Annotated in this window: 47 protein-coding genes (2 of these 47 running past the window's edge); 28 read left to right on the top strand and 19 right to left on the bottom strand. The window is 34.3% G+C overall.

The genetic code is table 11. The annotated features are described in order from the left end of the window. The 3 genes from H7F21_RS00665 to H7F21_RS00655 form a co-directional block, all read left to right on the top strand. Nucleotides 1-197: the end of a chloride channel protein gene (locus H7F21_RS00665; protein ID WP_185787315.1), read on the top strand. Its footprint begins 1,585 nt before the window's first position; the window shows 197 of its 1,782 coding nt (coding positions 1,586-1,782); the start codon falls outside the window, past its left edge; it ends in the stop codon at nucleotides 195-197. Nucleotides 198-232: 35 nt separating this feature from the next. Further along, nucleotides 233-478 (top strand): hypothetical protein, encoded by a 246-nt coding sequence (locus H7F21_RS00660; RefSeq protein WP_185787314.1) that lies wholly within the window; start codon nucleotides 233-235, stop codon nucleotides 476-478. Between the two features lie 179 nt (nucleotides 479-657). Continuing rightward, nucleotides 658-849: a cold-shock protein gene (locus H7F21_RS00655; RefSeq protein WP_008269621.1), complete on the top strand. Its 192-nt coding sequence runs from the start codon at nucleotides 658-660 to the stop codon at nucleotides 847-849. Nucleotides 850-905: 56 nt separating this feature from the next. On the opposite strand, the gene H7F21_RS00650 is transcribed toward H7F21_RS00655, so the two are convergent. The 4 genes from H7F21_RS00650 to H7F21_RS00635 form a co-directional block, all read right to left on the bottom strand. Then, complete coding sequence (locus tag H7F21_RS00650) at nucleotides 906-1,361, bottom strand: protease complex subunit PrcB family protein (RefSeq protein WP_221892414.1); 456 nt, start codon at nucleotides 1,359-1,361, stop codon at nucleotides 906-908. Beyond that, complete coding sequence (locus H7F21_RS00645; protein WP_185787313.1) at nucleotides 1,351-1,941, bottom strand: hypothetical protein; 591 nt, start codon at nucleotides 1,939-1,941, stop codon at nucleotides 1,351-1,353. Before H7F21_RS00645 ends, H7F21_RS00650 begins: the two co-directional genes overlap by 11 nt. Before the next feature lie 110 nt (nucleotides 1,942-2,051). After that, complete coding sequence (locus H7F21_RS00640) at nucleotides 2,052-2,501, bottom strand: nucleoside deaminase (RefSeq protein WP_185787312.1); 450 nt, start codon at nucleotides 2,499-2,501, stop codon at nucleotides 2,052-2,054. Nucleotides 2,502-2,526: 25 nt separating this feature from the next. Further along, nucleotides 2,527-5,154: a T9SS-dependent M36 family metallopeptidase gene (locus tag H7F21_RS00635; RefSeq protein ID WP_185787311.1), complete on the bottom strand. Its 2,628-nt coding sequence runs from the start codon at nucleotides 5,152-5,154 to the stop codon at nucleotides 2,527-2,529. 177 nt (nucleotides 5,155-5,331) lie between these two features. Between H7F21_RS00635 and H7F21_RS00630 the strand changes: the two genes are divergently transcribed. Further along, the gene (locus tag H7F21_RS00630) at nucleotides 5,332-7,107 is read left to right on the top strand and encodes a 1-deoxy-D-xylulose-5-phosphate synthase (protein WP_185787310.1); all 1,776 of its coding nucleotides are present in this window, start codon (nucleotides 5,332-5,334) and stop codon (nucleotides 7,105-7,107) included. On the opposite strand, the gene H7F21_RS00625 is transcribed toward H7F21_RS00630, so the two are convergent. Both H7F21_RS00625 and H7F21_RS00620 read right to left on the bottom strand, forming a co-directional pair. After that, nucleotides 7,078-7,257, bottom strand: a complete 180-nt coding sequence (locus tag H7F21_RS00625; protein WP_185787309.1) for a hypothetical protein — start codon at nucleotides 7,255-7,257, stop codon at nucleotides 7,078-7,080. The two genes, H7F21_RS00630 and H7F21_RS00625, sit on opposite strands and share 30 nt — an antisense overlap. An 83-nt stretch (nucleotides 7,258-7,340) precedes the next feature. Next, nucleotides 7,341-8,681 (bottom strand): deoxyguanosinetriphosphate triphosphohydrolase, encoded by a 1,341-nt coding sequence (locus H7F21_RS00620; protein ID WP_185787308.1) that lies wholly within the window; start codon nucleotides 8,679-8,681, stop codon nucleotides 7,341-7,343. Between the two features lie 227 nt (nucleotides 8,682-8,908). Between H7F21_RS00620 and H7F21_RS00615 the strand changes: the two genes are divergently transcribed. After that, a complete protein-coding gene (locus H7F21_RS00615) occupies nucleotides 8,909-11,728 on the top strand; it encodes a TonB-dependent receptor (protein ID WP_185787307.1) in 2,820 nt (939 codons plus the stop codon). Nucleotides 11,729-11,768: 40 nt separating this feature from the next. Further along, nucleotides 11,769-12,932: a multidrug transporter gene (locus H7F21_RS00610; RefSeq protein WP_185787306.1), complete on the top strand. Its 1,164-nt coding sequence runs from the start codon at nucleotides 11,769-11,771 to the stop codon at nucleotides 12,930-12,932. Nucleotides 12,933-13,043: 111 nt separating this feature from the next. Here H7F21_RS00610 and H7F21_RS00605 read toward each other — a convergent pair whose 3' ends face one another. After that, nucleotides 13,044-13,388 (bottom strand): toxin-antitoxin system YwqK family antitoxin, encoded by a 345-nt coding sequence (locus H7F21_RS00605; protein ID WP_343067381.1) that lies wholly within the window; start codon nucleotides 13,386-13,388, stop codon nucleotides 13,044-13,046. A 293-nt stretch (nucleotides 13,389-13,681) separates the two neighbouring features. Between H7F21_RS00605 and H7F21_RS00600 the strand changes: the two genes are divergently transcribed. From H7F21_RS00600 to H7F21_RS00560, 9 genes are all read left to right on the top strand, one after another. After that, on the top strand, nucleotides 13,682-14,269 hold the full coding sequence (locus tag H7F21_RS00600) for a hypothetical protein (protein ID WP_185787304.1): 588 nt from the start codon (nucleotides 13,682-13,684) through the stop codon (nucleotides 14,267-14,269). Next, a complete protein-coding gene (locus tag H7F21_RS00595) occupies nucleotides 14,250-14,936 on the top strand; it encodes a DUF2490 domain-containing protein (protein WP_185787303.1) in 687 nt (228 codons plus the stop codon). Before H7F21_RS00600 ends, H7F21_RS00595 begins: the two co-directional genes overlap by 20 nt. Before the next feature lie 71 nt (nucleotides 14,937-15,007). Beyond that, complete coding sequence (locus H7F21_RS00590) at nucleotides 15,008-17,284, top strand: inorganic phosphate transporter (protein WP_185787302.1); 2,277 nt, start codon at nucleotides 15,008-15,010, stop codon at nucleotides 17,282-17,284. 155 nt (nucleotides 17,285-17,439) lie between these two features. After that, complete coding sequence (locus H7F21_RS00585; RefSeq protein ID WP_185787301.1) at nucleotides 17,440-18,291, top strand: OmpA/MotB family protein; 852 nt, start codon at nucleotides 17,440-17,442, stop codon at nucleotides 18,289-18,291. Nucleotides 18,292-18,396: 105 nt separating this feature from the next. Beyond that, nucleotides 18,397-19,116, top strand: a complete 720-nt coding sequence (locus H7F21_RS00580; protein WP_185787300.1) for a DUF6503 family protein — start codon at nucleotides 18,397-18,399, stop codon at nucleotides 19,114-19,116. Between the two features lie 57 nt (nucleotides 19,117-19,173). Continuing rightward, entirely contained in the window at nucleotides 19,174-22,446 is a 3,273-nt protein-coding gene (locus H7F21_RS00575) for a VCBS repeat-containing protein (RefSeq protein ID WP_185787299.1), read from the top strand. A gap of 88 nt (nucleotides 22,447-22,534) precedes the next feature. Continuing rightward, the gene (locus H7F21_RS00570; RefSeq protein ID WP_185787298.1) at nucleotides 22,535-23,503 is read left to right on the top strand and encodes a helix-turn-helix domain-containing protein; all 969 of its coding nucleotides are present in this window, start codon (nucleotides 22,535-22,537) and stop codon (nucleotides 23,501-23,503) included. A 104-nt stretch (nucleotides 23,504-23,607) separates the two neighbouring features. Beyond that, a complete protein-coding gene (locus H7F21_RS00565; protein WP_246431391.1) occupies nucleotides 23,608-25,248 on the top strand; it encodes a nuclear transport factor 2 family protein in 1,641 nt (546 codons plus the stop codon). A gap of 17 nt (nucleotides 25,249-25,265) precedes the next feature. Further along, nucleotides 25,266-27,434, top strand: coding sequence for a DUF5916 domain-containing protein (locus tag H7F21_RS00560; RefSeq protein WP_185787297.1), 2,169 nt, complete (start codon nucleotides 25,266-25,268; stop codon nucleotides 27,432-27,434). Nucleotides 27,435-27,491: 57 nt separating this feature from the next. Here H7F21_RS00560 and H7F21_RS00555 read toward each other — a convergent pair whose 3' ends face one another. The 4 genes from H7F21_RS00555 to H7F21_RS00540 form a co-directional block, all read right to left on the bottom strand. Continuing rightward, nucleotides 27,492-27,770: a F0F1 ATP synthase subunit delta/epsilon gene (locus tag H7F21_RS00555; RefSeq protein WP_185787296.1), complete on the bottom strand. Its 279-nt coding sequence runs from the start codon at nucleotides 27,768-27,770 to the stop codon at nucleotides 27,492-27,494. Nucleotides 27,771-27,787: 17 nt separating this feature from the next. Then, nucleotides 27,788-29,296 carry a F0F1 ATP synthase subunit beta gene (gene atpD / locus H7F21_RS00550; RefSeq protein WP_185787295.1) on the bottom strand — a complete coding sequence of 503 codons (1,509 nt, stop codon included), beginning with the start codon at nucleotides 29,294-29,296 and terminating at the stop codon, nucleotides 27,788-27,790. A gap of 156 nt (nucleotides 29,297-29,452) precedes the next feature. Continuing rightward, nucleotides 29,453-31,081: an SGNH/GDSL hydrolase family protein gene (locus H7F21_RS00545; RefSeq protein ID WP_185787294.1), complete on the bottom strand. Its 1,629-nt coding sequence runs from the start codon at nucleotides 31,079-31,081 to the stop codon at nucleotides 29,453-29,455. 24 nt (nucleotides 31,082-31,105) lie between these two features. Then, nucleotides 31,106-33,931 (bottom strand): TonB-dependent receptor, encoded by a 2,826-nt coding sequence (locus tag H7F21_RS00540; RefSeq protein ID WP_185787293.1) that lies wholly within the window; start codon nucleotides 33,929-33,931, stop codon nucleotides 31,106-31,108. Nucleotides 33,932-34,276: 345 nt separating this feature from the next. Between H7F21_RS00540 and H7F21_RS00535 the strand changes: the two genes are divergently transcribed. Beyond that, complete coding sequence (locus H7F21_RS00535; RefSeq protein ID WP_185787292.1) at nucleotides 34,277-35,581, top strand: arylsulfotransferase family protein; 1,305 nt, start codon at nucleotides 34,277-34,279, stop codon at nucleotides 35,579-35,581. 154 nt (nucleotides 35,582-35,735) lie between these two features. Further along, the gene (locus tag H7F21_RS00530; RefSeq protein ID WP_246431390.1) at nucleotides 35,736-37,127 is read left to right on the top strand and encodes a sulfotransferase family protein; all 1,392 of its coding nucleotides are present in this window, start codon (nucleotides 35,736-35,738) and stop codon (nucleotides 37,125-37,127) included. A 22-nt stretch (nucleotides 37,128-37,149) separates the two neighbouring features. Here the strand turns inward: H7F21_RS00530 and glmS are convergent, their stop codons facing one another. The 3 genes from glmS to H7F21_RS00515 are packed head-to-tail and all read right to left on the bottom strand — an operon-like array spanning nucleotide 37,150 to nucleotide 41,584. Continuing rightward, a complete protein-coding gene (gene glmS, locus H7F21_RS00525) occupies nucleotides 37,150-38,997 on the bottom strand; it encodes a glutamine--fructose-6-phosphate transaminase (isomerizing) (protein ID WP_185787291.1) in 1,848 nt (615 codons plus the stop codon). Nucleotides 38,998-39,024: 27 nt separating this feature from the next. After that, a complete protein-coding gene (bamH, locus tag H7F21_RS00520; protein WP_185787290.1) occupies nucleotides 39,025-40,764 on the bottom strand; it encodes a BamH family beta-barrel-assembly machinery protein in 1,740 nt (579 codons plus the stop codon). A 7-nt stretch (nucleotides 40,765-40,771) separates the two neighbouring features. Next, nucleotides 40,772-41,584, bottom strand: coding sequence for a glycogen/starch synthase (locus H7F21_RS00515; protein ID WP_185787289.1), 813 nt, complete (start codon nucleotides 41,582-41,584; stop codon nucleotides 40,772-40,774). Nucleotides 41,585-41,694: 110 nt separating this feature from the next. Here H7F21_RS00515 and panC point away from each other — a divergent pair, with 110 nt between their 5' ends. From panC to H7F21_RS00465, 10 genes are all read left to right on the top strand, one after another. Next, nucleotides 41,695-42,546 (top strand): pantoate--beta-alanine ligase, encoded by an 852-nt coding sequence (gene panC / locus H7F21_RS00510; protein ID WP_185787288.1) that lies wholly within the window; start codon nucleotides 41,695-41,697, stop codon nucleotides 42,544-42,546. 13 nt (nucleotides 42,547-42,559) lie between these two features. Further along, on the top strand, nucleotides 42,560-42,910 hold the full coding sequence (gene panD, locus H7F21_RS00505) for an aspartate 1-decarboxylase (protein WP_185787287.1): 351 nt from the start codon (nucleotides 42,560-42,562) through the stop codon (nucleotides 42,908-42,910). Nucleotides 42,911-42,914: 4 nt separating this feature from the next. After that, nucleotides 42,915-43,874 (top strand): lysylphosphatidylglycerol synthase transmembrane domain-containing protein, encoded by a 960-nt coding sequence (locus H7F21_RS00500; RefSeq protein WP_185787286.1) that lies wholly within the window; start codon nucleotides 42,915-42,917, stop codon nucleotides 43,872-43,874. Nucleotides 43,875-43,917: 43 nt separating this feature from the next. Continuing rightward, nucleotides 43,918-45,066, top strand: a complete 1,149-nt coding sequence (locus H7F21_RS00495) for an alpha/beta hydrolase (protein WP_185787285.1) — start codon at nucleotides 43,918-43,920, stop codon at nucleotides 45,064-45,066. A gap of 76 nt (nucleotides 45,067-45,142) precedes the next feature. Then, nucleotides 45,143-46,360 carry an alpha/beta hydrolase gene (locus H7F21_RS00490; protein WP_185787284.1) on the top strand — a complete coding sequence of 406 codons (1,218 nt, stop codon included), beginning with the start codon at nucleotides 45,143-45,145 and terminating at the stop codon, nucleotides 46,358-46,360. A 205-nt stretch (nucleotides 46,361-46,565) separates the two neighbouring features. Further along, a complete protein-coding gene (gene radA, locus H7F21_RS00485) occupies nucleotides 46,566-47,924 on the top strand; it encodes a DNA repair protein RadA (RefSeq protein WP_185787283.1) in 1,359 nt (452 codons plus the stop codon). 49 nt (nucleotides 47,925-47,973) lie between these two features. After that, nucleotides 47,974-48,354 (top strand): hypothetical protein, encoded by a 381-nt coding sequence (locus H7F21_RS00480; protein WP_185787282.1) that lies wholly within the window; start codon nucleotides 47,974-47,976, stop codon nucleotides 48,352-48,354. Nucleotides 48,355-48,442: 88 nt separating this feature from the next. Next, a complete protein-coding gene (ileS, locus tag H7F21_RS00475; protein WP_185787281.1) occupies nucleotides 48,443-51,847 on the top strand; it encodes an isoleucine--tRNA ligase in 3,405 nt (1,134 codons plus the stop codon). A 4-nt stretch (nucleotides 51,848-51,851) separates the two neighbouring features. Then, nucleotides 51,852-52,235 carry a TraR/DksA family transcriptional regulator gene (locus tag H7F21_RS00470; RefSeq protein ID WP_185787280.1) on the top strand — a complete coding sequence of 128 codons (384 nt, stop codon included), beginning with the start codon at nucleotides 51,852-51,854 and terminating at the stop codon, nucleotides 52,233-52,235. Nucleotides 52,236-52,342: 107 nt separating this feature from the next. Next, nucleotides 52,343-52,963, top strand: a complete 621-nt coding sequence (locus tag H7F21_RS00465) for a lipoprotein signal peptidase (RefSeq protein ID WP_185787279.1) — start codon at nucleotides 52,343-52,345, stop codon at nucleotides 52,961-52,963. Here H7F21_RS00465 and H7F21_RS00460 read toward each other — a convergent pair. The 5 genes from H7F21_RS00460 to rimK all read right to left on the bottom strand — a co-directional run bounded on the left by H7F21_RS00460 (nucleotide 52,960) and on the right by rimK (nucleotide 57,360). Continuing rightward, nucleotides 52,960-53,370, bottom strand: a complete 411-nt coding sequence (locus tag H7F21_RS00460; RefSeq protein ID WP_185787278.1) for a response regulator — start codon at nucleotides 53,368-53,370, stop codon at nucleotides 52,960-52,962. The genes H7F21_RS00465 and H7F21_RS00460 overlap by 4 nt on opposite strands. A 10-nt stretch (nucleotides 53,371-53,380) precedes the next feature. Beyond that, entirely contained in the window at nucleotides 53,381-54,838 is a 1,458-nt protein-coding gene (locus H7F21_RS00455; protein ID WP_185787277.1) for a PAS domain-containing sensor histidine kinase, read from the bottom strand. A gap of 117 nt (nucleotides 54,839-54,955) precedes the next feature. After that, complete coding sequence (locus H7F21_RS00445) at nucleotides 54,956-55,519, bottom strand: 5-formyltetrahydrofolate cyclo-ligase (protein ID WP_185787276.1); 564 nt, start codon at nucleotides 55,517-55,519, stop codon at nucleotides 54,956-54,958. Beyond that, nucleotides 55,516-56,484 (bottom strand): succinylglutamate desuccinylase/aspartoacylase family protein, encoded by a 969-nt coding sequence (locus H7F21_RS00440; protein WP_185787275.1) that lies wholly within the window; start codon nucleotides 56,482-56,484, stop codon nucleotides 55,516-55,518. Before H7F21_RS00440 ends, H7F21_RS00445 begins: the two co-directional genes overlap by 4 nt. Next, the gene (rimK, locus tag H7F21_RS00435; protein ID WP_185787274.1) at nucleotides 56,485-57,360 is read right to left on the bottom strand and encodes a 30S ribosomal protein S6--L-glutamate ligase; all 876 of its coding nucleotides are present in this window, start codon (nucleotides 57,358-57,360) and stop codon (nucleotides 56,485-56,487) included. A gap of 141 nt (nucleotides 57,361-57,501) precedes the next feature. Between rimK and uvrC the strand changes: the two genes are divergently transcribed. After that, nucleotides 57,502-57,671, top strand: the 5' end (the start) of a protein-coding gene (gene uvrC / locus H7F21_RS00430) for an excinuclease ABC subunit UvrC (protein ID WP_185787273.1). It continues 1,624 nt past the right edge of the window; only the first 170 of its 1,794 coding nucleotides appear in the window; its start codon is at nucleotides 57,502-57,504; its stop codon lies beyond the right edge, outside the window.

Raw genomic sequence — 57,671 nt, 5'->3', positions numbered from 1 at the left:
CCGTTGAGACCTTTATGCAAAAACCTCCTGAAATTATTTACTATGAGCATGATTCTATGGAGAAAGTAATGAAGAAATTTCAAACCTCACGCGCCTGGAACTTACCAGTAATCAAGGACAATAAATATTATGGTTTCGTTTCAAAATCTAAACTCTTAACAGCATATCGGCGTGAATTGATTAATTTTACATCGTAAGCTCATAAGGGGCATTTGGAAATAAATAACCAACTATGAAACCAATACACATCATCACGCTTATTGCTTTTATTGTCTCAATGTCGAGTATTGTATGCGGATTGCTATTGGAGGTTGATTATGCTCAAAAGCTCGTCGGATTTGGTGTTTCAGGATTATTTTTAGTCGTATTCCCACTGTTTTCATATTACAGATGGAAAGGAAAAGATGTCAAAGACTATATGCTTACCAAGGAAAATCTCGATAAAATGCGAGAGAATCAGAAAAATAACAAAATCTAAATCCACCTTATTCTTTTTACTTTAAAATTCTTCAATATCATTATTGGCAAGGCTTTACAGTCATTTTTTTAATTTCTATTCAACTCATTAATTTTCAATAATTTAAAATAAAACAATTATTTTACATAGGACATTGGTTAATCTATTACCTTTGCACTTTAATTTTTATTTATTTTATAATGACTGGAACAGTTAAATTTTTCAATGATTCAAAAGGATTTGGATTCATTACAAACGAAGAAACAGGAAAAGACATCTTCGTACACGTATCAAACCTTAATGGCGTAGAATTGCGCGAAGGTGACAATGTAGAGTACACAGAAGAAGAAGGAAGAAAAGGAATGGTAGCTGCAAACGTACAGGTACTATAAGTATATATCTTACAAGTTTCAACGCTCAACCTATGGTTGGGCGTTTTTTTTGTGCTTTATTGAAATTCTATTGGCAAATTGGTTTTAGAAACCTTAGCAATATAGTACGGTTGCGTCATAACAGCTGTTGCCATACCATCAGGAGAATTTTGTGTAACTTTAATTACCGTTTTGTCTGAATGAGACGCAATATCCAATTCAACACTATAACCTCCCGATGTTTTTACCTCATCAAAAACAGCAATAACAGTATATTTTGAAAAATCTATTGCAGTCTCTGTAAAACCATTAGAGACATTATTTACGGAATTCAATTTTGTTATTAGGTTATTCCAATCTTGTCTTTCCGTTATTACAAGATGCTGCTTTTTTATACCTTCTGCTCCGGCGCCATAAAGATTACCCTTGGCAATTAAAACAACAGCCTCATTAGCCATTTTAGCTTGATTTTCCGTGGATTTACAATTGAGTGCTAAAAAGATAATTAGCACTGAAAAAATCTTATTTATCATAAATTGTGTTCGTTTTATTATCATTTGATGATACGTCTTTCCTAAAATCTTCAAAATCAAAATATCTTGATTTAAAATAAATGGTCATTCCAACTTGATTTTCTTGCAAATTATCTGGTTCTATATCACCATTAACTGATGAGGCACTGTAATAAATATCACTCTTAAATTTTACCATTCCATAAATTACCTCATTTTCTATTGCATCAGGGATTTTTGAGAGAATAATTTCTGTTTCAGTGCAAGGAACTTCTATTCGAAAATGTAATTTACCATCCTTAGTTCTAGAGTATATTGGAAAATCATCACCTGAAAGCATGTGGTATAGAATAGGTTCTTCATTAACAATTTTTAAGGAAAAACCAAATCCTCCAAATAAACCGTAAGCTCCATCTATAGAAATAGTATCATTTTTTTTTAGGAAGAAAGATTTAAAAGGCATGCGCCTTTCTTGGTTTTTAGTGGAAAATGTAATTGAATCGCTTTCATAATTATCTAACAATAAGACATTGTCATAGACAAAGAAAAGTGTATCAAATGTACTACCAAGTTCTGATTTAGAAATTTTAGAATTAACCACTTCTTCAATTTCACTATCAATCTTAAAATTTGAATCTTTGAAAGTTCTTTTACAGCTAAAAAATGTAGCAATCAGACAGAATATATATAAATATTTTTTCAAATTAATTCTTAATTCAAATTGCGTTTCTCTATAAAGAATCGTTTTAATAATGCTGAAGCTTCTTCAGCGAGAATACCACTTATTACTTTTGTTTTTGGATGTAGTTGAGTGCCTAAAGTTTTAAAACCACGTTGCTCATCCGAGGCTGCATACACTATTTTGGCTATTTGACTCCAATACAAAGCGCCAGCACACATCTGACATGGTTCTAAAGTGACATATAGTGTGCAATCAGTGAGGTATTTTCCACCTAAGAAATTAGCCGCAGATGTAATGGCTTGCATTTCTGCATGCGCTGTAACGTCATTTAGTAATTCCGTAAGGTTGTGCGTTCTCGCAATAATTCTGTCTTGCACAACAATAACTGCACCAACAGGAATCTCACCTTTTTCAAAAGCGACCTCAGCTTCCTGAAGCGCTTTTCGCATAAAATAAGTATCGTCAAAAGGGTTTATCATAAATACATTGAAGTGTCAAAACTAATTAGTCCTTAATGACCTTTGTGTTGTGGCTAAAGTTACTATTTTTTATATTTAAGATATACAATCCTGTTTGCAATTGACTAGTGTCTAAGGTAATTGTATTGAATAGTTCCTTTTGCAATAGAAAAACTACTCTACCATTAGTATCTAATAAGGTAATGGTTACGTTACCTAAATTCTTAGATGTTGAAATTGATAATTGGGTTTGTGTTGGGTTTGGAAAAATCTTTACATCATCTTCTGAGAACTTATCAGTACTTAAACTAGAACAATTTGCCAATGTAGGAGTATTGCTTGGAGGTACTGTAAAATCTTCAATTTGATCAGTTCTAGAATCCGTATTTCCCTGTTGAGCATTAAACCCTAATCCACGAGCAGCAAAAACTTCCCAAATCATGCATTGATTTTCTCCTCCTGTGGTAGCCATATCAGCCGCCAATAGCGCATCTCTGCCATCTATAAAACCTGGACTACAAGGTTGTAATTTTAGACCATCAATAACCAACTTCATGACACGGTTATTGCCACCATTTCCGTTATATAAATCAGAATCAAAACCGTATTTGTCTATATATGCCCAAGTTAAATCCCAGAGGACCGTAGCCCAAACAAAACCAATACCATGTGGTCTACTAAGATCTGTATTGTTTGTGTCACTGTAAGTAAAGCTGTTAATATTAAAATCCGTGGTGTAGGTAGCGGGACGAATACCGTTGCCATTTGTAGGTTGACTTATGGCGAAGGTGCCTATGCCGCGAGTGTCTTCTGGAAGATCTGTAGATTTCATGGTTATCATTAATCCAAACCAATCAGACCAACCCTCTCCCATTTGTTCGGCGTTTTGTAAACAACCAGCAGCAGCTGGTCCACCTGTCAATCTGTTTGAGATCCCATGCCCATATTCGTGAGCTATGATAACATTATCAAAGTCTCCATCAATAAAATCTGTAATATCTGGCCCCTGCAAACGGGTAGTAATAGTCTCCCCATTAATAAGGGCAGTTATTAGTGCTTCTCCTTCTCCTTGTGTAAGCATCAAAGCAGGTATGGATACCAAATCGCCAACAGCTCCAGGAGCCATAGCAAAGGCATCACCAGGTTCATTATTAACCACAATTACAGCAATGGCACCAGCATTTTCTGCGGCAAGTACTTTAGCACCGAATTCGCAATTTCCTCTTCTTATAATTGCAATATTTCCATTGAGTGAAGCTACATTGGTAATACTTTCACAAGCATCATACATATCTATTCCAGCATCAGTTACTAAGATTACTTCAGACATAATTGGGACAGAAGACAAACGTTCACCAAATGATGCACCAACACCTTCATAAGTACCTGTTAAACTCCCATTTTCTACAGTAACCTGATTGTTAGTGCTGACTCCTGGAGGTGACCATAAAAACATTTGCATTCTTGGGTTAAAACCATCTGGAGGTGTGCCAAAATTAGCATTATTGAAACGGCTTCCATCTTGGGCATCAGCAAAAACAAAATCGTCTCCAAAGCCTTGATTACTATAATTTGTAGTTTGAAAATTTCCAGAGACTTCATCGAATCCGTGATGAAACCATATGTCATGCATCATATTATTTAAGTAAAACAAATTTGTAATTGCAGCTTCTTGATAATCTAATGGAGATAGATTAAATTCCAAAGGATAATCAAAGCTCAACGATAATGTGCCATCAGGTGCAAAACTAGAAATCGAATTATTTCCCTTATTATCTTCCTTTGCCCAAACATTATTACCTCTAGTAATCGTGTAATCTGCTCCTGAAATACCATCATCATCATGCCAGCCAAAAGGAGAAGCGTCAGTACTTGCGGGATTCGTTACTATCTGTCTTGATCCATGATTAGGGCTCTCTATTGGAAGCGGAAAAACATTATAACTAGAACCATCAACTATGACAGATTCAGGCGATGTAATAAGAGTATTAAAATTTAATTGGTTTGAATGTGCTTCAGAGCTATGTTCTTTTTCGAAAACACATGATAATATTAGATCATTATATTCTATGATTTCGTTTGTGGTAGCATCGATTCTTACGCTCCACCAATGCTTGTCTGTATATATGATTGTATCCCAGGCTAATAGCAGACTGTCATTCTTCTCTATAAAAACTAATTCAACTATTATATCTTGTGTTGAAATACCAGCATTAGAAAATCTATAGCTACTGCTATTGTTAGCTAATTGCTCCATGTTTTCGAGATCACCCAATTCTAGTTGCATCGCAATTTTTTTAATTGCTAAATCTGGAGAGAAAGAAGGTGATGTTGTATTTATTTTATTGGCAATACTGCTTAAAAATCTGTTAGAGTAATAAAATACTTTATCATTTTTAATAGCGATACTCGAAATAGCGTTGAAAATTCTAATGTTGTCAAAAGTCTGATTAATATAAACTTGGGTGATATCAGTATTTTTAGAATAATAGGTATTAGCTACAACTAAATCCTTTAAATCTTCTTCTAAGAAATCGAATTTTGATTTTTGATTTTCTAAATAGCTGATAATCAATTCACCATATGTTGTAGATTGTAGACTATTTTGACTGAATATAGGTAAAGTTGCTAAGGCTAATTGCATTAGCATTAGGCTCAAGGTTTTCTTTTTCATAGTATTGGTAATAGTAGTTGATTCTAGTCGAAATAATCCACCTAGTCTTACAACTAATTTTTACTTATTCGTAAAGCTGAATAGTCTATATGCGGCGTAAAATCAATCATGTAAAGTTAAGAAATGAAATAGACTTATTGCTCTAGAAATATTTGTTAATTGTTGTAGCTTTGCTTTGTGTCTCAGACCACTTTAAAACATATCAATTTCCCTAAGGATGTTCGTGAACTCCAGGTAGAAAATTTGCCTCATTTAGCGAAAGAGCTACGAGAATTCATAATTAATATCGTAGCGACTAAAGAAGGTCATTTAGGTGCCAGCTTGGGTGTTGTAGAATTGACCATTGCTTTGCACTATGTATTCAACACACCTGAGGATTTATTGATTTGGGATGTTGGCCATCAAGCTTACGGACACAAAATCTTAACTGGTAGAAAAGATAGTTTTGAAACCAACCGACAACTTAACGGTATTAGTGGCTTTCCAAAACGAAGCGAAAGTAATTATGATGCTTTTGGTGTAGGACATTCCTCGACCTCAATCTCTGCAGCATTGGGCATGGCAATTGCTTCGAAACTCAAGGGAGAAGACAAAAATCATATAGCAGTAATTGGTGATGCATCTATCGCTAGCGGTATGGCTTTTGAGGGGCTCAATCACGCAGGAGTTACTGATGCTAATCTATTGGTGATTTTAAACGATAATGCCATTGGAATTGATCCAAGTGTAGGAGCTTTAAAACAATATTTGACCAATGTAAAAAAGGGTACTGAAAGGCAAGATAATATTTTTGAGGCCTTAAATTTTGATTACTCTGGACCCATTGATGGCCACGACTTACCCTTATTAATTTCAGAATTAGAGCGTTTGAAATCGGTAAAAGGACCTAAGTTGTTGCATGTTATTACCACTAAGGGCAAAGGTTTAAAACAAGCAGAACAGGATCAAGTTAAATATCATGCACCTGGAAAATTCGATGCTAAGACAGGTGAACTTCCTGCTAAATCTGCTATGAGGCAACCTCCAAAGTATCAGGATGTATTTGGTGAGACTATAGTAGAACTTGCGTTTAAGAACGAAAGAATTGTTGGTATCACACCGGCTATGCCAACAGGAAGTTCTCTAAAATATATGATGGATAAAATTCCGGAACGTGCTTTTGATGTTGGTATCGCAGAACAGCATGCTGTGACCTTAGCGGCAGGAATGGCAACTCAAGGTTTAATTCCATTTTGTAATATTTATTCAACATTTTTACAGCGCGCGTACGATCAGGTGATACATGACGTAGCATTACAAAATTTGCCTGTGATTTTTTGTTTGGATAGAGCAGGACTAGTTGGTGAAGATGGCGCAACACATCACGGTGTTTTTGATTTAGCGTATTTGAATTGCATTCCTAATTTAGTCATTTTTGTGCCTAGAGACGCGATTGCACTTAGAAATATCATGTACACGGTTCAATTAGGTATTGATTTTCCGATTGCAATTCGTTATCCACGTGGGAGAGGACATATTTTAGATTGGAAACTGCCTTTTGAGACGATTGAAATTGGCAAAGGTAATTGTATGAAACAAGGAGAAGATATTGCAATACTCTCCGTAGGTATTATGGCCAAAGTAGTGGAAGAGGTGACAACTGATTTAAATGTATCGCATTACGACATGCAATTTGTTAAACCTCTAGATGAAACTTTATTGCATTCAATTTTTAAAACGTATAAGGCTGTAGTGACCATTGAAGATGGCACCATAATAGGCGGTTTTGGTAGTTCGATTTTAGCTTTTACTAGTAAGAATAACTATAAAAAACCAGTGACAACTTTAGGTATTAAAGACGAATTTATAGAGCATGGCACTGTTGACCAATTGCATAAGCTACAGCAATTGGATTCGGACTCATTAAAACGTAAGATTGAAGAATTACTCCTCGTCCTCGTCAAGGACAGCTAAGTCGGTTTGTTGTTCCTCTTGTTGATCTAAAGTTTCAACATTTTGATACTGAATTTGTTCTTCTTTAGTGTTCGAAATATCATCGATCATTAAAAGGCATGTTACTACAACAAAAAAAATGACTAAGCCTCCAAGTATATTATTTCTCATAAGTAGGTTGTTAAGTGGTTAACTATGAAGTAAATAAATACATTATATCGTTAAAAAACAAATTTATTCGATGAAATGCATTTTTAAATAATATTCCCTTTCAATTTTTGATGTAGCAACATGGCGTTGGTATCAGATAATTTTGAAATATATAAACAAATGTTGAGTAGGTTTTTATATAGAGATTCATTGGTTAGTTTCACTTGTTCTGGAAGAAAATTCAAAAGTAGTTTATCATAACTTGATAAATTGTCTTCATAGTAGTTATTAGCTAATCTTCCGTAGGCATTCAATAATTGATTTAGGATTTCATAACCAGCAATTTCTTTATTGATGACATCTTTTGAGCGATACACATTCTTGATACTCAAATTAATGATATCCTTAATTTGTGCCTTGTATTGGCTTAGATCTAAAAGTGCAGTTTCAAAATTACCTGCTAGTATCTGTTCTTCATATTTCATGAAAATTGAGACAGCTTCATCAATCAATGTACTAATTGCTAAAGCACGTAAATAACTGACACGGTCTTCAGTAGTCTCTAGTGCATTATAGTTCTTAGTAATAATCTTCTCTTTTACGAGTTTGATTAAATATTCCAACGCATAGTCTTCTTCAATAAGTCCAAGGTTAATACCATCTTCAAAATCTATTATGGTATAGCAAATATCGTCAGCTGCTTCTACCAAATACGCCAAAGGATGTCTATTGAAGCTTAAATGATCATTGCTTCTTCTTATTAAGCCTAATTCAGAAGCTACCTCTTCAAACATGTGTTTTTCGCTTTGAAAAAAACCATATTTCTTATCTATAATATGCTTAGTAGGTTTTTTAGGCAAGGATTCTTTCGGGTATTTCATAAATGCGCCTAGCGTGGCATAACTCAATCGTAATCCTCCTGACCTACCTATTCTACTTTCGGTTAAGATTTTAAAGCCATTGGCATTACCTTCAAAATCACAAAGATCTTGATATTCTTTACCGGTCAAGTGCGATTTAAATGCTTCGCCTTTGCCATCTTTAAAATAAGCGCCTATAGCCTTTTCACCAGAATGTCCAAAAGGAGGATTGCCAATATCATGAGCTAAAGCTGCAGCAGCTACTATGGCGCCAAAATCATTCATCTTATAGCCATGAACACTGTCGAGATGTGGATGTTTTTTCAAAAGTAATTGGCCTACTTTTCGTCCCAAGGATCTTCCAACAACACTTACTTCTAAACTATGCGTTAATCGTGTATGTACAAAATCGGTCTTGGATAAAGGGACGACTTGAGTTTTGTCTTGAAGACCTCTAAATTCTGATGAAAAGATAATACGGTCATAATCCACCTCAAAGCCCAAACGAGTTTCATCCTGCTCTTTCCTCAGTCTTTTATTGGTGTCGCCAAAGCGTTTTAAGGATAGTAATTGCTCCCAATTCATAATCTCAAAATTAAACCTGCAAGATAGAGAAATTGCTATAGAATTGGTTGCAAATCCCTTAGTTAGATTTTGTTAAAACCAATGTTACCAAATTGTATCCTAAATACTGTTTTTCCTTAATGTTAAGCTAACAGTAAGCTAACCTTTTGATTACAAATCTTTAATTTTTGATTAACCTCTAAACCATCCTATCGCAGTTTCTTTGCAGCATCAATTTTAAAAGACTAATGAGACAATTACAATTTATACTCATATTATTAATAACAGCATATTCTTTTGCTCAAAATACGGGTGCAATAGCTGGTAAATTAATTGACAAGGAGTACAATAATGAACCTTTGCCATTTGCTAATGTTTTAATTAAGGGTACTACTACGGGTACGACGTCAGATATTGATGGACTTTATACATTTGAAGACTTAGAAGTAGGTACTTATACGTTGGTATTTAGTTTTGTAGGTTATGAAACCCAAGAAATAAATGCTGTGGTTGTAGCTGGAGAAGTTACAACTGTTAATGTAACGATGATGGCTAGTGCAGCGGCTTTAGATGAGGTGGTTTTAGAACCCGTCACTGCAAGAAAAGAAAGTGAAAATGCACTTCTATTAGATCAAAAAAAGGCAGTTACTATAAAGCAGAGTATTGGTGCAGTAGAATTATCAAGAAAAGGTGTAAGCGATGCCGCAGGTGCTGTCACTAAAATATCTGGTATTTCTAAACAAGAAGGAGGGGGTAATGTCTATGTTCGTGGTCTTGGAGATCGCTATTTAAATACTACTTATAACGGCCTTACACTTCCTGCCAATGATATTGAGAAAAAGAATATGGATCTTAATCTTTTCTCATCTGATGTTATTCAAAATGTAGGAGTAAGTAAAACGTATGCAGCCAATTTTTATGGTGACTTTGCAGCCGGTAATGTAGATGTTGTTGCGAAAGAGTATACAGGCGATTTTTTCTTAGATGTTAATTTAGGCTCAAACTTTAACTCAAATGCCATTGGTGAAAACTTTGTTAAAAGTGAAGGAACTGGCTATTTTGGATTTTATAACCGCTATCGTAATAATCCGTATGCCGTTATTTTGTCTCACGGTGTAGATCCACAAAATATCGATGGAGCTTCTGGTATAGAAGGAAGTATCTCTGGTGGTAAGTCCTGGCAACTTGGGGAAGAATCACGTTTAAGTGTTTTTGCTACAGCTGCTTTTGGAAGTAGCTTTGAATACAGAAGGGGACAATTTGCTAATGTAACTGCCGCTGCAAATCAAATATTTCAAGATTCAGAAGAGTTTGAGTTCTCACGAAATACAACAGCAATGGCAAATGTTGTATACAGAATTAACAATGATCATAAAATAAAATTTAATTCATTGTTTATTAATGATGCTACAGACGAGGTTGGACGTTTCGGGATTGATGGTCGAGGTTATAACCGTAACACTATAGCTGACAATGATGACTTTGGTTTCTTTACGCAGAACGTGCAGTTTGAACAAGATATGATTTTCGTTAATCAAATTTTAGGTACTAGTACTATTAACGAAAAACTAAAACTAGATTATGGTTTAGGATACAATAATGTACTTGCTAGACAACCCGATCGTAAGCGTATAGCTCTTGAACGATTTGAAAACACACTTGATAACGACCCATCTACAAATGCTATTTTCTACAGGAATGTAGACTTTGATAATCAACGGTATTTTCAGAATATTGAAGATAGTGAATTCAACGCTCGTGTCAATCTAAGTTACGAGCAATCAGAAAACTTAAAATTTAACTTCGGTTATAACGGACGTATAAAAGAACGTACTTTCGATAACCAACGTTATGGTTATGAAATTATTAATCCATTCACAGAAATTGAAGATGTCAATAATTTGGATGCCTTTTTCTCTATAGAGAATCAAGGTGTGTTATACAATACAAGTGTATTCCGTCCATTGCCTGGTTTAGAAAGAGAGAACTTACCTGGTCAAGTGGAAAACGCATATAAGGGTAATCTTAATGTACATGCATTATATGCGGATGCTACTTATCAAATAGGCGAAAAATGGAGTCTTGTTCCTGGGTTACGTGTGGAACAATTTAATCAAGAAATTAGTTACGACGTAATTAACCTTTCTTTTAATAATCCAGGTAGTAATGACGCCACTGAAACGTTTTTTCTTCCTAGTTTAAATGTTAAATATGCATTAACTGAAGATCAAAACCTGCGCTTTTCAGCTAGTAGAACAGTTTCTAATCCTGAATTTAAAGAGGTCGCTCCGTTTGTATACGAGAATGTAACTGATCGTATAGGTGGTAATCCAGATCTTTTAAATGACCCTGCATTTTCAACAATTGTAAATTTAGATTTAAAGTATGAGTGGTTTATTAATAGAGGTGAAATATTCTCTATAGGTCTTTTTAATAAGACTATTAATGATCCTGTAAACTTAGTGTCTGCAAATGATGCTACTGGGACTCAGCGTTTCTTTAGAACTGGTGACCGTGCTGATGTTTTTGGAATAGAACTCGAACTTAGAAAAAGATTGATTAAAGATGAAGACGATAATAGTATTTTATCGGCGGGTATGAATATTACATACACTTCTACAAAACAAGATTTAAAAACCGTATCGGGAACATTTAACACCAACTTTAATAAAGATTCTGACGAGCTTCAAGGTGCATCTCCTATACTTATTAATGCTGATGTAAGTTATAGCCCTACGTTTGGAGAATATAAGCCTGTTGCCAATCTTGTATTTTCTTATTTCTCAGATAGAATTGATGCATTAGGTTCTGGACAGTTAGGAAATATTGTAGAAAAAGGGGTGCCTACATTAGACTTCGTATGGAAAAACACCATCAATAAGAATTTTGAGATTAACGCTAGTGTAAAAAACATATTAAACCCTACAATAGAGCGTGTACGTGAAAATGTGTCTTTTGATGCCACATTAGCAAATGACTTAGGACTAAATTCAAATCTTTCTGAGTTTGCATTATCAAGCTACAAAAGAGGTGTTAATGCGAGCATTCAATTGAAGTATAAATTTTAAAAACAATCAAAAAAAGAACATTAAATTAATTCAAAGCAAAATGAAAACAAACAAATTTCTTTTAGGATTATTCGCAGCTGCAACGCTTTTTGTTGTTGGTTGTGCAGCAGATGACACTGCAGATGTAACAATTAATCAAGGTGGTGACGGACCATCAGATCCTTCCGGCACTGAAATAGGTGGAACATTAAACGCTGATTTAACGCTTACAACTGGAACTGATTATGACTTAACAAGTGGTCTTATCGTACCAGAAGGCATAACATTAACCATAGAACCAGGTGTGGTCGTTAGAGCAACTACAGGTTCAGATGTTTATGTAGCTATTCAACAAGGTGGTGTTATTAATGCAGAAGGAACATCTTCTAACCCTATTGTATTTACATCAAATTCTTCAACACCAAATCCAGGAGATTGGGGTGGTCTAATAGTCTTAGGTCGTGCACCAATAAATTCAGTAGTTGGTGGTGATGCAACATCTACTTCAGAAATTGGAGGATTACCTTATGGAGGTAGTATTATAAATGACAATTCTGGAATTATAAGATATGTACGTGTAGAATATTCTGGTGGTGCTGCTGATGCTGCATCAGAAAATAACGGTTTCTCATTTTATGGCGTTGGAAACGGAACAACTATAGATTATATACAAGCATTTGAAGGTGCTGATGACGGTGTAGAATTTTTTGGAGGAACGGTTAATGCTTCCCACATCTCTGTAGTAGGTGCTCAAGATGATTCTGTAGACTGGACTGAAGGGTTTACAGGTACACTTACAGATGTTTATATAGAACATAGACAATCCCATGATAAAGGTATAGAAGGCGATGGTTTTAATACTGATATCGGAAATAATTCAGATCCTGTATTTTGGAGTGCCCCAACAATCAATAATATCACTATTGATGGTTTAGGGTCAAGTAACGGCAATGAAGCTATCCGATTAAGAGCAGGAACTAGAGCTACATTTAACAACGTTTTAATTCAAGGTTTTGAAGAAGGATATGATCTTGATGATGAAGAAACAGGAATAGGCGTACTTGCTAATGAAACAAGTGTCTCAGATATTACCTTTGATGATGTTATGCTGACTTTAAAGAATGATACCAATGGTGCCTTTGATGAAAACTCATTCTTTAGTGGTGTTGGTAATGGAACTGGTGCGGATTATAATTCTTGGAATTCTGGATGGACGAGAAACTAATCTCCATATGAGAATTATGCATTTTGCAAACAATACGCTCTAAGCCTATTAGAGAAACAAAAAAAGCATCCTGAATAGGATGCTTTTTCTATATAATAAGTTTAACGTACTCTATCTATTTGAAGCTACTGATGTTCCACTACTCTTCCATTCGCTCACATTAGCAACAGCGTTATCAGAATAATCTACTTCTCTCAATGTATCTCCACTCCAGTAGAACCACTTTCCTACTTTTTTTCCATTATCATATTTAGCTGCAATCAATTTATTCCCTTCATTACAATAGCTTCTCCATTCTCCATGCAATTTTCCTTCTACTGTGTAAAATCCGGTTTGACTAACTTCTCCATTGTCATGGAAGTAAGTAACCTCTATTAAATTCTTTTCTTTATCTAGTTTTAATGTTCTCTCTTTTTGTGCATAGGTGAAGCTTACACTCAACATTATTAGTAACACTACTATCTTTTTCATATCTATTTGGGCTTTAATTAATGATTACATAACAAATCTAGTGCTTTTTTTACATTTAAACAACAATTGCGTAACATTAAATTAACATTAAAAATATACATATCTGAATATCAATACTTTATAATTTTAAAAATTATCATTTTATCACTTGCTTTTTGTTGGTTTTTTATGCGTTAATTCTGGCGCAACGTACTTAAATTTGTATGTGTCATGTTTTAAAAGTCATAAAAGTATCTACTAGTAAGTAATATCATGCTCTCAATTAAATAGAAAATAAAATGAAATTGAATTTTTCGATGCTATGCTTTTCAATGGTACTATTCGCACAGTTCTCAATTGGCCAAACAAAGAATGAGAGAGAAGAGCGTATAAAAATTTCTGAATTTCCTGAGTTGGCTATACCTGTTGTGCAAGCACTACCCGAAGCCTGTAAACGGATTAAATTTTATAAAGAGACTGATGGAGATAAACATAGTTTTGAGGTCAAGTTTAAATATAATAAGCAACGTTACAGTTTGGAATTCTCTGAAGATGGCATTATAGAAGACATTGAAATTACGACTAGATTCAAAAGAATTGAAGAGAAATCTAAAACAGAGATAGAGCGATTTTTGAAACAAGCATTTGACAAACACAAACTCATTAAAATCCAAAAGCAATTCGTTTACAGCGTCGAGAAATCCGCATCTCAATTTATCAATGAGGCATTATCGGATGCTTCTTTGTTAGTTCCGAATTTTGAAATCATCGCTGAAGTAAGACAGAAAAAAAGGAGGGAGATTAGAGAATTTACATTTAATGATAAAGGACTGTTTAAAAATTCTAGAATCCTAAACCCAACGTCGTATGAGCACGTTCTATACTAAGATTCTTCTTGTAAGCCTTTTTTATTTTTTAGGATGGAGTCTCTTTTCACAAAATGATTTTGAAAGTTTGGGGGAAACAGAAATTGCACTAAATCATCAGTTAAGTAGTGATTATAAGTTCAATTTTTCTGTACGCTCTAGATATTATCTATATCAAGATGATACCTTTAATTTTGAGAATAGGCAGTTGGATGTTGTTCACTTCTCAACCTTAAATCTCGACTATAATCACAGTTTAAGTTTGGGAGTTCAATATCGTGTTAGGGAATCTATTGATGGTGGTAGTAACGAATTAAGATTGACCCAACAATTCAACTATATTAAGAAAAATTTGGCTTTACGATTTGGACATAGAATACGATTTGAACAGCGGATTCTTGAGGACTTTACGATACTCCGTTCTCGCTATCGATTTGCAATGGATTTTCCGCTGAATGGCGAAAAACTAGATATCGGCGAAAGTTACTTGGTAGCATCCATGGAAGCCCTGCTCAGTGCAAGTAAAAATATGAAGCCTGAATTGGACCATAGAACGACAGCTCAATTGGGTTGGCTTTTTTCCGAAAAACTAAAGTTTCAGCTAGGTTTGGAATATCGTTTTGAGGCATTCAATATAGAGACTGAAGAAAAATTATTCTTATTAACCTCATTCATTCTAAAAGTCTAAAAATAACAATTAGATAATGTGTCATTCAAAATAATTGAAGTATTTTGCGTGCAATTTTATTTTCTGTTTACATGGAAAACCTTTATGTCTATATGCTTGCTGCTTTGGCTTTTTTGGCCGTTGCAGATTTAGTGGTTGGTGTAAGTAATGATGCTGTTAATTTCTTAAATTCTGCAATAGGTTCTAAGGCAGTTTCCTTTAGGACCATTATGATTGTTGCCAGCATTGGTGTCGCTGTAGGAGCTATGACTTCAAGTGGCATGATGGAAGTTGCACGTAAAGGTATATTTAATCCTGGTGAATTTATGTTTAATGAAATTATGGTCATTTTTATGGCCGTAATGCTCACGGACATACTTTTGCTAGACTTCTTTAACACTTTAGGTTTACCAACCTCTACAACAGTATCAATTGTTTTTGAACTTTTAGGAGCGTCTGTTGCTGTAGCACTAATTAAGGTATATTCTGATGACTCACAATCCATTGCAGATTTAACTAATTATATTAATAATGAAAAAGCCATAGAAATTATTCTGGGTATATTGCTATCTGTAGTCGTAGCTTTCACTATTGGTGCCGTAATACAATATATTTCAAGGCTTCTTTTATCCTTTAAGTTTGAAGAAAAACCTATCGCTTACAGCGCAATTTTCAGTGGCTTTGCTATTACTTCGATAATGTATTTCATTATTGTAAAAGGGCTTAAAAATGCGGCTTTTATGCCACCATCCGTAAAAGAGTTTTTGAGTTCAAACCCTTTGACTTTTATAGGTATAAGCTTTTTGACATTTACCATTTTATCTTTTCTTGCAATTAGACTTTTAAATGCTAAAATATTTACCCTAATTATTATTGTAGGTACATTTGCTTTGGCTGTGGCTTTTGCAGGAAATGATTTAGTAAATTTTATTGGTGTACCTATTGCGGCTTACAATTCTTACGAGGTATGGTCGGCAAGTGGTGTGGGAGCTACTGACTATGTCATGACAGCCTTGGGAGAACCTGTGCAGACAGAGCCTTATCTGCTGCTTATTGCTGGTTTAATTATGGTTTTGACCCTCTGGTTTTCGAGTAAAGCTAAGGCTGTTGTTAAAACATCGGTAGATCTTTCTAGACAGGACGAAACCAAAGAACGTTTTGAACCTAATTATTTATCTAGGAACATCGTAAGGCTAACAATTGGCCTCAACGATGCTGTTAATAACATTCTTCCAGAATCTTTTAAAAACTGGTCCAATAATCAATTCATCAAGCCAAAAATTGTAGCAAAGGCACAAGATATGCCTGCATTTGACTTGGTTAGAGCGGCAGTAAATTTGATGGTAGCAAGCGTACTCATCTCTATTGCGACTTCCATGAAGTTGCCTTTGTCCACAACTTATGTCACTTTTATGGTAGCTATGGGGACATCTTTGGCAGACAGAGCTTGGGGAAGTGAAAGTGCTGTGTATAGAGTTGCAGGTGTACTAAATGTTATAGGAGGTTGGTTTTTTACGGCTTTCAGTGCTTTTGTAGCGGCGTCCATAATGGCCTATATTTTGTATTATGGTGAAGGTTATGCTTTAGTCGGCCTATTAGTTTTAGCTGTCCTACTTTTAATTAGAAGTTACTTGTCGCACAGAAAGAGTTCTAGAATGATGCGTGAAGAAGATCAGCTTGAAAAAGCAGAGAGCAGTTCCACACAAGGTGTTATTCATGAGAGTGCATCAAACATCGCTAACGTTGTAAAAAGAGGTAATAGAATTTACACTTCTGCAATCAACGGTTTAGCTATACAGGATTTAAAACTACTTAAAAAGAATAGAAGACAAATTGATAAACTGTCTAAGGAAGTAGACGACCTTAAGGACAATATATTCTATTTTATTCGAAACCTTGAAGAGCCAAGTGTCTCAGCTAGTAATTTTTATATTAATATTTTAGGTCATTTACAAGATATGACGCAGTCATTGGAATACATTTCCAAAGCCAGTCATAAACATGTTAATAATAATCATAAGAAGCTAAAGTTTAGCCAAATTAAAGAGCTTAAGGATTTGGATGAGCATTTAGAAGAATTATTCAAGACTACCCAAACGGCATTCGAATCCAGGTCTTTCGAAATGATTGGTGCTATCTTGACCGACAAGTCAAAAGCATTTGATTTGGTAAGGGAAAAAATTCAAAAGCAAGTGGAGCGGACCAGAAATGAGGAATCTAGTCCTAAAAACACAACGCTATACTTTAGTTTACTTTTGGAAACAAAGGATTTACTCACTGCAATGATGAACCTTTTAGAAGAGTATTATCATTCTCATGATAGTTCTGTAGAGCCAGCACAACTAAGCAGTTCAGAACAAGAGGAATAAAATTAAAAACGGAATAAAATCAATGCCTTAGTATAAATACTAGGGCATTTTTATTTGGGTAAAACTAAATTTAAATAAATCATTATTCAAACATCCAAGTGTTTAATTTCGACGTATATGTAATTGTATTGAATCAATTAACCAAAAACTTAAACATGAAAAAAATTTCGATCCTATTTGTAACCGCACTTTTACTAAGCTCTTGTGTTTCAAAGAAAAAATATTTAGCCTTAGAACAAGAAAAAGGAGAAATACAAAGTGAACTTACTAAAACACGTGTAGAAAAGGAAGATCTAGAAAATAAATTCGCAGTTATTGAAGCTCGCGTTAATGAGTACAATTCTAAAATACAATCTTTAAATGAGGATGTTGAGGGACTGACTATTGAAAATAAGGCAAAGTTCAAGCTATCTGAGGATGGAACGGTGACTTCAGGACTTAGCCAAGAGAAAATGCGTGAAACGCTTCAAAATGTGGATCCAGAAAAATTAGCCAATGCTAAAACATTAAAAGATTCTATGAACTTAGCTGTTCAGTATAATTTGAGTAAGGCTATAGATACAAGTGATTTAAATGAAGATGAAGATATCGTTGTAGATATCAATGAAACTGTAGTAATGATTTCTATTGCTGATGATATGTTGTTTAACACGGCAAGCTATAGAGTTGGAAATAAAGCCGATAAAATCTTAAAAAAATTAGCAGACGTTATTAATTCTGAGCCAAGCTTGGACGTTATGGTCGAAGGTCATACGGATTCTAGAAGTATTAACACTGAGAAAATTGCAGATAACTGGGACTTAAGTGTGTTGCGTGCTACCTCTGTAGTTAGAAAATTACAAAAGCAGTTTAAAGTGGCGCCAGAGCAATTGATTGCATCAGGTCGCAGTAGCTACCAACCTTTGGTAGAAAATGACTCAAGACAAAATAGAGCTAAAAATCGTAGAACACGTATTATTTTAATGCCTAATATAGACAAGTTTTTTGCTTTAATGGAAGCAAAATAATCCACAAATCTATCTAAATTTAGTAAAAGCATCCTCCCGTAAAGTTCGGCATTGGATGCTTTTTTTTATGGCTTAATTTGTAATTTGCAAAGAAACAATCAAAGTATGAAATTTAGCCTGTTCTTTCTCACCATACTATCATCAATGGCTTGCTTGAGTCAAAACCTTACAGCAAAACAAATATTGGACAAAAGTATCTCCTATCATGATCCAAATAATGAATGGGGAAGTTTTGATTCCTCTTTTACAGTAGAAATGACCACGCCAAATACTTCAAAACGCACTAGTGTCATCGAGATAAATTTACCAACTGAATATTTTAGTGTTAAGGCAACAAGAGATTCAATTACCACAACTTATACAATAGACAAGAGTAAATGTATAATGGCATATAATGGTAAAGTCTTGGATAGTGTAAGCGCCAAAGAGAAGAGAATGTCTTGTGATAGAGCCAATCTATACAAAAACTACTATACGTATCTTTACGGTTTGCCAATGAAACTGAATGACCCTGGAACAAACTTGAGCGAAACGATTGAAAAGAAAACTTTTAAAGGTAAAGCGTATCTGGTATTAAAAATCACTTACGACGAAGCTGTTGGTAGTGATGTCTGGTACTTTTATTTTGACCCCACAACTTATGCCATGGAAGTCTATCAATTCTTTAAAACCGATGACAAAGGCAAAGAAAATCCAGATACTGGCGAATATATATTACTCAATGAAGAAGCTAGTGTAAATAGTATTAAAATGCCAAAAGTACGTGCTTGGTATTATAATAAAGATGACAAGTATTTGGGAACGGATACTTTGGTTGGGAACTAATGTTAAATAGAGCATACATACTGCGATCAAAGAGATGCTTTTAAGAACTTCATAAAAATGGCCTTTAGAAAGTATCTTTTTCTACTATTGCTAATATGCTTCAATTGTAAGGATCATAAAACGCCTTATCAGGATAACTCAAATACTTTATTTACTAAAATTCCGGCAAGTCACTCCAACATAGATTTTGAAAACAAAATAGAAGAAACTGTAGACTTCAATTTTTTAAATTACAGCTATATCTATAATGGAGGAGGAGTTGCAGTTGGAGATATTAATAACGATGGCTTAGAGGATATTTACTTTACTTCGAATCAAAGTTCAAATACATTATATCTTAACAAGGGCAACTTTGTATTCGAAGATATCACAGAAGACGCAGAAGTAGAAGATGATAAGGGATGGACGACAGGAGTCACTATGGTAGATATTAATAATGATGGCTGGTTAGATATTTATGTGTGTAAATCAGGGTCTTTAGATAGTAGGAGCGCACGCCAAAACAAGCTTTATATAAATCAAAGAGATAATACGTTTAAAGACGAAGCATTAAAGTATGGGCTTAAAGAATATAGCTTTTCTACGCAAGCCTATTTTTTAGATTATGATAAAGATGGTGATTTAGATATGTATCTGGTAAACCATAGCACAGATTCCAATACTAACAGTTTAATTCTCAGTCCGCAACAGCAAGCAAGTTTAAAAACAGATAGCAGAGATATTTTATTTAATAATGATAATGGTACTTACAAAAATGTGTCGTCTGCTTCTGGAATTTCAAAGTTGAAAGCTTGGGGATTGAGTGCTTCAATAGGTGACTTTAATAATGATTCATGGCCAGATATTTATGTGGCTAACGATTTTTTAGAACCTGATGTTCTATATATCAATAATAAAGATGGCACCTTTACGGATGAAATTCTTACACGGTTCAAGCATATGTCAGCCAATAGTATGGGTTCAGATTTCGCTGATATAAATAATGATTTGCAACCAGACCTTTTAGTTTTAGATATGATGGCTGCCGATAGAAAAAGAGGCAAAGAGAATATGGCTACAATGAGTACAGCAAAGTTTAACCGTATAGTAAATAAAGGTTGGCATCATCAGTATATGTCTAATATGTTACAGCTTAATTATGGTAATGGTAGTTTTGCCGAAATTGGTCAATTTTCTGGAGTAGCTAAGACAGATTGGAGCTGGGCACCATTAATTGCAGATTTTGACAACGATGGTTTTAACGATATATTCATTACAAATGGGATCGAAAAAGATATTGCCAATCAAGATTTTAAACAGACAATACTAGGAAAAAATCTTAGAAATAATAGAGAACAAACCTTTAATGAAGCTAAAGACTTAATTCCATCTGCAAAGCTATCAAACTATATGTTTATAAATAATAGGGACTATACGTTTCGTGATAGTTCTTTCGATTTTGGATTTGAAGCAAAACTAAATTCCAACGGAGCAGTTTATGCTGATTTAGATAATGATGGCGACTTGGATTTGGTATTGAATAACCAGTCTGATAAAGCCTCGATTTATAGAAATAATTCTAAAGCTAATTATATAAAAATTAGTCTAAAAGGTTCTGGTAATAATATAAATGGTATTGGCAGTCGTGTTGAAGTTTATACAAAAGAAACAAGACAACTCAAAGAATTATATGCTAGCAGAGGTTATCAATCCTCAGTAAGTGATAAGTTAAATTTTGGACTGGGAGAATCTGAAGTTATAGATAGCTTAAGAATAATATGGAGCGATAATAAAACTCAAGTATTGACTAATATAAAAGCAAATCAGAGCTTAACCTTATCCTATAATGAAGCAACGATTACAGCTACAAAAAAAGAAACGGAAAAAGCTTTATTCCAATCAGTCTCACCATCCAGTTTAGGAATAAGTTATAAGCATAGATCTGTTAAATTCGATGACTATAATCTACAATTGTTATTACCACAAAAACAATCTACAATAGATAATGCCTTAGCAATTGCAGATGTAAATAGTGATGGCTTGGATGATTTTTTTGTTGGAAATACAATGGGATATCCTGCTGAGTTGTACATTCAAAATAATTCGGGTTCTTTTTATAAAGTAAATCAGAATTTATTTGAAAATGACAAGGCATATAATGATAACAATGCGCTCTTTTTTGATGCTGATGGTGATAATGATTTAGATTTATATCTGGCTTCAGGTAATTATAGTCAAGAAGCGCATAGTGCCTTGCTTCAAGATAGATTATACATCAATGATGGCGAAGGAAACTTTTCAAAAGGCAGGCTGCCAAAAATGCTCACAATTACAAAAGCTATAGCAGCAAATGATTTTGATAGTGACGGTGATTTAGATTTGTTTATTGGAGGTCGTGTAGTCTCAGGGCAATATCCAAAAGCTCCGAAATCTTATGTATTAGAAAATAGAAATGGAACTTTTATAAATGTTACATCTAAGCATGCAGAAGCATTCAATACTCTCGGATTGGTTAATGACGCCATTTTTTCAGATTATGATAATGATGGTGATTCAGATTTAATAGTTGTAGGAGAATGGATGCCAGTGACTATTTTTAAGAATGATAAAGGACTATTTAAAGAAGTCGATTTACCTACAAACGAGAAAGCAGGCTGGTTTCAAACCATAAAAGCTATTGATTATGATGGTGATGGTGATGAGGATTATTTTGTTGGGAATTTTGGAGAAAACAATAAGTTTCATCCAACAGAAGAAAAACCACTTCATATTTACGCCAATCACTTCGATGATAATGAGAGCTATGATATGGCGCTTACCAAAGAATCCGAGGGTGTTTTATTTCCTATTAGAGGAAAAGAGTGCTCTTCGCAACAAACCCCTTTTTTGAATAAAAAAATAGGAACCTTTAGCGAGTTTGCGAACTCCAATATAATGGATATATATGGCAGAGAAAATATTGAATCAGCCTTGCATTTAGAAGCATCTAGTTTTAGTTCGTATTATATTCGAAATATTGGTAATGGTAATTTTGAATTTAACCCATTACCCAATCAATCACAATTTGGACCTACTCTAGATTTTCACTTTTTAGATCTTAATAAAGATGGGTCAGTCGAAGTTTTTGGTGTAGGCAATATATATGATTCTGAGGTTGAAACGATTCGTTACGATGCTTCTCAAGGTTATATCTTAACTAAAGATAATGATCAAATAACGCTCTATAAAGACTTTGTAAGATTTAGCAACGGAGATGTTAAAGCTATTGAAAGTGTTTTTATAAAAGGAGAATTACATTTATTATTGCTAAATGCAAATCAAGAGCTGACAATACTAAAGCTAAAGAAATAAAGAGAAAATAATGCAATTTGAGAATCCTTTATTATTTTTTATTTGTGCAATAGGTGTATTTAACGGCTTTTTGGTAAGCCTATATTTTTTGTTTTTTAGTAAACAAAAGCCAACACAGAATTTATTATTTGCGCTATTGTTACTTCTCTTAAGTATCCGTATTGGAAAATCTGTCTATCGCCTATTCATACTAACAGAGGACATCGAATTATTGATACCACAAATAGGATTATCAGCTTGTTTTTTAATAGGTATTACATTGTTTTATTATTTAAAATCGTCGATTGAAAATAGAGATTCTATTCCAAAGTTGTGGAAAATCCATTTTAGCACCCTCTTTCTATTTATAGTAATTATAGGAATTTTAAAACCCTATGAAACTAATCCATCTTTTTGGGATTGGTTTGTATGGGTTATTTATGGAACTTGGGGTTTATACCTGTTAGCATCTACTTATTTGATGAATATCATTATTGTAAAACTGTTTTCTAAATCGCAAAAATGTACAACTGCAGAACATTGGTTAGTTGCAGTTCTTATGGCCAATATTTTAATTTTTGTAGCGTATTTAATAGGCTATTATTACTTATATATGGCTGGGACTATTACCTTTTCGATAGTGTTTTATGTATTATTAATTTTCTTCGTTTCAAAGAAAAATCGCGAGACTATTTTTCAAGACATTCCAGAAAAGTATGGAGCAAAAAAGATTGATGAAAGAGAAGCTAAGGTTTTGCTAACACAATTAAATAGTATGATGCAAGAACAAGAATTATATAAAAATTCTGATGTAAAGCTTAAAAATATTGCTAAGCAAATCCATGTCTCTACCCATAAATTATCCCAATTACTAAATGATAATTTAGGAAAAAGCTTCAATACTTATGTAAACGATTATCGTGTAGAGGAAGCAAAACGATTATTACGCGAAAAACAAAATTTAACGTTAGAAGCGATCGGTTTTGAAGCAGGTTTCTCCTCAAAATCAAACTTTTATGCGACATTTAAAAAAGTAGTTGAGCAGACACCCGCAGAGTTTCAAAAGCAATTTATGTAGTATAAGAAGTCCAAAGTTATAATGTTGGACACCTAAATTATAGCGTATCACTTTATTATAATATCATTTTTAGAGGTTTGAGTTAATCAATTAAATTCTTAAAAATGAAAAAAGTTGTTATTCTATTTGCATTAGTCTTAATGTACAATTCCCTTTTAGCGCAGTCTGAAGATAATTCAGAACCAAATACGAGTGTTATCACATTAATTATCCTAAACGATAATGGAGAGGTTTTAATAAAAAGAGCAACAATAGGTTGGATTACTATAGGTGCGTTTTATGAGCAAAGACAGACAATTAATGAGGTAATCGCTAGTCTTACAAATAAATATGGAGTATCTATTTCAAAACCCGAACTCAAAGGTGTTTTCACCTATAAATTTGGCTTTAATAATTCTTTAAGTGTAAGACAGTTTTATGTTGCAAAATCCACCACTAATGACTTACCCAAAAATAAAAATGTTGAATTTCATTGGGTCCCAAAAAACGAGGCTATTGAAAAGTTTAGTGGTACGGTTCCTTCTTTAGGCCAAATGGTTGAGCAAATTTTAGATTATCCTCAAGTAGTTTGGGGTGGGTCTTTTTTAATTAATAGAGAGAATGAGAAAACAACTTCTGAGCAAACAGAGGATTTTTATCCAATAAGTGACCCATCTACTTATAGAACATCACCATCATATTCAACATCATCATCTAATCCTTTAATCGAGAGAACACTCCAAAATTATATGGAAGGCAGTTCTTATAACAAGTTAGATATGTTAGAAAGTGCCTTTACAGATAATGCCACCTTATACCTGACTAATAAAGATGGCTTATTTAAGCTATATACACCAAAAGAATATACAGGCTTTTTTAAAAATGCAGATAGAGATGAGTTCAATGGACGTTATGCTAAAATTTTAGAAATTGAGCAAGTAAAGGACATCGCAACTGCAAAGGTTGAAATTACAGGCCCTGCAAGAGAATGGGTTTATATTGATTTATTCTTGTTAAAAAAGTTTGAGGGAGATTGGAAAATAATCAGTAAAACAGCAACTAGACTCGATGATCCTAAACAGAACTCTGTTTTATTTATTCTTTCTAATGCGCATTTTTATGGTGATACAAAAATAAGCACGGGAAATAGTTTTTCAGAAATTGTAAATGCTTATGACGTTTTTAAAAATGCTGGTTATTCTGTTGACTTCTTGAGCCCTAAAGGCGGAGCTGTTCCGTTAGCATATATAAATACTTCCGACGACATGAGTAAAAAGTATTTGTATGACACTGCTTTTATGAATGCACTTAAAAACACGAAATCTCCTTCTGAAATTAATGCTTCTAAATATAAAGCAGTTCAATACATAGGTGGTGGTAGCGCTATGTTTGGAGTTCCAGAAAATAAAGAAATTCAAAAAATAGCAATGGATGTTTACGAGAAGCATAATGGTATTATTTCTTCTGTTTGTCATGGCACGGCAGGTATTGTCAATTTAAAAACCAAAGACGGGAAATATTTGGTTGATGGTAAAAGGGTAAGTGGTTATCCAGATGATTATGAAAATAAGTCAGAACCGTATTTTAAAACATTTCCTTTTTTAATCAAAAAAACAATTGAAGAGCGAGGAGGAAGTTTTAGATTTTCAGAAAGAGGGAAGTTTACTTTAGAAGTAGATGGGCGTTTAGTTACAGGGCAGAATTTTCAATCTTCAAAACCAGTCTCTTTGAAAATTCTAGAGTTGATAAGCCTAAATAAGGAATAATAGAAATTCTACAAAAAATGAATCGTTTTAGCATATTAATAATATGTTCTCTTTGTTGCTATACAAGTTACTTATTTTCTCAAACAAAAACGATTAAGTACATAGACACTAAAGTTTCAATAGATGGAAAACTAGAAGAATCTGTTTGGCAGCAACTACCAGAATACACGGGTTTTTACAATTATGCCCCAAATGATAAAGGGCTCGCGGAACAACAAACTGAAGTAAAGCTTTTTCATGATGGTGAAAACTTGTATGTCGGACTTGTATATCACGATATAGAGAGAAAATCACAAGTTGGCTCATTAAAACGTGATGTGCCAATTGGCTTGAGTGATGGTTTTGCAATGATTTTAGATACTCAAAACCAAGAACAAAATGCCTATTACTTTTCTGTTAATGCTTATGGGACTCTGATAGATGGTTTGGTCGAAAGAATAAGCGAAGGTTATAATTTTTCTACCAGTTGGAATGCTGTTTGGAATGCAAAAACCAGTATTGATGGTAATGACAAAATATACGAAGTAGTTATTCCGTTAAAGTTTTTAAATTTTAATAAAGACAATGCTGTTTTTGGTGTGCAATTTTATATGAGAGATATAAAAAAGAATGCTTGGACCATACTTAAGAATGTTAAACGCAATTATAGACTGTTCGATTTACGTTTTACAGAAAAATTCTCAGTAGAAAACTTGCCAAGTATATCCAGTTCAAAATTTGCCGTTACACCATCTGTAACTACTAATTATCTAAATGATGTTGTTGAGGAGGTAGATGAAACTCCATTTATACCGAGTTTGGATGTGCAATATAGTGTTACATCATCTTTAAAACTCGATGTGACGATAAATCCAGATTTTTCACAAATAGATGTAGATCAACAAGTGACCAACTTGACGCGGTTTTCCATATTTTTCCCTGAAAGAAGAAACTTCTTTTTAGAGAACGCAGATTTATTTTCCAATTTGGGAGTAGATGGAGTTAATCCATTTTATTCTAGACGCATAGGTGCTAATAGTGACATCCAATTGGGATTGAAACTATCAGGAAACATATCACCAAAAACTAGAATAGGTGTTTTAAATGTACAATCAGATGAGGATGGAGATATAGCCTCGCAAAACTACGTTGTTTTTGTAGGCGAACAGCAATTATCAAAAAATATAACTACAACAGCATATTTAATTAACAGGCAAGAAACAGATGGATTTGAGTTTATAAATGATTATAATCGTGTAACAGGATTAAACCTTAACTATAGGTCTAATAATAACAAGTGGCTTGGTTTGGTCAATTTTGGTAAAAGCTTTAGTAATGGTATTTCGGGAGAAAATAATTTTTATCACGCAGGAATTTGGTATAACAAAAGAGGTTTGGAATGGAGTGCTGCAATAAAGAATATTGGTAAAAACTATATTACAGATTTAGGGTTTACACCTAGACTAAGTAATTATGATGCAATAAATGATGTAGTTGTAAGAGAAGGATATACCCAAAGCACAGTAAGTATTGAGCATGAAAAATTTTATGAAAATTCTAAAGCCTTGAATTCTGTTAGAATTCTAAACTATAGTAATAACACTTACCTTGATGACACTGGGAAATTAAATCAATCTTCACATTTTTTAAATTCAGCACTATTCTTTAAAGATTTGTCTGCAGTTTACTATGTATATACACACGATTATGTAGACTTAAAATATGGATTTGATCCTCTTGGGAATGGAGATGCACTACAGCCAGGCACATACAACTTCGGATTATTAAAAATAGGCTATAATTCTGCCAACAATCAAAAATTCAGGTATAGTGTCAATGTACAAAAAGGAAATTATTATAGCGGAAAACGAATTGCTGGAGGCGTTTATTTAAACTATCAATTATTGCCATTTGCCAATTTAGAATTATCTTATGACGTCAATGCTATCCACCTTAATGAGCTAGGTAAGGAAACGTTTCATTTAACAAGATTTACTGGACAAATATTTTTTAATAATCGATTAAATTGGACGACATATGTGCAATATAATACCCAAAGAGACAATTTTAATATTAACAGCCGTCTGCAATGGGAATATAAACCGCTATCCTATATTTACTTAGTTATTTCAGATAATTATAATCAAGATATAACGAGAAAAGATTGGGGAATTGCTTTTAAAATGAATTATAGATTCGATTTTTAAAATAAAAAAACGCGAAGTAAGCACTTCGCGTTTTATGTATACAGTGATTGAAATAGCCTAATCAGCTAAAACAATTAACTTGTTATCTTTCATTTCAATAGTGCCAGAATTAATGGCTAACCAAACACCTTTGTCTGACTTGGTAAATTTTTCTTCAATCTCTTCTTCAAGTTGAATACTATTACCAGCTACTTTCACATGTCCTTCTTTAAGAATGGATACAATTGGCGCGTGATCTTTTAGCATTTCAAATTCACCATTAACACCAGGAACAGTAACAGAATCTACTTCTCCACTAAACAGTGTTGCTTCAGGTGATACAATTTCTAAATACATAATTTTGAAATATTAGATTAAGCTTCAGCCAACATTTTCTCACCAGCTTCAATAGCTTCTTCGATAGATCCTTTAAGGTTAAATGCCGCTTCTGGTAAATGATCTAGTTCACCATCCATAATCATATTAAAACCTTTGATAGTTTCTTTAATGTCTACTAATACACCTGGTATACCAGTAAACTGCTCTGCTACGTGGAATGGCTGAGATAGGAAACGTTGAACACGACGTGCACGTCCTACAGCTAGTTTATCTTCTTCAGATAATTCCTCCATACCAAGGATAGCAATAATATCTTGTAATTCTTTATAACGTTGCAACAACTCCTTTACTCTTTGGGCACAGTCATAGTGATCATCACCTAAAATATCTGCTGTCAAAATTCTTGATGTAGAGTCTAATGGATCCACCGCAGGATAAATACCAAGCTCAGCAATCTTACGAGATAATACAGTTGTTGCATCTAAGTGAGCAAACGTTGTTGCTGGAGCAGGATCCGTTAAATCATCCGCAGGCACATAAACGGCTTGTACAGATGTAATAGAACCTTTCTTAGTAGAAGTAATACGTTCTTGCATCGCACCCATTTCAGTTGCTAATGTCGGTTGGTAACCTACCGCAGAAGGCATACGACCTAATAAAGCAGATACCTCAGAACCAGCTTGTGTAAAACGGAAGATATTATCTACGAAGAATAATACATCTTTTCCCTGTCCATCACCAGCACCATCACGGAAATATTCTGCAATAGTTAAACCAGATAATGCTACACGAGCACGAGCTCCAGGAGGCTCATTCATTTGCCCAAACACGAAAGTTGCTTTAGATTCTTTCATGATTGATTTATCAACTTTCTTCAAATCCCATCCACCTTCTTCCATTGAGTGCATAAAATCATCACCATACTTGATAATTCCTGATTCCAACATCTCACGAAGTAAATCGTTTCCTTCGCGAGTTCTTTCACCAACTCCTGCAAATACAGAAAGTCCACCGTGACCTTTAGCAATATTGTTAATTAACTCCTGAATTAATACTGTTTTACCTACACCAGCACCACCAAATAAACCAATTTTACCACCTTTTGCATAAGGCTCAATTAAATCGATTACTTTGATACCAGTAAATAAAACTTCAGTAGACGTAGATAAGTCTTCAAATTTAGGAGCCTGTCTGTGAATAGGTAAACCTGCATCACCAGCTTTAGGTAAATCACCTAATCCATCAATAGCATCACCAATTACATTAAATAGACGTCCGTAAACATCTTCACCAATTGGCATTTGGATTGGAGCACCAGTAGCATGAACTTCTGTTCCTCTACTTAAACCATCAGACGAGTCCATTGCTATAGTACGTACAGTATCTTCACCGATGTGAGATTGTACTTCTAATACTAATTTAGAACCATCTTGGTTATTAATTTCTAATGAATCATAAATCTTTGGAAGTTCTGAACCAGCAGCGAATTCTACATCGATAACTGGCCCTACGATTTGTGCAACTTTACCTGTAACTTTTGACATTACTTATATGTTTTTGTTTTGCAATAATTTAAATATGAAAAACAGCTCGTTTTTCGCGCTGCAAAGATAGAGTTTTATTTAAAAAAGTCAGGCTTTTTTGAATAAAAAAAACACGCTTTACAAAAGCGTGTTCTTATATTATAGTTTACTAGAAAGTTACTGAAGTAAAGGCGAGAAATTTGTTGGAAAATCACCAGCTCTAGCCAAGTTTCCAGAAGCTTCGAAATTAGAACCGTAAGTAGAGTCAATAGCTTGTAAAAAACTATTAGCCATTAATGCATATCCTCGTGCCGTTAGATGCACACCATCTAAACTTACTAAACCACCAAAAACTAAATCTGTATTCATATTGTAGTCGTCAAACATAATACCTGTAGTCGAAGCTTCAGTCAAAATAGCATTAACATCAACCAAAGCCAAGCCATTAGTACTTGCAACACTAGAAATAGTTGCGTTATAAGCATCTACAGCTGCTACTATTTCAGCATTTTCACTAGGTAATAACACCCATCTATCGTCTAAAGGATAAGTAATACCTTCAACAGCAAACTGACCAGCAAGGGCAGCAGGAATACCACTTCCAGTTAAAAACGCAAAGAAATCGCTATTCACTGTACCAATAACCGAAGCACTTGGCAGTGTTAGTAAATCCTCAGAATTAGCTTGTCTTGTTTGTCCATAAGTAGCACCTAATAAATTGGCAACTAAAGGAGCTGCTGCTGCTGGTAAGCCTAATGATTGCACAAAAAGTGGAAATGTTGGGCTCGCATTAAAGGCCGCAATCATTTGTGCAGATACGTCGGCTAAACTTTCGTCTCTAATAACGACTGGACTTGCAGCTGTTTCAGAGAAAACGATTGATCTTTCTGGCTGTCCAAGAGCTTGATATACTAAATTTATTTGACCAAATATGCCATTTAAAGTTGGTATGAGTGGACCGAAAGCTGGATTGGTTGGATCCAATGCATCAAAAGGAACCGCATTAAAATACGGTAGACTAGAAACATAAGGAATATTTGTGACTGCACCTTTGGCTCCATTTGCGGTAAGTCCAGCGATTATAGCATTAAAAGCGCCTTCAAAAATAGCTGGGTCTGTTATTTGATTTATGTTAGCATCACCACCTGCTGTTGCATATCCTAAAACATCATTACCACCTATTAAATCAGCAGTAAAAAAACTAGGGTTTTGATCTGTTGCTAATTCTAAGATTGTGGCATTGGGTGTATTGCCTGTAACACGCACTGCATAAGGATTGGCAGCGGCAGGGAAATTTGCAAAATTTCCATATCCTGGAGCAATAAAGTGAAAACTTTTAGCCCCTGGAATACCTAAATTATTAAAGGGTCCAGAAGGATTATTGAGTACAATATCTGTTCCAACGGTTACAGGTCCAATTACAGATTCTAATGGTACTGGCCCAGCCCCGCCAAAAACTAATCTAGGATCTGTAATACGAGTTCCACCAGCAGCTAAACCACCAAAATTATCACTCATCCAAGGTTGTGTGAACGAACCTCCACCGGCGTTAGCAAATTTTCCTGCAAGAATATTTGGAAAAGAATTTTCTTGTGACGCAATAAAAAGGCCATTATCTGTAAACCCTGCTGTAAACGATGGTCCGATAGATACATAATTAGAAAAATCTGCACTACCTGCCGTGAGGTCTGGTAACGGATCTGTTGGAGGATTATTTCTATCTCTTAAATCATCAACGAGTTCATTCTCGCAAGCCATCATTCCCAAGGTCAGTAATGATAGTACTATATATTTTAGTTGTTTCATTTTAAACATTTTCTTTTCCGTTATTTATAGATTATTGATAGTCAAGGATACGTAATACTGAGAGCCAATCAAACCAGTTCCGAATGCTGTAAAGTATTCGTCTTGTAATAAGTTAGTAGCTCCAGCTTTAATTGTTGACTTTAAGCTAGGAATCCTAAAGTTAACTTGTGCATCTATCACATGGTAAGCAGGAACATCACCATCACCAAAAGACGCTTCCCAGAAGAAATTATCACTCCATCTCCAGGCAACATTGAATCCAAAGTTTTTAAATAACTCCGTTTTACCAAAAGATGCTTTTACTTTATGTTCTGGCGTATTGAAATTCGTTCTAAAATCAGGATTTTCAGTAACATCAAAATCTAATTTAGCATAGGTGTAATTTGCGCTCAAATCAAATCCGCCAAATACTTTTGCCGATACTTGAATAGCAGCACCATACGAATTTACGTCTTCATCAGAATTTGTATAAGTTTGATAAGCCTCGAAATCACCATTGGCGATTGCCGCAACCGCTAGAGGTGTTCCATTAGGAAGAGTTTCCGTTAATTGGACATCACCATAGAAAGGACTAATAACTGTTTCATTAGCCAAGAAATCTTGATATTTATTGTAGTATGCCGATGCGTCAATGATAATACCGTCTAATTTACCACGATAACCCAGCTCAAAAGAACTTACTTGCTCAGGTTGTGCTAAATTGGAATTGGCAATTTCTAAATCAGCAGGATTACCAGTTTGGGCGAATCCATTAAGCACGGAGTTCGCAAAGAATGAATTATTATATGCACCTGCCGCATTTATAGTAATCGATTGTTGTCCACCAAAGATATTGTTCACTGCAAACGCACTTAAATCACCATCTGCTGCATTGTACGTTCTTAAGTCTCTTTCTGGATTGTCAAAAGCACCACCAACTAAAATCGCCCTACCTACATCCAAACCAATATATAAATCTTGTGTGGTTGGATTTCTAAATCCTGTTTGGTATGATGCTCTAATATTGTGGTTTTCATTAATTGTAAAACCAGCAGATAATCTTGGTGAGAAAAAGCCGTCAAATAATTCAGACTTATCATAACGCAAAGAACCAGTTAATTTTAAATCAACATTATCAGATAATTCTAACGAACGTTGTAATTGGGTATAAAAACCAACTTCTGAATAATTGATTGGTCCATCAACATCTGTATAAATCGTTCCAAACGAATTTAATCGATATCTTCTGTATGAACCACCAACTTGTACCTCGGCAAATTCTATCATATCACCAAAGTTATAATTGGCATCACCATGATAAATTTTAGAGTTATCTTGAAATTTGGAACCGGTACTTAAATCAGGATCATTAATACTTTGATTGAAAGCAGATTGAAATTCAGGACTTCCTGGTAAGAATCGACCAGTATCTGCTTGTGCTCTTGCAGCTGCATGAGCCGCATCATTAGTAGCACCACCAAGTGTGGCACCAATATATGTACCAACATATTCTCCAAACCAAGTATTGTCATCTTTCCATGCTCTATTGATATTAATTCCAGTAAAAACCATATCGTAGGAATCACCAGCTTTATCTTCCGTTACATATCCTCTAACAAAGAAATTATCATTTCTGATTTCTAACTTATGTTGTTGTAAAAAGAAATTCTTAATGTTATAGCGATTTGCGCCTTGATAGATTGTATTACCTGAACCTATCTTACCAACGTATTGTATTTCAAAATCATTTTCCCATGGACGGAAATATAATCCCCAATCCGCCTTAATACTTTCAGCATTGTAATTGGTTAAATCTCGTTCATTATAACCTGTTCTACTAACATTGACTGATGGAACTAGTGCGGAAGAACCAGATGGAGCTAAGCCTAAACTTTCTAAAGTCTGGGCAACGCCATTAATATCTGTACTAACCTCGTCACCATAAACATTGATACCATCATAATCAATATCTGCTCTGGTAAGTCCTCGATTAAGTTTGTCTTCCTCATTAACGGCAAACCAGTCAGTCCCTTTTAAATAGCCGAAGTTAACTTTAGCGGCAAATTTGTCATTGAACTTAAAAGCCATTCTTATACCTAAATCCGTATAATCATTATCACCTGCTGCCTCTTGAGATGTAATACCTCTTTTAATATACCCGCTTATACCTTGGTGGTCAAAAGGGTTTTTACTTCGCATAAATAAAATTCCGTTAAAGGCATTAGCACCATATAGTGCAGACGCTGCACCAGGTAGAAGTTCTACACTCAATACATCTGTTTCTGTCATACCCAATAAATTACCTAATGGGAAGTTAAGTGCAGGAGCGGAGTTGTCCATACCATCTACTAATTGCATAAAACGCGTATTGGCAAATGTTGCGAAACCTCTAGTGTTTATAGACTTAAATGTTAAACTGTTGGTATTTATATCTACACCTTTTAGATTTTCTAGTCCGTCATAAAAATCTACGGACGCAGTGTTTTTAATTTCTTTTAATCCAAAACGCTCAACTGTAACAGGGGATTCAAAAATACGTTCTGGAGTACGAGAGGCCGAGATAACAACTTCGTCAAGTTCATTACCTTCGACTAAGGTAACATCTACGGTTTGACCGTTAGTTGTTACTTCAACAGTTTGTTCTTGAAATCCTGTATAGGTTACGCGAATCGTAAACGGTGGATCTTGATCTACCGTCAAAGAATAATTACCATCAAAATCCGATACTGTACCAGAACTAGTACCTACTACTACAATATTAGCTCCAGGCAAGGGTAACCCAGTATTGTCGGTAATTTTACCTTTTATTGTGGTTTGAGCAAACGATACCACGCAAAAAAGCATTGTGAAAAGCTTTAAGATTGTCTTCATTTTAGAGAATTAGTTAATTTATTAGATGAGCAATTTAAATAAATATATGAAAATTCAATAAGAATTTCTCACAAAATTATGCATGCATAATATTTTTTGTAAAATCAAAAGCCCTAAAATTGAGAAATTCACAATTTCCAATCTTTTTTGAGTTACATTAAAAAGAACAGTTAATGATTATTAGTATCTTAAACATTACTGCTGAAAGTTATATTACTTAGTTAAAGTCAATACTTTAGATAGCAGAACGTATAAAATTGCTTTACATGGAATAATTTAAGTTATGAATGGATTTATTCCTATTATTGAAAATTATTAAAAACAAATCTAATCAAACAAATTGGAATGAAGACATTAAGAAAGTTTGCTTTATTTATTATTGGGATTTTTATTCTGATGTTGTGGAGTGGTATTGTGAGAAATGCTGCGCTTGGTCAGCGTGCCGCTGGACCTTTAACTGGACCTATAAAGACTTTTTCTGAAATACCGTCAAACATGAAAATGGCGTATAATCATTTTTTCCGTGCACCACAATACTATTTGAAAACGAATGCAGAAGATGTAAATGATATTAATAATTTAAGTTATAATTTATATGGTTCTTATACCTATAGACAAGGTGACCAATACAATGTTGAATTAAAGAATTTCAAAACAAATAAAGTTATAAAAACATGGGATTTACCCATTGAGATATTATCAGAACATTATGAAGTCGGGCAAAATGACAGAATTTACCCAGCTAAAATGATGTCTGATAGAGATGTAATTGTCTCTTGGAATGAAAAACCAGGATTGATTAGGTTAGATTCGAGTTCAAATGTTAAATGGTTTAACAAGGATTTCATATTCCATCATGCATTGAATTTCGATCATAAAGGGAATATCTGGATGCCTGGTGTAAAGCATGAAGAAGGCATTATAGTGCCTAAGACATTATCTGTAGATGGCGAGAAAACTGATTATCGAGATGATCTAGTTTTAAGTGTGGATGCAAAGACTGGTAAAACACTTTACAGCAAGTCTCTTACAAGTATTTTTCTTGAAAATGATCTTGATGAATTATTAAATAAAGCGACACATGTTACAGATCCATTTCATTTGAATGACGTACAACCTGTTGTTATTGATAGTTCAAAATATTTTAAAAAAGGTGATATATTTTTAAGTTTTAGGCATCTATCTGCAGTAATACAATTTAGACCGTCTACGGATAAGGTTATTAAAGTCATTGATGGGCCATTTACATTTCAACATGATGTTGATATATTATCTGATAGTACAATAGGGTTATTTAATAATAATTCAGCAGCATGGGATGTCAATTTCAATAAAAATGAATTTAAACCAAGTAATGGAACTATTCAACGAAAAATAACACACTCAAACGTACTAATTTATAACTTTGAAACAGATTCATTTAAAGCACTTTATGAGAATAATTTTATTGAAAATGAAATTTACACTGGTGCAGAGGGCTTATTTGAATTTTTACCCAATGGAGACATGTTTGTAGAGGAGCAAAACTCTGGTCTCTTATGGGTATTAAATAAAAATGGAGTTGTCTTAAAAACCAAATTAAAAAGTGATATAGAGGGTTATCATTACCTTCCAAATTGGACGACTATTTACACAGACATTAACTTTTAAAATCTACTATTATGCTAGCATATATTGGACCTGGATTGGGACTTGGAACACTACTTATTATCATTTTTATTGCACTTCTTGTAATATTTTCTTTTGGGGTAGTATTATGGATACCGATTAAGAGGTTTTTTCGTAACCTTTTCAAGAAAGGATAATGCTATATTTTATAGTAGCAGGTGTATCCGGTATTGCTCTGGGGGCATCTATAATTGCATTCAAAAAAGTATTTTTTGATATGCTAGAGTCGTCTATTGCGCTTTCTAATGAGGTGCTCTCAAAAGAAGACGAAAGAATTAAGCAAAAGAAATTAATTGTTGCTTTAAAACGCATTCTTATTTCATTGGGAAAGACTGTTGGAGCTCTCATTGTAATCGTTGGTTTAACAATTCTCCCACTTTTTTTATATGGCTATTTTAGTGAAATAAGTTTTGAAAGTCTCGACTTTAGTTCATTTTGGTTTTTTGCAAGTTTATCTATAGGAAGTATTATTCCTTTTGTTTTCAAGAAAAATAAAAAGGTGGAAAATTATTCTGAAGCATCGATGCTTCTGCACAAGCTTATATTGAATAATTACAATCTGTCAAAACTTCTATTCTCTTTCGACAGTAAATTCAAGTCAGGAGAAAAAATGGTAGATAAGTCTGAGTTTGTAATTGTAACTGGCTTGGCAAGAGCAGGAACAACCAGTTTAACAGATCAGTTATTTAAAGCTGGAAAATTTAGTTCCTTAGACTATTCTAACATGCCATTCCTTTTAGCACCAAATCTGTGGAAAAAGCTTTATAACCCCAAAAAGGCCAAGCTTAAAGAGCGTAAACATGGTGATAAAATGATGTTTGGTTTAAATACTATTGAAGCATTAGAGGAATATTTTTTTAAAGCCCATTTAAATGATAGCTTTATAGGTGAATCGATATTGACCAAGCATGATATAGATGAAGAGATTTATAATAAATATATTGCTTACCAATCTCTTATTAGATCTGAGAACTCATATACTTATTTGTCAAAAAACAATAATCTAATTTTAAGATATCCATCCCTGAGGTCCCTAAATAAAGATTTTAAGGCGATATTTTTGTTTCGGAAGCCGGAGGAACATGCACATTCCTTGTTAAATCAGCACTTAAGGTTTTCGGAATTTCAGCATGATGATGATTTTATTGAGACTTATATGAATTGGTTAGGTCATCATGAGTTTGGTGAAAATCAAAAGGTATTTAGTTTTGATAATGAACCTAAGGACTTTAGCTATGATAAAAATTCGCTGGATTACTGGTTATCGGTATGGCTTAATTATTACGATCACCTTCTGACCTTAGACGATTCAGAATTTTTACTTATAGAATATCAGGATTATTTGTCCAATCCTAAAGAGGTGCTTCTTTATTTAGAAAACGAACTGAGTGCAGATTTTGATTTATCTAATGTACAGCCATTCAAGAATAATAAAGCAATTGACACGACAAATTGTGATAAGGCTGTATTAAAATCTGTAGCTGTTGTTTATGAAGAACTTAAGAAAAGAAAAGTGCAATTTAAATAAAAAAGCATTGCACTTTTTAGATTTATTCTACAGTGACAGATTTTGCTAAATTTCTAGGTTGATCTACATTTTTATTTAACATAACTGCAATATGATAAGATAATAACTGTAGTGGTATTGTAGTTAATAAAGGGGTCAGGCATTCTAACGTTTCAGGGACTTCAATTACATGGTCTGCCAATTCCTTAACACTTTTATCCCCTTTGGTAACAATACCGATTATTTTGCCTTTTCTAGATTTTATTTCTTGGATATTACTAACCACTTTCTCATAATGACCTTTCTTAGTGGCAATAACCACAACGGGCATTTGCTCATCGATTAATGCGATTGGGCCATGTTTCATTTCAGCAGCTGGGTACCCTTCCGCATGGATATAGGAAATTTCTTTTAACTTCAATGCGCCTTCTAAAGCAACAGGGAAATTAAATCCACGGCCTAAATACAAAAAGTTTGTAGCATCTTTATAAATATCTGCTATGGTCTGTACATAAGCATCTGATTTTAAAGCTTCTTCAACTTTCTTAGGTATAGTTTCTAACTCAATTAAATGATGTCGAAATTCTGAGCTAGAAATCGTGCCTTTAGCTCTAGCTAGACGTAACGCCATTAAGGTTAAGACTGTAATTTGTGTTGTAAAAGCTTTTGTTGAAGCTACACCTATTTCAGGTCCGGCATGTGTATAAGCACCTGCGTCAGTTTCCCTCGCTATGGAAGACCCAACAACATTACAAACACCAAAAACAAATGCGCCTTTAGATTTTGCCAATTTAATAGCTGCTAAAGTATCAGCCGTTTCTCCTGATTGAGAGATAGCAATTATGATATCTTTTTCAGTAATTACAGGGTTTCTATATCTAAATTCCGAGGCATATTCTACTTCAACAGGAATTCTCGCTAAATCTTCGAAAATGTATTCCGAAACCAAACCAGCATGCCACGATGTACCACAAGCAACAACAATAATACGATCAGCTGCAAGGAATTTCTTCATGTTATCCTCTACACCTGCCAGCTTTACCATAGCTTTGTCACTCAGCAATCGTCCTCTAAAGGTATCAAAAATGGCTTCTGGTTGCTCATGGATTTCTTTTAACATAAAGTGGTCATAACCACCTTTCTCTATCTGTTCCAAGTTGAGTTGAAGCTCCTGAATATAAGGGTCAACTAAAGCGTCATTTTTAATCTTTCTAACTTTAATATCTTTACCTCTCCTGATGATTGCCATTTCTTCATCTTCGAGATAAATAGCGTTTTTTGTAAACTCTATGAAAGGTGAGGCATCACTAGCTATAAAGAATTCGTCATCTCCAATACCAATCGCTAAAGGGCTGCCCAATTTGGCAACAACGATTTCATTGGGTTTGTTCTTATCGAAAACAGCTATGGCATACGCTCCAACGACTTGGTTTAAAGCAATTTGCACTGCTTTTCCAAGTTTAGTGTTTTCGTTTTTCTTCACATCTTCAATTAAATTCACCAATACCTCTGTATCTGTATCTGATTTAAAGGTATAACCACGTTTAATTAATTCCTTTTTCAAAGAATCGTAATTCTCTATAATTCCATTATGAATAATTACTAAGTCACCAGAATTAGAATAATGAGGGTGAGAATTGACATCATTTGGAACGCCATGGGTTGCCCAACGTGTATGTCCAATACCCAAAGTTCCAGCCGTCGAAATTTCGGACTCTAGCCTTTCTTTAAGATCAGAAACTTTCCCTTTTGTTTTAGAGAGCTTTATATTACTACCGTCGTATAATGCAATACCTGCACTGTCATAACCACGATATTCTAATCTTTGAAGTCCTTTAATTACAATAGGATAGGCCTCTCGATGGCCTATATATCCAACAATTCCGCACATAGGTTAGCTGTTTACTTAATTTGGTTTTTAATCTTCGATGCAATCATTCTCTTCTGTACAGGTGTAAAAGATTTCTAAATACACTTTTTTACTTAAGTCCTCAGTGTTATTACCATGTAATACTGTGCCTCTAGGCGACATCACTGAACTTACGGGTATAGTTAAATCAGAATCTTCTGTTGATTGAACTTGTCGTTGTGTAATCGACTCCTCTAAATTAACATTTAAGGAAGTAGACAGGCCTAGCTCAACATTGGTTGAATCTCTTACTAACAAATTATTAATATGTTCAGTAATTCTTAATTTATATTTTATGCCATTTCCGTCTGATTCATCACCATCCCGTTCTAACGGTCCAAGATGATTTGCAACAGAAAACAAAGGAAAGCTATTATTAATGCCATCTAAAAAATAATCTACCAACGGTCTCTTATTATCTACATCATACAAAAATATGCGATCTGGTTCACGAGCATCTGCTGTATTGACTAGATTTTCGTCTACATAGAAAACCAAATTAGCTTCATTAACTAATCGTTTTGATCGAACAAAATTTCCTTCTTGATCGGTTTCGACAAATGCACTTTTCCATGTGTCAAACGTCATATCATCTCCATCGTTTATATCATCACCCTTAAATAATTTTATTTTACCAATTGCTCCTGCACCACCTTTGAGATATATTCTGCTATCACCTGCATCCGGATTGCCATCTGCTATTGGAGTCGTGAAATCATTCACAAAGAAATTAATACTACTAGTACCAGAATTACTACTAGTGCCGAAATTTAGCACAAAAGTATCTTGCTGTGTAGCAGTAGCATCATCTGTAGTCGAAGGCGTTAGTCTGGTATAATAAATGGTAATATTTGCATTTTGACTTGAGGTATTTAGAATTAAAAGACTACCATCATCATTAATCGGTTCTGCTTTAAAATAAAGTCCTCTAAAATAATCAGCAAAATTATTAGTGTTACTTAGAACGGCGTCTCCCTCTAGTACTATTATTTTATTTTGCCAATAGTCAGGGTCTAATTTGAGCCTAATTCTAGGGGAAAGTCTCTCTGAGATTTGTACATCTCCGTTGTCATCTATAGTTTCTAAATTATATCCTTGTTCACTGATATTAATTTGATTGTCTGAACTTCCCACAATATATGACGTTTGAGGCGCTGGAATGATTGTAAGTTCTTCGCCTTCTAAAGCAGTAATTGTTTCTGTACTTGACGCGGAAAAATTTGAGAAATAGGCTTGAGATTGGTTGAAGTCCGCCGTAGGGTCAAAATCTCTTATAAAATAATTATTCTCAAATATTCGTAGCCTTATTGGTTTGTAGGTGCTTCCAGTCGGTTCTGGTATTATTGAATCCACGTCATAAATGAAGTCACCTTCTTCATCAACCTCAGTAACTGAAAAGAAATAAGGTAGATTGAGTACCACAGAATCTATTTGTTGGAATTCTTCCTCACCAAAATCAGGATCAAAAGCTCCTGGTGTTAGCTGTGTAACAAAGCTAGATGTGGTTCTACCATAAAAATCATCATAAATACCTAAAGAGTTTACAGGTAAATTATTAGTTTGAACGGGATCTAGGTTCTCGGTATAAGTTATAACTTCCCACGTATCACTAGTTATATCAAAATTGGTAGCAATATCGCTATTTAAAATGTCAGATTCTAGATTAGAGAAGTCCTTATCACAAGCAATGAAACTTGTTAAGATTAGAGCAAAAGCTAAAATTTGAAGGGCAAATTTATTTTTTTTCATAGTAATGTTAACTGTTTAAAACAGTATTTGTGTAAAACTCAGTATAGGGATCGGCAAATTCCTCAATAGAATGAAATTCCAAAACGGGTTTTGTTAAATCGCTAATGTAGCTATCTAATTCTTTAGGCAACATTTCTGAGCCTCTTATAACAGCATCGGAATTATCAATTGCTACTTTCATTAGATTAATATAGTCAGGTTTTTCTAGTGGTTTGATAGCGTCTTCATCCAAACCATCAAATTTTATTTTTTCGATCATCTGTTTATCTAACGTACCATCAAAGTTTTGATTGTAAATAGAGGTTACAATTTTACTTTCTGTAAATAAAGGCTCCGTTTTATAAAATTCCTTAAGATATAATGGTAAGAGTGAAGCCAACCAACCATTCACATGTATAATATCTGGAGCCCAATTTAGTTTCTTCACCGTTTCAATGACACCTTTAGCAAAGAATATGGCGCGTTCGTCATTATCTGGGAATAGTTTGCCATCCTCGTCTGTCAAGGTCGCTTTTCTTTTAAAATACTCTTCGTTATCTATAAAATAAACTTGAATGCGTTCCTTTGGAATGGATGCTACTTTAATAATTAGAGGCATATCCAAATCGTTTATCACTAAATTAATACCGGATAATCGTATAACTTCGTGCAATTGATGTCTGCGTTCATTAATGTTTCCAAAGCGTGGCATAAATATTCGTATCTGCCCTCCCTGCTTGTTTACCATTCTTGGAGCTTCAAAGGACATTGAAGAAATCTCCGTTTCTGGTAAATATGGTACTACTTCAGAGGACACATATAATATTCGTTTATCTTTCATAAATCTGCTGCTTTTGAAAATTAAGAGTAAAAAACATGCAAAATTACAAAATTTTGGGCAGATTGCCAGTAAAATATTATGTTTGCACGCGTTAATTTTTTGTTACAGTATTGAAAATATTTCATAATAAAACCGAATTAACTCATCATATTGATGACTTAAAAGCCAAGGGCAAATCTATCGGGTTTGTTCCTACTATGGGAGCGCTTCATAATGGTCACTTATCTCTGGTTAATAAAGGTTTGAGTGAAAATGATGTTGTATTGGTGAGTATTTTTGTTAATCCTACGCAATTCGATAATCATGAAGACTTAGCTAAGTACCCAAGAACCTTGGAGGCTGATGTTTCGCTATTAAAAACGGTGAGTGACGAAACAATTATGGTCTACGCGCCAACTGTTGAAGATATTTATGATAGCAATATAAAATCCCAATCATTCACATTTGATGGTCTTGAGCATGAAATGGAAGGCGCGTTTAGGGATGGTCATTTTGATGGCGTAGGCACTATAGTAAAGCGTTTATTCGAAATCGTTAAACCGAATAGGGCCTATTTTGGAGAAAAAGATTTTCAACAGTTACAGATTATTAAAAAACTGGTAGAGTTGCATAATTTACCAGTGAAAGTCATTGGCTGTGCAATTCATAGGGCGCTAGACGGTTTGGCCATGAGTTCTAGAAATACGAGATTGACACCAGAGCATAGGGCAGCTGCGCCATTCATTTACAAAACACTAAAAACTGCCAAAACTAAGTTTGGCACAAAAAGTGCTAAATACGTTACGGAATGGGTTGAGATGCAATTTGAGACACAACCACTCTTAGAATTGGAGTATTTTATCATTGCCGATACAAAGACCTTAAAACCAGTAAAACGTAAATCAACAAAAAAGACATATAGAGCTTTTATAGCAGTATATGCTGGTGATATAAGACTAATAGATAATATCGCCTTAAATTAATTATCTTTGCCTCATGCAAATTCAAGTTGTAAAATCTAAGATACATCGCGTTAAATGTACAGGTGCAGACCTCAATTACATTGGTAGTATAACTATTGATGAAGATTTAATGGATGCTGCAAACATTATACAGGGAGAAAAAGTTCAAATTGTAAATAATAACAATGGAGAACGCCTAGAAACATATTGTATTCCTGGGCCTCGCAATAGCGGTGAAATTACATTAAATGGTGCTGCGGCTCGTAAAGTTGCCGTAGGTGATATCCTGATTTTAATTACTTATGCCTTTATGGATATTGAAGAAGCTAAAGTTCTTAAACCATCTTTAGTATTTCCAGATGAAGCTACCAATCTTCTAAAATAAACTCTTGAACAATTCAAAATCTATCCTAAAAGTTGCTTTGCCTTTACTCTTAGGAGTTGTTTTGGTATGGTATTCTTTATCTCAAATTTCGGTTTCAAAACTAGTTCAGTATTTTAAGGATGCCGATTATTTTTGGATAATTCTTGGTGTAATCTTGGGAATTTTAAGCCATACCTCTAGAGCTTATCGTTGGTTGTATATGGCAGAGCCATTGGGCTATAGACCTAAGTTTATCAACAGTTTTATGGCCGTATATTCAGCATATCTTATAAATTTCACAATTCCTAGAGCAGGTGAAATCGCCAGAGCTTCTATTTTAACTAGTTATGAGGATATTCCTTTTGACAAAGGATTCGGTACTATTGTAGCAGAACGCGTTGCAGATACAATTATGCTTCTATTGATAGTTGGTATAGCACTTGTCTTAGAGTTTGAATTTATTTATGATTTTTTTGCGAAAAAATTCAATCCAACAACCTTAGTTATTGGTGGAGTCGCTTTTTTGTTAATATGTATTGCACTATATCTATTTATATCTAAAAGCACTTCAAAATTTGCTCAAAAAGTAAAAGGTTTTGTTCAAGGACTTATAGAAGGTGCATTTAGTATCTTTAAAATGAAAAGGAAATGGGCCTTTATTTTTCACACAATATTTATTTGGGCAATGTATTTGTCCATGTTCTACGTTACAACCCTAGCTTTACCAGAGCTCAATAACATATCTCTTGCGGCGGTTTTAATTGGTTTTATTTTGGCGAGTTTTAGCATCGCTGCTACCAATGGTGGTATTGGATCGTTTCCAGAGGCCATAGTCATTGCGTTCACTTTATTTAGTATGCCAGAAGACCCGAGTAGAGCATTTGGTTGGATAATGTGGTCTACTCAAACCCTAGTGATCATAATTCTTGGAGGGTTATCTTTAGTCTATTTACCAATCTATAACAGAAAGAAAACCAGCATATAGAAATATTTTTTACCTTGCTTTAACTTTTAAGTTTAACTATAACATGAAGAAATTTTACACGCTAATCATATTTTGTTTAGTAGTTTTTAATATACAAGCGCAAGCGATTTACAAATCCATTGATTCTTATAAACTGGGCCAGGAGCGTGAGCTAAAAGTACAATTGCCGCGAAATTATGATCCTGAATCTAAAAGAACCTATCCTTTGGTTATTGTACTTGATGGTGATTATTTATTCGAACCTGTGGCGGGAAATATAGACTACCAAGCGTATTGGGAAGATATACCGGACTGCATAGTTGTAGGTGTAAAACAAGCAGATACAAGAGAAGATGATCTATTTTATGCTGAAGAAACAAGCTTTCCAATTCATGAGGGAGCAGATTTCTATGAATTTATGGGTGCCGAATTAATTCCCTTTATAGAACAAAATTATAAAGCGTCAAAATTTAGAATTATCGTTGGGCACGATAAGAGCGCAAACTATATTAACTATTATCTTTTTAAAGATGTACCAATGTTTAGGGCGTTTATAAGTTTAAGTCCCGATTTTGCTCCGAAAATAGCAGATAGATTAACGCAACGTTTGGCTATAATAGAACAGGAGACGTTTTATTACATGGCCACTGCAGATGCAGATTTAAAGGTGTTAAGAGAGTCTATTGTAGAAGCAGACTCTACAATTAAATCAATTGAGAATCCCAAGCTCCAGTATACGTTTGATAATTTTGAAGATGCTAATCACTATTCTTTAGTAGGAAGAGGAATCCCAAAAGCGCTAAATGAGATTTTTTCACTTTACAAACCCATAAATGGTAAGGAATACAATGAAAAAGTCCTTACATATGAGGGTTCTCCATATGATTATTTGGTAAAAAAGTACGAGGACATAGAATATTTCTATGGTTTTGAAAAGAAACTAATTGAAAACGATATCAGAGCTATCGCCGCGGCAAGTAAAAAGAAGGACGATTTAGAATCTCTTGAAAATTTAGCGAAACTGGTTAAGAAAAAATTCCCTAAATCTATGTTGAGCGCCTATTATATGGGAATGTACTACGAAAAAGAAGGTAATCTTAGAAAAGCATTAATACGTTATAAATCAGGTCTGCTTCTTGAGCCTTCTCAGTATATTGACAAGGAAATTATGCTTGAAAAAATATACGATCTTCAAGAAGAGACGGACAATTAATTGCATTTCGTCGAAAAAAATTCGCAACTTAACGATATTTTAGTATGTTTGGAGTCCCAAATCTAAACCTACTATTATGAGAAAAGCTACAATGATAGCTCTTGCTTGCTTCATTTATGCGGCATCTTTTGCTCAGATATCTTACGAGGAAATAAGTTCAGCACGACTTAATTCAGTTAGAAAAATAAAGGTTAAACTCCCTAAAGACTATGATGCAGATTCAGAGATGAAATATCCTGTAATCGTTGTTTTTGATGGTGATTACTTGTTTGAACCTGTTGTTGGTCAAGTGGAGTTTCAGACATATTTCGATGATATGCCGCCATCTATAATTGTTGGTATTCTTCAGAGGGAGGAACGTGAATATGATAGTTTTTATGAAGCTAAAACGGGTTTGCCTATGGATTCTGGTAAACGTTTCCATGAGTTCGTTGAGACAGAACTATTGCCCTATATTGATGGTAAATATAATACGAGTAAGTTTAGAGTTGCAGTTAGCCATGACGTTATGGGTAATTTTATCAATTCTTACCTTTTTAATCAAGAGCCAGCATTTCAAGCCTATGTTTGTATGAGTCCGGATTTTTATGGCAACTTAATGCATTTTATTACTAAACGTTTAGAATTGTACAAGGGAGATATTTTCTATTATATGGCAACTTCAGAAAAGGATATTCCATCATTGAGGAAAAATATTTTAGATTTAGATGGACAAATAAAAGCACTGGAAAATTCTAACATCACGTATTATTTTGATGATTTTAAGGACGAAAACCATTATACCCTAGTTAACGGTGCTATTGCAAGGTCTTTTGATAAAATCTTTGAAATATATAATCCGCTAAGAGAAAAGGAATTACAAGAGAAAGTATTTAATTATGATGGTACTCTAGATAAGTATTTGGTCGATAGATACGATAGAATAGAAAAACTATTTGGAGTAACTAAAGAGATTAGCGAGGAAGAGTTAGAAAAAGTAGCGAAAGTTGCTGAGCAGCGTGAAGACTTCAAGTCATTGGCTAAGTTAGGAAAGCTATCAAATAAATTATTCCCTGAAACTTTATTAGGGACTTATTACATTGCTTATTCTGCCGAGAAATTAGGCAAAATTAAAAAGGCTAAGAAGATTTATGAATCTGCACTAGAGTTGAATGATGCTACTAATATTAATAGAGACTACATAACTTCAAAAATTGAAGAGCTAACTTTAGCTTTAGCACCAGTAGAAGAAGTTGATGATGAAGCAATCATTGCTGATTTAGAAGAAATTGAAGATGAAGATGAAGAAAACTAAACAAATAAATACCGACCATTTTTTTGAGTCCTTATATCGAAGAGCAAAACACTTTTTATTTTCTGGCTTTATTTCAAGATTAGCCTCATTAAAAGTTTTAGCCTTTATCACTTGGTTTAAAGACATCAACTAAAATTATATTAATTTAGCCATTCTAAAATTAATGTGATTCCTTCCCGAAAACTATCGGGATCGAGAAGAGAACATGGCTAAAGTAAAAACAACTTTTTTCTGCCAAAACTGTGGTAGTCAGTATGCTAAATGGCAAGGACAATGTACATCTTGTAAGGCATGGAATACTATTGCAGAAGAAGTTATACAAAAGCCAGAGAAAAGCGACTGGAAATCGCCATCAACAGCTGCAAAGCGAGTTAGTAAGCCTTTAAGAATAAATGAAATCGATACTTCGCAAGAAGCACGGTTAGACATGCAAGATGCAGAATTTAATCGCGTACTTGGTGGTGGAATGGTACAAGGGTCATTAACGCTTTTGGGAGGGGAACCAGGTATTGGTAAAAGTACACTTCTACTTCAAATTGCTCTAAAGTTGCCATATAAAACGCTTTATGTTTCTGGTGAGGAAAGCCAAAAACAGATAAAAATGCGTGCAGAGCGCATTAATCCCAACAGTAACAACTGTTATATTCTCACTGAAACCAAGACGCAGAATATTTTTAACCAAATCGAAGCTTTAGAGCCGGATTTGGTGGTTATAGATTCTATTCAGACATTGCATAGTGACTATATAGAGTCTTCTGCAGGTAGTATTTCACAAATAAAGGAATGCACCACTGAACTAATAAAGTTTGCAAAAGAAACAGCAACACCTGTATTGTTAATTGGTCATATTACTAAAGATGGCCATATTGCCGGTCCAAAGATTTTAGAGCATATGGTCGATACAGTGCTTCAGTTCGAAGGCGATCGCAACCATGTTTTTAGAATCCTAAGGGCTCATAAAAATCGATTTGGCTCTACCAATGAGCTTGGTATCTATGAAATGCAAGGCTCAGGATTACGAGAGGTGTCAAATCCATCTGAGATATTGATTTCCGAAAAAGATGGCGAACTCTCTGGCAATGCTGTTGCAGCAACATTAGAAGGTTTAAGACCTTTGATGATTGAGGTACAAGCTTTGGTCAGCACAGCAGTTTACGGAACGCCTCAACGTTCTGCAACAGGATTTAATGCCAAGCGTTTAAACATGCTGTTAGCTGTTTTAGAGAAAAGAGCTGGTTTTCGTTTAGGTGCAAAAGATGTCTTTTTAAATATTACTGGTGGTATTACAGTAGATGATCCAGCGATTGATTTGGCCGTTGTGGCTGCTATTTTGTCTTCAAACGAAGATGTGGCTTTACCTAGTGATTATTGTTTTGCAGCTGAGGTTGGTTTATCTGGTGAAATAAGGCCTGTACAGCGTGTGGAGCAACGTATTTTAGAAGCAGAAAAACTAGGATTCTCAACTATTTTTGTGTCTAAATACAATAAAATTTCCTTAAAAAAGTCAAGTATAAAAATCCAACTGATTTCTAAGATTGAAGATTTAATAGGGTTTGTGGTTTAAGTAAAATTCCTTTGAAAAAAAGAATTTTAAAAGTGACTTAAGTTAAATAATGATGAAAAAATCGCTGTCATCAACTTTAGGGCAATTTTTTGCATTAATTAGTTATATCTCATTGATTATAGCAGTTGGTGTAACACTTTACTCTATTATTGCTAAAGACTTGTCAGGAGTCATCGTAGGATTGATTTTTGTAAGTTTCAATTATATAATTTTCGCACGAAAATTACTTAGAGCTAGTACTATCTCTTTCGATGAGGATTGTTTTTATTTCAAAGATGAAACAAAGATTGAGTTGTCCCAGATTCAACATATCCAAGATGGAGAAATTACTTACCTCGATAATGGTATTGAGAAGACGGTATTCGTAAATCCGTTTTTCCCATCCAAAAATCATCGACTCTTCTACAAGTATTTTAAGTTAAAAAAGTAAAAATCCAGTATTAAACACTTACATCTTAAAACACTTACTTTTTTGTTTAAATTTCTTTAATTTTGCGCTCTTGTAATACTAGACGATAATGAGCCAAAAGTTCACTGAATATAAAGGACTTAACTTACCAAAGGTTGCTGAAGATATCAGTAGGTATTGGGAAGACAATAGCATCTTTGAGAAAAGCGTAACGACACGCGAGGGACATCAACCTTATGTGTTCTTTGAAGGGCCGCCATCTGCAAACGGACTACCTGGTGTTCATCACGTTCTTGCGCGCGCTATTAAAGATATCTTCCCGCGTTACAAGACCATGAAAGGGTTTCAGGTAAAACGTAAAGCCGGTTGGGATACGCATGGTTTGCCAGTTGAACTTGGTGTAGAGAAAGAACTAGGCATTACCAAAGAAGATATTGGGACTAAGATCTCCATAGAAGAATATAACGAAGCCTGTAAAAAGGCAGTAATGCGTTATACAGATATCTGGAATGACCTCACCAAAAAAATGGGTTATTGGGTAGATATGGATGATCCATATATTACTTACAAGTCCAAATACATGGAATCTGTTTGGTGGTTATTAAAGCAGATTTACGATAAGAATTTGTTGTATAAGGGTTATACCATTCAGCCATATTCACCTAAAGCTGGTACAGGTTTAAGTTCTCATGAGCTAAATCAACCAGGAACGTATCAAGATGTTACAGATACTACCGTTGTGGCACAGTTTAAAGCGAAGCCAGAATCCTTGCCAGAGTTTCTTCAAAATGAAGGTGATGTTTACTTCTTGGCTTGGACGACAACGCCTTGGACTTTGCCTAGTAATACAGCTTTAACTGTTGGGCCTAAAATTGATTATGTTTTAGTTGAAACATACAATCAATATACATTCCAACCGATGAATGTCGTTTTGGCTAAGAATTTAGTAGAAAAACAATTTGATGGAAAATATAAACAAGTTGAAGCAAAACCAGACCTTTTAGAATTCAAAGAGGGCAATAAAAAGATTCCTTTTTATATAGTTAAAGAGTTCAAAGGTAAGGATTTAGTAGGTGTTACTTACGAACAACTTTTAGATTATGCCTTACCTAACGATAATCCTGAAAATGCATTTAGGGTTATTTCTGGGGATTTTGTAACTACGGAAGATGGTACAGGTATTGTGCACACAGCACCCACATTTGGAGCCGATGATGCTTTGGTAGCAAAACAAGCTAAACCAGAGATTCCTCCGATGCTGATAAAAGACGATAATGGCAATATGGTGCCGCTTGTAGATTTACAAGGACGTTTTAGACCAGAAATGGGAGAGTTTGCTGGTAAGTACGTGAAGAATGAATATTATAATGATGGTGAAGCACCAGAAAAGTCTGTAGATGTAGAATTAGCCATTAAATTGAAGATTGAAAATAAAGCCTTTAAGGTTGAAAAGTATAAGCATAGTTACCCAAATTGCTGGAGAACTGATAAACCAATTTTGTACTATCCTTTAGACTCATGGTTTATTAAAGTTACTGACGTCAAAGGTAGAATGCATGAGTTAAATACATTTATAAATTGGAAACCAAAATCAACTGGAGAAGGTCGCTTTGGTAATTGGTTAGCTAATGCCAATGACTGGAATTTATCACGGTCACGTTTTTGGGGAATACCTTTGCCAATTTGGAGAACCGAAGATGGTAAAGAACAGATATGTATTGGTTCAGTAGAAGAATTAAAATCTGAAATGGCAAAGTCTGTTGAAGCGGGCATTATGTCTGAAGATATTTTTGATGATTTTGAAGTCGGTAATATGTCTGAAGAAAATTATGAGACTGTTGATTTACACAAAAATGTAGTTGATAAGATTGTATTGATTTCGGAATCAGGACAACCCATGAAGCGCGAAAGTGATTTGATAGATGTTTGGTTTGATTCGGGCTCTATGCCTTATGCGCAATGGCACTATCCTTTTGAAAATAAAGAGCTTATAGATAATAACGAAGCTTTCCCAGCAGATTTTATAGCAGAAGGGGTAGACCAAACACGTGGTTGGTTCTATACACTTCATGCTATTGGGACTATGGTTTTTGATTCTGTTGCTTATAAAAACGTGGTGTCTAACGGGTTGGTTTTAGATAAGAATGGACAGAAAATGTCCAAGCGTTTGGGAAATGCTGTAGATCCTTTTGAGACTCTTGCCAATCATGGTGCAGATGCAACCCGTTGGTATATGATTAGTAATGCCAATCCTTGGGACAACTTAAAGTTTGATATTGAAGGCGTAGAAGAGGTGAAACGCAAATTTTTCGGTACACTGTATAATACCTATTCATTCTTTTCACTTTATACGAATTTAGATGGTTTTAATTATGCTGAGGAAGACATTCCTGTAAACGAAAGGCCGGAACTCGATCGTTGGATTCTGTCAGAATTAAATACTCTTATTGAAAAAGTGGATACCTTTTATGCAGACTATGAGCCCACAAAATCTGCTAGAGCTATTTCAAACTTTACACAAGATTACTTGAGTAACTGGTATGTGCGGTTAAGCAGAAGACGTTTCTGGAAAGGCGACTACCAAACTGATAAAATTTCGGCTTACCAAACCTTATATACTTGTATGGTAACTATTGCTAAGTTGGGTGCGCCAATTGCACCGTTCTTTATGGATCGCTTGTATCTAGACCTCAATGCAGTAACCAATAAAGAAACCTTTGAGAGCGTTCATTTGGCTGAATTTCCTGAGGTACATACATCGGCTATAGATAAGACCTTGGAACGAAAAATGGAAAATGCACAAACAATATCATCTCTAGTTTTATCGTTGAGAGCTAAGGAGAAGATCAAGGTGCGCCAACCACTTCAAAAAATTATGATTCCTATTGATAATGCGCAACAAAAGGAAGAAATAGAAGCCGTTGCAGATTTAATAAAGCATGAGTTAAATATCAAGGACATAGAGCTTTTAGAGGATGCTTCAGACATTTTGGTGAAACAGATTAAACCAAATTTCAAGGTTTTAGGACCAAGATTTGGAAAGGATATGAAGCTGATTTCCAATGTTATAAATGCATTTTCTGCAGAAGATATCAAAAAAATCGAGCAAAATGGCGTTTTAGACGTTGAAGTTAACGGAAAAAATATTACTTTGGAGATAGATGATGTAGAGATTACATCGCAAGATATTGAAGGCTGGCTTGTTGCAAATGAAGGTTCACTAACCGTGGCTTTAGATGTAACTATAACTGAAGAATTACGTAAAGAGGGGATTGCACGTGAGCTCGTAAACCGTATTCAAAATTTGCGTAAGGATTCTGGTTTTGAAGTGACGGATCGTATTGATGTTCAACTTCAAAATGATGTACAGATTGCAGCAGCAATTGCTTCAAATGAAGATTACATTAAAACGGAAACCTTAACCGAGACATTACAAATTATTGACAATGTAAACAATGGTATAGAAATTGCTTTCGATGAGGTAAATACCAAATTGTTTATACAAAAACATTAAAAATATGGCGACAGATACAACAAACAGATATTCTGATAAGGATTTAGAAGAATTTAAAGTATTAATTCAAGAAAAAATTGACAAAGCAGAGCACGATTTAGAATTGATTAAAAGTGCTTACATGAATGATCATAACAATGGCACGGACGATACGTCTCCAACCTTTAAGGCCTTTGAGGAAGGCAGTGCCACAATGAGCAAAGAAGCAAATTCTGCTTTAGCAATTCGTCAAGAGAAGTTTATACGAGACTTAAGGAATGCTATGATTAGAATTGAAAATAAAACCTATGGTGTGTGTCGTGTCACAGGTAAGCTTATAAAGAAAGAGCGTTTAAAATTAGTACCTCATGCGACCTTAAGTATCGAAGCTAAGAATATGCAGAAGTAAATGAATTCTTAGGAAAGCAGAAATCTTTCTCAGACTTAGATTTTAAAAAATTATAGCAATAAAACCTTAAAGCTTTGAATCCATAAAATTTCAAAGCTTTTTTTATTATGTCATTAAAGAAAGCTTCATTTATCATCTTATTAATTTTACTGATTGATCAAATCAGTAAAATTTATATTAAAACCCATTTTTCCTTAGGAGATGATCCTATCAAAGTACTGTCTTGGTTTGAGATTGCTTTTGTGGAAAATGACGGCATGGCTTGGGGTGCGAAACTGAGCGATTTTTTCACCTTTATTTCAGACAGGTTCGCTAAACTTATTTTGACACTATTTAGAATTGTAGCAGTAACCGGTATTGGCTTTTGGTTGGTTGATGTCATCAAAAAACAAAAATCTAAAACCCTAATTTTTGCTATTGCCATAATCTTCGCTGGAGCTTTAGGCAATATTATTGATTCCGTATTTTACGGTATTTTGTTCGGCGATAGTCATATGGAAGTAGCTGTATTTCTTCCAGAAAGTGGAGGTTATGCAGATGTGTTTCACGGCAATGTTGTAGACATGTTACATTTTCCAATTTGGAGTGGTATTTTACCAGAATGGTTACCAATTATAGGAGGAAAATACTTTTCGTTTTTCGATCCTGTATTTAATGTTGCTGATATAGCTATTAGTACAGGAATAGGAATTTTAATCGTGTTTAATAAAAGGGCTTTTAAAAATTAGGCGGTTTTGTTAAATACAGCCTCTAATTCATCTATCTTAACTGGCTTAACTAAATAATTCTCAACAGTAGAGAGAGATTTCGCTTTATCGATATCGCGCACATCAATGGAAGAACTCACCAAATAGAGTGTGATATGACTATTGAATTTATTCTTGATTTTTGTAAAGCGTTCTATGAATTCCCATCCATCCATTATAGGCATGTTGATGTCCAGTAAAATAACTTCTGGAATATTTTTTTCGTCTAAATTCTGAAGCAGCGCTTCAAAATATTCAATACCTTCCTTACCGTCATTGAACACCAATAAATTTTCACAGAGCTTTTTTGTTTCAATAATTTTCTTAATCAAATTGATATAGATACTATCATCATCAATGATACAGGCCAAATGTATTTTATCTTTCATAGCACAGAAATTAAAACTTAATCGTAAATGTAGTACCTACATTTACTATGCTAGCCACATTGATTTCGCCATTAAGGGATTCTATTTGGTTTTTAGTAATAAATAGGCCAATGCCTCTAGCGTCCTCATTATAGTGAAATGTTTTATACATTCCAAAAAGTTTGTCTCCGAATTTATCTAGGTCTATTCCAGAGCCGTTGTCTTTGATGTTTAAAACAAGCCTATCATTGTCTTTGAAATCGAGAAGTGTACTTATTTCAATAAGAGGATCGCGCTCTGCATGTTTGTACTTTATAGCATTTGTTATAAGATTCAATAAAATACTATCCATATAAGCAGGAATGTAATTTACCTTGTCTCCTTTTGAAAAGTCCGAAACAATCGTCACTTTTTTGGATTTGATAATTTGATTGATAGACGTTGTAACTTGATCTAATGTCTTGGATAAACTGACAATTTCTTTGCTTTGTTGTGCATTGGTCTGTATGGTGACCACCTCATTTAAGTGCTCTATTGTAGTATTTAAACTATTGGACACATCCTTGATATTGTTGATAAGTTCTAATTTTTCTTCCTTGCTTTCTACGTCGCCAATCAAATCCATAATTAGAGAGAGATTACTGGAATGCGATCTGAGATTGTGCGAGACGATATGCGCAAAATTGAATAATCTTGAATTCTGAGTTTCAATTATTTTTGATGTCTTTTCAAGATATAGCTCTTTTTGTTTTATATCATCAATATCTTGAAATATGCCTCTTAAACCAACAATTTCTTTGTTATCATTGAATACAGGTTTACCCATGGCTCTAGCCCAAAACTTTCTATTCTTTGCTGTGACCATTAAAATCTCTAAATCAAAAGGTTTTCCTGAGAGACTACACTCAAAAAATGCGCTTGATGCTAGTGCTTGATGCTCTTCAGAGTATAATTTATAGGCCATCTTCAGTGATGGAATAAAGTCTTCAGGATATTCTAGTATTTTTCTAGTAATATCGTCCCAGTAACTTTTCTTCTTTTCAAAATCTATATACCAACTCCCTGTGGAAGTCATTGTTGCTGTTTCTAAATAGTAAAAGTTATTATCTCTAACCTTTTTATGTGTTTTTAATTTAGACTTAAAGAAGAAAATGGTTTTTGTACTTTCCTTATTTAAAGAAATTTTCAGTTCGTCATTAGTTTTACAAATAAATTCTGAATATCCTCCCGATCTATTTTTCAGTAAAAGCTTTTGCCTAAAGTCCACATCATTTCTGACGAGATTGTAAAAATTATCTTTAAAGGCTTCCCTGTAGTTCTCGTGAATAATTGAGTCCAAAAAGTAATTAAGTGAAGTATCTACTTCTCTGGGCTTAAATTTAAGTTGTTTTATAAACGCTTTTGACCAGAAGCTTGTATTATTATTCAGCTCCCAATAGGCAATTTTTTTATCGGGAATTAGATTCTGTTTAAGGGCAGATTCCGTCATTAATTTGTAGGTTAAGAATCAGTGCTAGGGGATTGATTCCGATTTAACATTCCTGCAATATATAAAAAATACACATTTAATCTATATTTTTGGCATTTTATCGATGAAATACAAAATCTAGAAAGCGTATATCTTGTTGGGAATAACACAATAGTCTAGGGTGACATCGTTTTGGTCTGAGTAAGAAATTTCTTTTTCAGGTTCAAAGAAGGATAATCCAATTTTTAGGGTTTCAGGTGTACAATTGGTTAAAAAGCGATCATAAAAACCTTTACCATAGCCAATTCGATTTCCAACCTTATCAAAAGCTAAGAGAGGGACTAAAACTACATCAATTTGTGAAGGTAAAATCTCTATACCATCAATGGGTTCTGGAATATTGTATCTATTTTTTCTAATTTTTGTATTGTCCGTGAGCAAAAAGTGTGTCATAGAGCAATCGCTAAAATTGCTTTTAGAGATAACAATATTCTTGTCTTTTCCCGCTAAAATATTTAGAATGTATTCTGTATTGATTTCTTTCTGCTCTTCAATAGTTAGAAAGATGTGATAAAAGGACTTGTTCCAAATATCAAGTTGCAATAATTGATTTGCAATTTTTAAGCTGTAATCTTCAATTTGAGATTCGGATAAGTTTTGACGTAAGGTTTTATATTTTTGTCTTAACTCACTTTTTTTCATGATTTCAATTTTGTAGAAATATGAAAAATAGCATCACCTTGATAAATGATTGGTGATTCATTGACATTAAAAATATAACCATCGTTAGGAGCTTTCACAAAATGGTTAAAGCTACCATAAGGATCTGTAATATGTCCTAGAACATCACCTTTTTTCACTTGAGCATTAACGGAAACTGCGGATTTAAACATACCAGAATGATTTGCCCTAATCCACTTACTGTCGGCAATTTTAATACAGCCTTTTTTTGGTTTGGATACCTTAAATTTTCTATTTAACATCTCTAGATGATATAGTACACGTTTGGTGCCATTGACTCCTGTATTCGTCACGGTACTATCGATGTGAAATGACTTTCCGCCCTCGAAAAGTAACATTGGTATACCCAGTTTATAGCACGAATTTCTAAAGGATTTATTGAGGTTTTTAGAGTAATATATTACTGGAGCTCCAAAAACCTGTGCCAACTCGTCCAAAACTATTTCATTCTTTACTATTCTAATTTGTGCTGCATTAAATCGATCTGCACCACCAGTATGAAAATCCAGAATTAAATCCGTGTGAGGTACAATCTCGGTCATAAGTTTGTGTGCGACTCTACTGGCCAAAGAACCACCTTTTCCTCCAGGAAAAACACGATTTAAATCTCTACCATCCGGAAATTCTCTATCCATGTGGATAAAACCAAATACATTGATAACAGGAATACAAATAATGGTACCTCTTTTTGGTTTATTAATGCCTTTGGCTATAATCTGACGCACAATTTCAACGCCGTTGACTTCATCCCCATGAATACCTGCAGTTATTAAAACCGTTGGTCCAGGTTTTTTTGAGCGCTCAATAATCACTGGAACGTCAATGGTATTTTGAGTGTGTAGTTTGGCAACATTAAAACTCACTTTCGCACTTTCGCCGAGTGCCACGCTTTCTCCTAGAATGTGTAATACTTCTTTATCGCTCATTTATCTTCTGTTGCGTTCTATGAATGTAATAATTGCTCTTGCTATATTTTTATGAGTAGCCCCTTCTATACCTTCTAAACCTGGCGTGGAATTAACTTCCATTATTAAAGGTCCTCTAGAGGATTGTAGCATATCAACACCACAGACAGGCAGTTTTAAGGCACGCGCAGCTTTGATGGCCAATTTTAATTCATCTTCTGAAAGTTTTATGTAATTGGCACTGCCTCCGCGATGAAGGTTTGATCTAAACTCGCCTTCGCGTCCTTGACGCTTCATGGCTCCAACCACTTGTCCATCTACAATAAGCGCTCTTAAATCAGCACCTTTGGCCTCTTTGATATATTCTTGAACTAAAGCCCTAGCTTGCAACCCATTAAACGCTTCTAATACGGACTCGGCTGCATTTCTAGATTCAGCCAGAACAACGCCTAGGCCTTGAGTACCCTCCAAAAGTTTTATAATTACGGGTGGTCCGCCAACATGATTCAAAACTTCTTCAACATCTCTAGAATAATTGGTGAAAACCGTTTTGGGCATACCTATTCCTGCTTTAGATAAGCGTTGAAAACTTCTTAGTTTATCTCTACTTCTAATAATGGCATCAGATGTAACGGTTGTGAAAACATTCATCATTTCAAATTGCCTCACGACAGCACAACCAAAAAAAGTAACCGAAGCTCCGATTCTAGGGATAATAGCATCTACATAATCTAAATAGCGATCTCTGTAATACACTGTTGGTTTTTCCTTTTCTATAATGATGTCACACTTTAAAGGATCAATAACCTCTATATCATGACCTCTGTTTTCACCCTCTTCAATAAGACGTCTTGTAGAATATAAATTTTCATTTCTAGAAAGAATGACAATGTTCATAGTAGTACTTAAAGTGTCTAAAGTTAAGAAGTATTTAAAGTTCCTCAAATTTTTAAGTTGGTTTATTAATCTAGATGAATTATCTGTTAACTTTAAGTTCTTATAACTCAAAACTTATAACTTTTATATACTTTTGGTTTAATGCCAGAAACTACCTTAGATATTCAGATTAAAACACTACCGCATCAACCTGGAGTGTATCAGTATTTCGATGCTGATGGAAAGCTGATTTATGTTGGTAAGGCCAAGGATATAAAAAAACGAGTAAGTAGTTATTTTACCAAGCATCACGATTATGGTAAAACACGTGT

Source organism: Winogradskyella flava (genome assembly GCF_014243395.1).
GTDB lineage: Bacteria > Bacteroidota > Bacteroidia > Flavobacteriales > Flavobacteriaceae > Winogradskyella > Winogradskyella flava.
This window is presented reverse-complemented; position numbering and strand designations above follow the sequence as displayed.

Excerpts from the sequence above, each read along its gene's own strand:
- H7F21_RS00540 (WP_185787293.1), bottom strand. The coding sequence starts at position 33,931 with ATGAAGACAATCTTAAAGCTTTTCACAATGCTTTTTTGCGTGGTATCG.
- H7F21_RS00495 (WP_185787285.1), top strand. The coding sequence starts at position 43,918 with ATGAAGAAATTTTACACGCTAATCATATTTTGTTTAGTAGTTTTTAAT.
- H7F21_RS00555 (WP_185787296.1), bottom strand. The coding sequence starts at position 27,770 with ATGTATTTAGAAATTGTATCACCTGAAGCAACACTGTTTAGTGGAGAA.
- glmS (WP_185787291.1), bottom strand. The coding sequence starts at position 38,997 with ATGTGCGGAATTGTTGGATATATAGGCCATCGAGAGGCCTATCCTATT.
- panD (WP_185787287.1), top strand. The coding sequence starts at position 42,560 with ATGCAAATTCAAGTTGTAAAATCTAAGATACATCGCGTTAAATGTACA.
- H7F21_RS00465 (WP_185787279.1), top strand. The coding sequence starts at position 52,343 with ATGTCATTAAAGAAAGCTTCATTTATCATCTTATTAATTTTACTGATT.
- radA (WP_185787283.1), top strand. The coding sequence starts at position 46,566 with ATGGCTAAAGTAAAAACAACTTTTTTCTGCCAAAACTGTGGTAGTCAG.
- H7F21_RS00560 (WP_185787297.1), top strand. The coding sequence starts at position 25,266 with ATGAATCGTTTTAGCATATTAATAATATGTTCTCTTTGTTGCTATACA.
- atpD (WP_185787295.1), bottom strand. The coding sequence starts at position 29,296 with ATGTCAAAAGTTACAGGTAAAGTTGCACAAATCGTAGGGCCAGTTATC.
- H7F21_RS00515 (WP_185787289.1), bottom strand. The coding sequence starts at position 41,584 with ATGAAAGATAAACGAATATTATATGTGTCCTCTGAAGTAGTACCATAT.
- H7F21_RS00445 (WP_185787276.1), bottom strand. The coding sequence starts at position 55,519 with ATGAAAAAAAGTGAGTTAAGACAAAAATATAAAACCTTACGTCAAAAC.
- H7F21_RS00470 (WP_185787280.1), top strand. The coding sequence starts at position 51,852 with ATGGCGACAGATACAACAAACAGATATTCTGATAAGGATTTAGAAGAA.
- H7F21_RS00440 (WP_185787275.1), bottom strand. The coding sequence starts at position 56,484 with ATGAGCGATAAAGAAGTATTACACATTCTAGGAGAAAGCGTGGCACTC.
- H7F21_RS00615 (WP_185787307.1), top strand. The coding sequence starts at position 8,909 with ATGAGACAATTACAATTTATACTCATATTATTAATAACAGCATATTCT.
- H7F21_RS00575 (WP_185787299.1), top strand. The coding sequence starts at position 19,174 with ATGGCCTTTAGAAAGTATCTTTTTCTACTATTGCTAATATGCTTCAAT.
- H7F21_RS00600 (WP_185787304.1), top strand. The coding sequence starts at position 13,682 with ATGAAATTGAATTTTTCGATGCTATGCTTTTCAATGGTACTATTCGCA.
- ileS (WP_185787281.1), top strand. The coding sequence starts at position 48,443 with ATGAGCCAAAAGTTCACTGAATATAAAGGACTTAACTTACCAAAGGTT.
- H7F21_RS00650 (WP_221892414.1), bottom strand. The coding sequence starts at position 1,361 with ATGATAAATAAGATTTTTTCAGTGCTAATTATCTTTTTAGCACTCAAT.
- H7F21_RS00595 (WP_185787303.1), top strand. The coding sequence starts at position 14,250 with ATGAGCACGTTCTATACTAAGATTCTTCTTGTAAGCCTTTTTTATTTT.
- H7F21_RS00535 (WP_185787292.1), top strand. The coding sequence starts at position 34,277 with ATGAAGACATTAAGAAAGTTTGCTTTATTTATTATTGGGATTTTTATT.
- rimK (WP_185787274.1), bottom strand. The coding sequence starts at position 57,360 with ATGAACATTGTCATTCTTTCTAGAAATGAAAATTTATATTCTACAAGA.
- H7F21_RS00480 (WP_185787282.1), top strand. The coding sequence starts at position 47,974 with ATGATGAAAAAATCGCTGTCATCAACTTTAGGGCAATTTTTTGCATTA.
- H7F21_RS00640 (WP_185787312.1), bottom strand. The coding sequence starts at position 2,501 with ATGATAAACCCTTTTGACGATACTTATTTTATGCGAAAAGCGCTTCAG.
- H7F21_RS00565 (WP_246431391.1), top strand. The coding sequence starts at position 23,608 with ATGAAAAAAGTTGTTATTCTATTTGCATTAGTCTTAATGTACAATTCC.
- H7F21_RS00580 (WP_185787300.1), top strand. The coding sequence starts at position 18,397 with ATGAAATTTAGCCTGTTCTTTCTCACCATACTATCATCAATGGCTTGC.
- H7F21_RS00660 (WP_185787314.1), top strand. The coding sequence starts at position 233 with ATGAAACCAATACACATCATCACGCTTATTGCTTTTATTGTCTCAATG.
- H7F21_RS00460 (WP_185787278.1), bottom strand. The coding sequence starts at position 53,370 with ATGAAAGATAAAATACATTTGGCCTGTATCATTGATGATGATAGTATC.
- bamH (WP_185787290.1), bottom strand. The coding sequence starts at position 40,764 with ATGAAAAAAAATAAATTTGCCCTTCAAATTTTAGCTTTTGCTCTAATC.
- H7F21_RS00625 (WP_185787309.1), bottom strand. The coding sequence starts at position 7,257 with ATGAGAAATAATATACTTGGAGGCTTAGTCATTTTTTTTGTTGTAGTA.
- H7F21_RS00455 (WP_185787277.1), bottom strand. The coding sequence starts at position 54,838 with ATGACGGAATCTGCCCTTAAACAGAATCTAATTCCCGATAAAAAAATT.
- H7F21_RS00490 (WP_185787284.1), top strand. The coding sequence starts at position 45,143 with ATGAGAAAAGCTACAATGATAGCTCTTGCTTGCTTCATTTATGCGGCA.
- H7F21_RS00585 (WP_185787301.1), top strand. The coding sequence starts at position 17,440 with ATGAAAAAAATTTCGATCCTATTTGTAACCGCACTTTTACTAAGCTCT.
- H7F21_RS00610 (WP_185787306.1), top strand. The coding sequence starts at position 11,769 with ATGAAAACAAACAAATTTCTTTTAGGATTATTCGCAGCTGCAACGCTT.
- H7F21_RS00620 (WP_185787308.1), bottom strand. The coding sequence starts at position 8,681 with ATGAATTGGGAGCAATTACTATCCTTAAAACGCTTTGGCGACACCAAT.
- H7F21_RS00530 (WP_246431390.1), top strand. The coding sequence starts at position 35,736 with ATGCTATATTTTATAGTAGCAGGTGTATCCGGTATTGCTCTGGGGGCA.
- H7F21_RS00635 (WP_185787311.1), bottom strand. The coding sequence starts at position 5,154 with ATGAAAAAGAAAACCTTGAGCCTAATGCTAATGCAATTAGCCTTAGCA.
- H7F21_RS00590 (WP_185787302.1), top strand. The coding sequence starts at position 15,008 with ATGGAAAACCTTTATGTCTATATGCTTGCTGCTTTGGCTTTTTTGGCC.
- H7F21_RS00655 (WP_008269621.1), top strand. The coding sequence starts at position 658 with ATGACTGGAACAGTTAAATTTTTCAATGATTCAAAAGGATTTGGATTC.
- H7F21_RS00545 (WP_185787294.1), bottom strand. The coding sequence starts at position 31,081 with ATGAAACAACTAAAATATATAGTACTATCATTACTGACCTTGGGAATG.